The organism is Candidatus Omnitrophota bacterium (assembly GCA_018830005.1).
In the GTDB taxonomy this organism is placed as follows: domain Bacteria; phylum Omnitrophota; class Gorgyraeia; order JAHJTE01; family JAHJTE01; genus JAHJTE01.
The window spans coordinates 633,780-691,450 of sequence record JAHJTE010000001.1 but is presented as its reverse complement, the minus strand read 5'-3'; the positions used below and the strand labels follow the sequence as shown (position 1 = coordinate 691,450).

Below are 57,671 nucleotides of genomic sequence, written 5' to 3'. Positions count from 1 at the left end.
GGCGAAAGACCCGAATTATTTAAGAGGCGGCTAACCTTATTAAGACTCTTCTGGCAGGAAAGAAGCCTTATTGATTCTCCTCGCTTAAAACCAAAAGTAGTAGCCACCTGCCTTATTTGCTTAAGGTTCAATCTAGACAAAAAGACAATAAAATATATGAGCCAGACATCAAGCTGTCTGCGCTCTTTAAAATTAGCCTCAAACCAGACAATGATACGCCGTACTTGCAAGAATTTTTTAGAATCGGATTTTTTAAACTGTAGCTTTTTATGAATGAAATCTAAACCATAAACCTTACTTAAATCTTTAATCGCATTTTCAGGTTTTGCCTCTTTAAATATAAGTATGAGTTCATCGCGAATACGATGTCTCTGCATCTTCTCTAAGGCCTTACTCTTCTTTGCCTGCCTAATATAGCCTAGGGTCTTGTTTTCAACAGAAAAGTTAAACCTGGCCTTAAATCTCACCAGACGCAAAATTCTCGTAGGATCATCAAGGAAGCTCTTCTTATGCAGGATGCGCAGCCGTCTTTGTTTAAGATCGGTCAGGCCATTAATATAATCGAAAACAAGACCAAAATCATTTTTGTTTATACTCACTGCCATTGCGTTAATAGTAAAGTCGCGACGGGCTAAATCCTCAATTAAAGAACCTCTTGATACAACAGGTAGACTTCCAGGATAAGGATATCTTTCCTTTCTAAAAGTAGCTATATCAATCTTTATGCTGTTATTGGCAAGAACAGCAGTGCCAAAACGCTCATGAGAAATCATATTTAACTTTAATGTCTTACTAACTAGATTGGCAAATTTAATGCCGTCACGCTCTAAGATAATATCAACGTCAAAATTATCTAAATTTAGGAACATATCTCTGACGAATCCGCCTACAAGGCAAGCCCGAATGCCTTTTTTGTCGGCAAGTGCACCTATTGCCTTAATATATTTAAGCAATCTAGCATCGAGTACGTAAATACGTTTTTTAATATTCATACTTTTCTCTTTTTATGGACGCGGATGAAACTTCTGATGAATTGCCTTTAGTCTATCTTTATCAATATGTGTATAAATCTGGGTTGTGGAGATATCGGCATGTCCCAGCATCTCCTGTACACTTCTTAAATCTGCACCGCGTTCCAAAAGATGTGTAGCAAAGGAATGCCTAAGTGTATGTGGCTTTATCTTCTTTTTTATCTTTGCCTCTCTGGCGCAACGGCTAATTATCTTCCAAATACTCTGACGACTCAATCTATTGCCAGAACGATTTAAAAAAAGGTATTCATTATCCTTATTTTTACTTAATCTTGTTCTTGCTGAATTTAAATATCTTTTTACGGCAATGATAGCCTTCTCGCCTAAGGGAACGACTCTCTCCTTAGAGCCTTTACCAATGCAACGCAAGAAGCCAACATCAAGATTCAAGCCATCCTGACGTAAATTACTTGCCTCGGAAACACGAATGCCAGTACCATACATTAATTCCAGTATAGCCTTATTACGAATCCCGGCAGAATCCCTTAAATTTGGCACGGAAAGTAAACGCTCCACTTCTTTAAGATTCAAGACCTCTGGAAGCCGACTCCATAATTTGGGAGAATCTATAAGATTAGAAGGATCTTTATTAATAATCTTTTCCCGCATAAGAAATCTATAGAATACCTTAATTGCCACTAATGCCCTACTTACAGAGTTTGCTGTTAGGCCTTTATCTCTAGAGGCGAGCATAAATTGACGAATATTATCCCGCTTAACATCGTTAATAGACTTTATGCCTCTTTTTTTTAGATAATTTAAAAAATTAAGGAGGTCACTGCGATAGGCAGCTATAGTATTAATTGCCAGGCCGCGTTCAGCCGCTAAATAATCCAGAAAGATATTAATTAACTCTTCCATATAAAATTAAACCTGCAAACTTAAAAAAGGATTATTATTTTTCTCGTCTGCGATAGTCGTTTGCTCTCCGTGCCCGGGATAGACTTTCGTGTCAGGAGGTAAAACCAACAATTTATTCTTAATAGCCTTGATCAAATCCTCTGTAGAACCATAAGGCAAATCAGTGCGGCCAATGCTTCCGGCAAAAAGGGCATCGCCAGTAAAAAGAATATCCTCAAATTGAATCGTAATCGAGCCAGGCGTATGTCCAGGGGTATGAATAATCCGCAAGTTAAAATCGCAGATATTAATAATCTGGCCATCATGCACAGTCCGGATATCCTTGTCTTTTGAGAGTGAGAAGGAAGAGCCTAAAAAAGAAGACATATTCTTCTCTTGATCATTTAAGAATTCTAGTTCATCTTGATGGATAAAAATTGGTACATCAAAAAAATTAACCGCTCCGATATGATCAATGTGTCCGTGTGTCAAGAATATCGCCTCTAGCCTTAGACCCTTCACCTTTCGCTTGATTAGCTCTGCCTCATCACCTACATCAATAAGAACTGCCTTCTTGTTTTCTCTGTTTGCAAACAGATAACAATTGGACCCTAGGGGACCGACGATGATTCTTTCTATGGCTATTCTTTTATCCAATCCTTCACCTTACTATAATGCAGCTTCTTATTTATGGCTAATCTAATACTGGAAAGCTGCTGGATCAGCGTCCTCTCATTAAACGCCTGATTTGTATCTATCTGCCTTTGAATTTTTTCTAACTTATCCATATATTCTGTCAATTCCTTCTTCTTTTCACCTTCTCTAAGTAAGTCCTGCATGAGATAGAGATTATCCATTGTCTGGCCAAAGGAATATTTTTTACGCTTTTTGCTTTTTCCTGGTATAGCCTGAATCAACTCATCATGCCAGCCGCGCCAATAAGCAAAATAGTTTCTATACCTAGTCTCATTGTCATAAAAAAGTCCGGCATCTTCCTCAGGCCGCAGGACTGGTTCGATTATTTCTTTTTTATTCTTGCGAGTGATCTTTCTCCTAAAGGCATCACAACCAAAGCTATTACTAATTAACAGTATGACTATCATCCATAAAAATAATTTCCTGACTTTTTCAATCATCTCTTCTGCCTCCCGAGCAAGGCCAAAAACTCTTTTTCATTAATAATCTTTATCGAAAGCTCCTCTGCCTCTTTAAACTTCGAACCAGGGCTTTGGCCTGCCACAACATAATCTGTATTGCTAGATACACTAGAAGATACCTCTGCGCCATAACTTCTTGCTAGTTCTTGCGCTCCTCTGCGGTCAAGGCCAGAGAAAGTACCAGTAAAGACAATGCGTTTACCGCTAATCTTAGACTCTCTTTTTGATGCCTCCTCTTGCATATTTAATCCAGCCTGCTTTAACTCGGCAATAAGCCGCTTTGTTTCATCCTTGCGGAAAAACTCAAATATCGAGCCTGTCATTACTGGTCCTACTTCTGGAATCCCCTCTAGGGTCTCCCTGTTGGCAGCCACAATATTATCTAGGGCCTTGAATTTTTCAGCCAGAGTAATAGCGCACTTTTCTCCTACTCCTCTGATTCCTAAAGCAAAGATCAGACGCGAAAGGGGTTGATTCTTACTTTTGGAAATAGCATTCAGAAGGTTATCAATCTTTCTATCTTTGAAAAGTTCCAATTTAGATAAATCGTCTGCCTTTAGTTTGTATATATCAGCAAAACTTCTAACGATCTTTTTATCTATCAACTGTTTTACTACAGACTCACCCATACCTTCGATATCCATGGTACTACGCGAGGCAAAATGCTCTAGGCCTCTTTCCAGCTGGGCCGGACAAGAAGGATTAGTGCAGACATAAGCAACATCCTCCTCCTTTTCTTTAACTATAGCTCCTTTACAAGCAGGGCAGGTCTTAGGTACTTTAAATACTTTTTCGCCTCCTCTACGCAGAGACTTGATTACCTTGATAACCTTAGGGATTACGTCTCCAGCACGCTCTATCAACACCTGATCGCCGATCTTTACATCTAAACGTTTAATTTCATCAAAATTATGCAGGGTAGAATTACGGATAATAACTCCGCCGCATTCTACAGGCCTAAGTACAGCTACAGGAGTTATGACTCCGGTCCTTCCCACATTGACATTTATATCTAATACCTTGGTAGTGGCTTGATGTGCGGGAAATTTATAGGCCACTGCCCAACGAGGACTTTTAAGTGTTGTACCTAAGTCTTTCTGTTGTTTAAATGAATTAATCTTAATGACCAATCCATCTGCCTCATAAGGCAATTTATCCCTTTTTTTCTGCCAGAGTCGATAAAATGCTAAAACATCCTCTAGCTTAGAGAATTTTTTACTTTCTGGATTTATGCGCATACCGCATTCTTTTATTGTCTGTAAAAATTCCCACTGCCCCTTGGCGACTTCTTTAGTAGAGGCGCCTAAGGAATGGGCAAAGAAACTCAATCTTCGCCCTGCTACAATCCCTGAATCCAGTAATTTCAAAGAACCGCTGGTCGCATTCCTGGGATTGGCAAAAAGACTAAGTCCTTGTTCTTGTCTTTCCTTATTTAACTTTTTAAAATCCGCTATTTCCATATATACTTCGCCCCGAATCTCAAAAGACTTAAAATTCTCTGCCCCATTAAGCAGCAGGGGAATTGCGCGAATTGTCTTGATATTTAAGGTTACGTCTTCACCGCTCTGGCCATCGCCCCTGGTAGCTGCCATTTTTAACTTTCCATTTTCATATAAGAGATTGGCGCTTACGCCGTCAATTTTTAATTCAGCGACATATTCAAATCTACTGCCTCCAAGACCCTTCCTGATGCGCTCATCCCACTGTCTCAATTCCTCTTGCGAATATGTATTATCTAAAGAGAGCATTTTCTGTTTGTGTCTTACTGTAGTGAATTTCTCTAATACCACACCTGAGACTCGCTGCGTAGGAGAATCATCACTTTTATATTCAGGGTAGGCAACTTCTAAGTCTTTGAGTTGTTTCATTAACAAATCATATTCCTTGTCAGCGACTTCGACTTCACCTAAACCATAGTAGAGATAATCATGGTGGCGAATCTCCTTTTTTAATTTTTCGATTTTCTCTTTGATCTTTTTCTTATCCATTTTTAACCTAAGCTTATTGTCCAAAGGTAAGTCGTCTAGCCAAAAATTCAGGCATACCTGCTTTGAGCATCTCACCTTGCGCTCCTTTTATATCATAACCGCTGCGTTTTAATGAAATCTCACCTTTTTCTGCATCAAAAACGCAATAACAGGCCCTTGAATCATTATCGCGAGGCTGACCAACGCTACCTACATTAACTATATATTTATTATTGGCCTCTATTCTTAGCTCTGAGGTAAACAATTCAGAGATTGATGAGTAATTTCTAAACTCGAAAATTTGCGGGATATGGGTGTGACCGACAAAACAAACAGGCGTCTCCATCAACCTGCATGTCCACACTGCCTCAAATTCTCCCCTAAGATAATGAAAGCTTGCCGCATCCTGCAAGGTGCCGTGTACCAACGTCAAATCTTCATTCTCATAAGTTAGTTTTAAGCTATCCAGAAACTTTTTATCTTCTTCAGATAGTTTTAGGCTATTCTTGACAATAGCTGTCTTCGCAAGGGGATTAAAAAAATCTAGATTAAATTTTCCTATTGCTGCCCAATCGTGATTCCCGGCAACACAAACCGACGCTATCTCCTTAACCCTTTTTATACACTCACAAGGATTTGCAGCATAGCCAATAACATCACCTACACACAGATACTTATCAATATTTTCAGATTCAAGGGCAGTCAATACTGCCTCTAGGGCCTCTATATTAGAATGTATATCTGCAAAAATCCCGTAGCGCATATCAGCCCCTCTAAGACTTAAGATACTTTCAAGGATTTATATACAAATAGCCAAAACAAAAACCTATCTGCTCCTGCGCGATAAGTCCTTCTCATCATAAATTTCACCAAAAAGCTCCTCTAGGCAATCTTCCATTGTAATAATTCCAATATTAGCCTCCTTCATGCTCTTAACAATAAAAAGGTGCTGATGATAGGAGCGAAATTTTTCAAGCAGGGTATCTGCCTTTTCATTCTCGTAAATAAAAACAGGCATAGCAATGAACTCATCAACCAATACCCCATAATTATCTTTTGCAATCTCACGCAGGAGTATTCTTTGCTGGACAATACCAACTATATCAGAGATATCCTTTTTATATACAGCAATCCGACTATAAGGAGAATTTATGATTTTATCTTTTAATTCTGAAAGTGTCATCCCATATGGCAAAGAGTAGATTTGCTCAATCGGCTTCATCATTTGCAAGGCAGTTAAATCATTTAATTTAAAAACTCTATTGATAAGGGCTTCTTCGTCAACCTCTACTGTACCCATATCCTTACCAAGCCTTAACATCATCTTTATCTCTTGTTCTGTTATCCTAAATTGTCCTTTTTTCTTTTTCAAGGGTCTTATCATAAAGATCAAAGCAGATACCAGAGGTCGAAATATATGCATAACGATCTTCAGAATCTTAGCACTTGAGAGCGAAATCCTCGTCTTATATGTCTCGCCAATAGTCTTGGGGATAATTTCAGCCACTATAATAATGGCAAAGGTAAAGACAGCTGAGGTGATCCCCAGCCATTGATTGCCAAATAGACCAGCAACTTTCTGACCAACAAAAATAGCACCAATAATATTAATGCTGTTATTTAAAATAACAACTGTTGCAATCGCTGTATGGATGTGCTCTTTAACAAAAAGGAGATCATCTGCGCCTTTTCTCTTTTCCTCGCGAAAAATTCTAGCACGTGCAAATGGCAAACTCAAAATAGCAGCCTCGGTCATCGAACATAAGCCTGATAAGATAAGAATGCTCAAGATAAGAATAATTAATACAATCATACTAGCCCTCGTTTATTTTTTGAATTGATGAATTTTGGAGCTTTGTCGCACAATAATTTATAAAATTCAGCTATCTCGCCGTCCTCAAGCGGGAATTCCCTACAGTTAGAAGGCCTTACAGGATATATCGCACAAAGTCTATCGCTAGATAAAAATACACATCTGCCTTGACGTATCCTTGTTTCGTACTCAAAGCCTGGCGCTGACTCATGAATCTTGGGTGTTTTTCTAAACCAAGGTTTCTTTAGATTGGGATTGAAAGCTTGAATTCTTGCCATCTCCTGTTTGCTTAGCTCAACCCCATCAGTACAGCATGCGCCGCTACGGCAACCATTACATTCTGCGGTAATTTTATTCAGGTCTATCTTCATATTTTAATTAAAACCTTATTTGAAAATCAACTAGGCCTTCACAATTATCTTTCCAATCAATCTCAATATCTTCAATATAATTATGGAAATTATCCTTCATCTGCTGCAAGAAATCATTTAAGGTGTTTTCCTCGGCCTCAGCCACCACCTCTACCTGGCCATCAAAGAGATTCTTTGCCCAGCCAGCTATCTTTAAATTACGAGCTAGGCGTTCAGCAGTGAAGCGAAAACCTACCCCCTGCACCCTTCCTGAAAAATATATATGAATTCTCCTTTTAGCCATAATAACGTGCTTTGAGAAATCGGGGAGGACGGACTTGAACCGTCGACCTCTTGCTCCCGAAGCAAGCGCGCTAGCCAAACTGCGCTACTCCCCGGAATATTACTGTTTAACGCTTTAGTATAGCAGAAAATAAAGCTAAAGGCAATAAAGGCAATGTGTTAAAGATGCATTATCTGTGATTATTTGCGTTTCAGAAGGATATCAAATTCGAGATTGACTTTGCTGGAAGGGCCTTTGAATTTAAGAGTGGTATTCACGAGGGTGTGAGGTATGACATTTACACTAAAAGAACCACCGCGTATCTGTGAAATTGTTAGGCTTATACCATCAACAGCAATTGAGCCTTTCTCTACCGCGTAACTTGAAAACTCGCTAGGAAAACTAATCTCATAACAGAGGTTGTTGTCTTTATAGGTCTTTTTACGGATAATACCCATACAATCAATGTGACCATTCACAAAATGACCGCTGAGTCTGTCGCCGACTTTTAAGGCGCGCTCTAGATTAACATTCTCAAGCGTTCTTAAACCTCCAATATTGCTCCTCTGTACAGTTTCATTGAGAACATCAAAGCTAATTAAATTATTCTCTACAGCAACCAAGGTCAGGCATACGCCATTTACAGAGATGCTATCACCGATTTTAATATCTTGGGTGATCTTTTCTGCTTCGATTCCAAGACGAAAAAGTCTGCCTCTTCTTTCTAGTGCCTTAACCTTTCCTAATTCTTCTATAATACCTGTGAACATAACTAAAATCCTAAATTTATGCTATGGACTTAATATAGGCCTCAAACAAATAATCACTGCCAATCTGTTTCAGTTTAATATTATCGAGCTTAATAGCATTCTTTATCTTCCTAATCCCTTTACCCATCACTGAACTTATTGCAGATTCACCGCCAATAATCTTTGGTGCGATAAAAAAAAGAACCTTATCTACAAGATGCTGTTCCAGGAGCGAACCAATCATTCTGCCGCCGCCTTCAACTAAAACACTGGTTATCTCTAAGCTGGCTAACTTGCTCAATAGATATCTTAGATTTAAATTCTTAAGCCTGCTTGGTACCTTTATAATCTTAACGCCCAATTTTTCCAATGCCTTTTTTTTATAGGTAGAACTATTTAGTCCTGTGGCAATAATAACAGATTTGCTATTTTTGCGTATGATTTGTGATTTTAAAGGTATCCTTAAATGCGGATCAACAACAATTTTAAAAAATCGCTTCTTCTCTGGCGCTGCCAATTCTGGATCATCATTAATTACAGTATTTATTCCTAGCATTATTGCGTCGTAGTCAGCACGCAGACTCTTAGCATAACTTCTGGCTGAATAAGAGGTTATCCACTCAGAATCACCTGTCTTAGTCGCAATCTTACCATCAAGACTCTGACCAACCTTTATCGTAACAAAGGGAATTTTTTTAGAAATATATTTTATAAAATGCTCGTTTATCTTTTTTAACTCATTTTGCAAATAACCTTCCTTAACTGATATTCCTTCATGGCGCAGAATCTTAATCCCTCTTCCATTGTTCTTTGGATTCGGATCACACATTCCAATAATAACCTTTTTTATTCCGGAATTTATAATTGCATCTGTACAAGGTGGAGTTCTTCCAAAAAAACAGCAAGGCTCTAGGCTAACATAGAGGGTGCTTCCTTGAGCTCTCCTGCCAGCTTGTCTAAGCGCCTCAACTTCAGCATGAACCAAGCCAGCCTTTTTATGATATCCGCTACCTATTATACGATTATTTTTTACTACCACAGCACCCACAAGAGGGTTTGGGGAAGTCTTGCCTTTGGCCTTTATGGCAAGCTCTAATGCCTTTCTCGTAAAATATTCATGCTGCGATTTTCTCATTCTTTTAGAGGGCTTCTTTTATTTTTTTTAGTCTATTTACTATCTCGTAGGGAATGCGAACTAAGCCTACCTTAATATTCTTTTTAACCTCACCATGACAGTCAGAACCACCCGTTGTCACAAGACCAAGATGTTCGCTAAGAGCCTTATAATGCTCAACCTGGCCTCGAGAATGCTCAGGATAATAAACCTCTATACCTTTAAGGCCAAAGGGTACTAATCCTTCAATAAAATCATCGCCGCCAACAGTGAAAGGATGGGCCAGAACTGGAATGCCACCGTAGTTAGCAATCATCTCTATCGCTTCTTTCACGCTCATCCTGAATCTTGAAACATATGCAGGGCAACCTTCGCCTATAAATCTTATAAAGGCCTCGCGGATGTTTGAGACTATATTTCTTTTTAAAAGGACTCTGGCTAAATGCAGCCTTCCGACTGTGCCATATTTAGCTAGGCCGAATACTTCCTCGACAGGTATATCAACCTTCATCTGCTTCAATCTATCTACCATAATACGAATCCTCTCAATGCGTTGTTTGCCAATTTCCTCTAGCTTAGACAATAATTCTTTATTTTCATAATCAATGTAATATCCCAAGAGGTGGACTTCTTTATCCTGCCAATCACAGGATACTTCAATCCCTGGTATTAATTCTAAATCCTCAGGCCTCTGGGAAAAGGCAGGTACTAAGGCACTGACTGTATCATGATCATTAATTGAAATGCAGCTGATGCCGGATTCTAAGGCTCTATGCATTAACTCTTGGGGAGAGAATGTGCCATCTGAATAATAGGTATGTAGGTGTAAATCTGCAAACTTAGCTTCGGGCATTATTACCTCATTAGAAATAGTCCGCCACATATCTTTGGCTCCTTGACTCCTTAACGGACATAAACAGAATCCAGTGTTCAAACTCTTAGAATAAAATACAAGCCCTGCTATTTAATCTTTAGCGGAGTTTTTATTAACCTTTTCTGATTTAGAGATCTTATCTAATATGCCGTTGACAAATTTTCCTGAATCAATATCACCGAATTTTTTAGCTAAATCAACGGCCTCATTTATTGACACATTCACCGGTATATCAGATAAATAAATAATCTCGTATGTTGCCATTCGCAAGATATTGCGATCGATAACAGCCATGCGTTTGATGAGCCAATTCATTGCATAACGACTTACAACCTCATCAATTTTCTTCATATTAGAAGTTGTACCTTGAATTAGACACTGGCAGAATTCGCTTACACTTGCCTCTATAGGCCGTATCTGATTTTGCAGGAAAACCTTAAGGGCGCTATCAGGATCCTCACCAGTTATATCAATCTGGAAAAGAACCTGCAGGGCTAATTCCCTTGCCTTTGTACGTTTACGCATAGCTAAAAAATAATTTATAACCGCAAAAACACAAAAATCTTTTGAACCTTTGCGATTATTTTGTGATTTCCTTATATCTTCTCTGTTACGTTTACCATCTCTATTGCACTAACTGCAGCATCACGGCCCCTGTTGCCTTCTTTAGTACCAGCTCGCTCTATCGACTGCTCAATTGTATCAGCAGTAATAACTCCAAAGATTACTGGAATTCCAGAGTCAACTGAAAGCTGGGATATGCCGCGGGAAAGCTGACTCGCAATATACTCAAAATGACTAGTTGAGCCGCGTATTAAAGTCCCTAAGCAGATAACCGCATCAAACTTTTTTGACTTTAGTAACTTGCTAACTACAGTAGGTATCTCAAACGAACCCGGTACCCAAACTAAAGAGATGTCATTATCTAGGACTTCATGACGAGTTAATGTGTCAATTGCTCCCTCTATTAACTTTGCAGTTATAAACTCATTAAAGCGCGAAGCTACAATAGCAAACTTCTTACCCTTTGCCAACAATGATCCTGATATTACTTTTACCATTCTTCTTCCCTCCTTTTTTTAAACGTTCAACATATGACCTAATTTCTTTTTCTTCGTACGCAGGTATCCTAGATTTAGCTTTGAGGCTGGAATCTCAATTGACACTCTCTCTTTCACTTCTAGCCCGTAACCCTCAAGGCCTATAATCTTTTTGGGATTATTAGTAAGCAGTCTTATTTTTCTTACACCCAAATCAAAAAGGATCTGTGCACCAATACCGTAATCACGCAGGTCAGGCGCGAATCCTAAGGCCTTATTAGCCTCTACGGTATCCATGCCCTTATCCTGAAGTGCATAGGCGTGCAATTTGTTAAGCAGGCCTATACCACGACCCTCCTGATGCATATATAAAAGTATGCCTTCCCGATGGCGCGAAATCATTTCTAATGCCTTTCTAAGTTGCGCCCCGCAATCGCAACGTAAAGATGAAAAGACATCTCCCGTCAAACACTGAGAATGCACTCTTACTAGGATAGTCTTTTTGCTATCAATACGCCCTTTGATCAAAGCAAGATGATGCGATTTATCAATACTGGATTCGTATATCCATAATTTAAATCTACCGAATTCTGTTGGTAGCTTGACCTTGGTTATTCTCTTAATCAACGACTCTTTTTTTCTTCTGTATTCTATTAGACTTGCGATCGTACAGATTTTTAATTTAAATTTCTTGGAAAATTTAATTAAATCTTTGGTCCTGGCCATGGAACCGTCTGCATTCATTATCTCACAGATTACTCCCGTCGGCCGCATCTTAGCAAGTTTCAATAAATCAATACAGGCCTCAGTATGACCTGCCCTGACTAATACCCCTCCCTCCTGAGCTACCAAGGGAAAGATATGACCAGGCCGCACTAAATCCTGAAGTCCTGTTTGCTTATCAGCCAAAATCTTGATTGTCTTTGCACGATCATAAGCAGAGATGCCTGTAGTAATACCGCTGCGCGCATCCACAGAGATCATCCAGGCCGTATTAAATCTATCTCTGAACAAAGGCCTAGCGTATGCCTTATCCAGCATAGGATGAAGACCTAAATAATCCGATCTTTCCTTAGACATTGGAACACAAATTAGACCTCGTCCAAATCTAGCCATAAAATTGATATCTGCTGACTTAACCTTCTGTGCAGCTATAAGCAGATCGCCTTCGTTTTCGCGGCCTTCATCATCAACTACTATGGCCATCTTGCCGGCCTTAAGGTCTCTGATTATCTCTGATATGGAATTAAACATAAATAAAAAAACCCGAAGAGGAATCTTCGGGTATACACTTAATCTTCTCTCATCTGGACTTTTACCATCGGCTCTGGAATCTTACCAGATCCATCCCCACTGTTTCGTTTTATCGAAACAAAACGGTGGAGATTCGCGGGCTTAACCGCCGGTAAGGAATCACACCTCTCCCCGAAGATTAGAAACTTATTATAGCAAATTTTATCCTATTGTCAATAGTATTAAAAGTCTCTATAATGGATTGTATGAAAGCCCAGCTACAGCTATATAATCTGCTTATCAAGAAAAAACTCACTATCGCAACTTGCGAATCATGCACGGGAGGGCTACTCGCTAGCCTTCTAACCGATATCTCAGGAAGTTCTAAATTTTTTGTAATGGGAATTGTTGCCTACAGCAATAAGGCCAAAATAGAGATATTGAAAATCAAACGCTCTCTCATAAATTCTAAAGGTGCAGTAAGCAAAGACGTTGCTATGGCAATGGCTGAAAACATCAGAAATCTGGCAAAAACTAACTTAGGCGTAGGCATTACCGGTGTTGCCGGCCCTACAGGCGCAAAGACCCATAAGCCTGTAGGCTTGGTTTATATTGCGGTTTCATCCCCGAAAGGAATAATTTGTCGTAAGTTTAATTTCAAGGGTAATCGTCAAAAGATACGACGGGAGGCAAAGACTGCCGCATTAAATCTGATAAAAGAATGCATACGATAAGGGCTTTTATTGCAGTAGAATTAGAGGCGGAGATCAAGGATGAGATCTTGCGCATTCAGGATATTTTAAAGACAAGTGAGGCTGATGTAAAATGGGTGAAACCTGAAAATCTGCATATAACCTTAAAATTCCTAGGGAACGTCCAGCAGGAAAAAATAGAGAAAATTAAAGATGCACTCATCGGCTGTCTGTCTTACTTTAAGCCATTTTCTCTTAAGCTCAATAGCCTAGGGATATTTCCTAAGATTGCTAATCCTCGAGTAATCTGGATTAATGCAGTATCAGCCGATAACGCCCTAGAAAAACTAGCCGCCTCAACTGAGGCAGCCTTGGTGAGTTTAAAATTTCCCAAAGAGAAACGAACGTTTAAATCTCACATTACATTAGGAAGGGTAAGGAGTAATCGCAACCGGGAAAAATTATCTGGTGTGTTTGAGAAAACCGATATTTGCCAGAAAGAAATGATGACTGAGGCGGTGAGCCTTTTTAAAAGTGCGCTTTCATCAGCTGGCCCGCATTATGAAGTCCTCTCCACTATCAAACTAGGATAACACTCCTGAAAAACTCAAAACAAAGATTATTATATGCAGAGAGATGTTGGTATAAACGCCTGCAATTAAATCATCACCCATTATCCCGTATGAGCCGGAAAGTTTTTCAATAGAATGCGTGGGAGGAGGCTTAATCGTATCATATAAGCGAAAGAGAAAAAAACCTATTAATATATATAATGGTTTAGGAGGGATAAAAAGAAGTGAAAGTGAAATACCTGCTACTTCATCAATAACAATAGCTCCGGCATCCTTTTTTTTAAAAATCCTTTCAGCCGGAGCACATACCGCAAAACCAACAACAGTGATTATCAAGAAAAAGCATAAATGAATAATGCTATTTCCCTTTAAAAATAAGAAATAAACTATAATCCCGGCCAATGAACCCCAGGTACCCTCAATCAGAGGAAGAAGGCCTGCCCCGAAAAAAGTTGCAAGTAGCTTAATCAATTTTTCATTCATTCTTTTAAATACTCTCTAATCAAGTGTTGTCCCTTAGGATTAAATGCCTATTGCCCAAAAGAAAGCTTATGCCACTAGTTGCTGTAAAAATTACTGTTAGCATCATAAGTAATGTAATAAACGCTATTGCCCTAGACTGAATCAAATCATTCCAGAGAGCGTACTTTAAACCTATCTCCTTAACAATTAAAAACAATAAGATTACAAATATCGTGAACATCTGAGACATGGTTTTATGTTTTCCTGCCCGCTCTGCCTTCAAGGCCCTACCTTTACTTAAGGCAAATATTCTCAAGCCCGTAATCAAAAACTCTCTTAAGATCACAATAACCACCATCCAGGCAGGAATCAACTTCATCTCTACAAAAGATAAAAATGATGCTAAAACTAAAATCTTATCAGCAATCGGATCCATAATAATTCCGAAGTTTGAAATCACATTGTGTCTTCTGGCCAAAAATCCATCTAGATAATCTGAAAGACATGCAAGGCAAAAAATCGATAAGGCCAAGGACTTAAAGATTAAACCCGGCAGAAAAAGAAAAAACATAAATACAAACGTAAGTCCTATACGAGTTAATGTAAGTTTATTGGCAATATTCAAACTACCTCTCCTATCAAATCATACTCTAGACTGTCTGTAATTCTGACCGACACAATATCACCGATTTTTAAATCCTTAGCCTTAACATAAACAACACCGTCCACTTCAGGTGCGTCCTGACTGGTTCTGCCTAAATAAGTATCTGGGTCATCCTTGCATTTTTCATCAATTATTACATCGCAAGTCGTATTGAGAGATTCTCTACATAAACTACTAGCAACAGATTGCTGTAAACCCATAAGTTCATCAAAACGCCTGCGTTTTACCTTTTCAGGAATCTGTTCTTTGAAATGATAGGCAGGCGTGTCTTCTTCTCGGGAATAAAGAAACACCCCCAAACGTTCAAAACGCATCTCTTCTATAAATTTCAGAAGTTCCTTGAATTGTTTATCAGTCTCACCCGGAAAACCAATAATAAAAGATGTCCTAATGGCGACATCGGGAATCTCTTTTCTAATATTTTCAATCAAATTAATGATTTGGCGCTTGGAAATTTGCCTGTTCATTCTTTTAAGGATAACATCATTAATGTGCTGTAGTGGCAAATCTATATACTTACAAATAGCCTTCTCTCCCGCTACAACTCTAATAAGTTCATCTGTTATGTGAGATGGATGTAAATAGAGAAGTCGAATCCATTTTATATACTTTAGTTTTTTGCAAATATTCGCTAATAAGCGATCAAGCGCATATTCTTTATAAAGATCAAGTCCGTATTGACTTATATCTTGGCCTATGATATCTATCTCTTTTTTTCCATTTATATCAATGGATTGGATTTCTTCTAGAATTGATTCTATAGAACGGCTGGCAAATTTCCCCTTTAGCTTGGGGATAATACAAAAACTACATTTATTTAAACAGCCTTCGGTAATCTTAACATAACTATAGTGCTTGGGTGTAAGTCTTAAGATTGGTGTATTTTTTTCTGACAGCTTCTGGGGACCGATGAAGGCATCTATTTCTGGCAAGGAGTGGATCAGTTGAGATTTATAACGACTCGGAAGGCAACCGGAAACTATAATCTTACGTAATCTGCCTTGTTTTTTAAGCTCGACTAAATCTAGGATCTTGTCAATTGATTCTTCTACTGCTTCTTTTAAAAATGCGCAAGTATTAATAATTGCTATTTCAGCTTGATTTATATCAACTATTTGAAAATTTTTTAAATAAAGGCGGCTTGTGATACCTTCCGAATCTACAATATTTCGCGGGCAACCTAAACTTAAGATTCCAACCTTTGTCTTTGTACTCATCTAGCAATTTTTATGCCTTCCTTTGTTATTGTTGCATAACGCGATTTGGAGCTACGCCTGCCAAATTGCTCTAAGAGCTCTCCATTCAACTCCAGGTCTACGCCAGCCGGATTACCCAGCTTTAGCTCAATCTTCTCTTTTGCCTGCCAGCTCTCAACTTCGCCTTTCTTAAGAGTAGTCTGGAAGATTAACTTACCATCAACCCTAACTCGCATCCAGCAATCTTTTTTAGCACGCACAGATAGCCTTAAAGAATCTTTAAACTTAACTATGCTCTGCTTAGTAAGCTTGCTATCTTTAACTATTTTCTCCTTTAGCCCTACAGACTTAATCGGAGCTTTTTTAATTCTTGCAAAAAATAAATAATTTAATAAAACTACGCTAATTAAAATAAATAAAATAGTAATAAAAAATTTTTTCTTTCCTCTAAACAGTTTTGAAATGTCCCTTAAAATCCCTTCATCAATGAGCGTCCTTAAAGATTTACTCTCTAAAGGTTCAAGCTTGCTCTCGTCCTTTTTAAGTTTTTCTCGCAAGAGGTGTTTCTCAGGCTCTAATTGCATATATTCACAATATTTACTGATGACCTCTTCAGCATCCAAGCCTAAAAATCTAGCATAAATCTTTATGAAGCTTTTCATGTAAACAGGATTTAAGGCCTCGAAATTATCTTCTTCAATCGCTGAAATAATATTGTGATTGACCTTGGTCTTTTTGCAAACCTGACCAATAGAGAGGCCTTTCCCCCTACGGGCATCCTTAAATATCTTGCCTAGAGCATCAATCATACTTTTCCTCTTTTGTATCAGATTTTTCTAACCAGGATTCTCTATCCACAAGTATCTCTCTGGGTTTGCTGCCTTGGAAAGACCCTATAATGCCCTCTTCTTCCATAGAATCAATTAAACGTGCTGCCCGCGTATAACCTAAACGCATTCGTCTCTGAAGTATTGAGACAGAGGCCTGGTTGCTTTCTATAACCATCCTTACAGCCTCATCAAACAGTTCATCTTTCTGGGCAAAGCGAGCCCTTGACTTATCTGTTCCTTTTAGAACCTCACTATCATAACGCGGCTCTCCTTGTCTCCTTATAAACTCTGTGACGCGCTCAATCTCACTATCTTTTATGAGACAGCCTTGAGCCCGAATCAATTTTGAATCGCCAGGTTGAAGAAAAAGCAAATCGCCTCTACCTAAAAGTTTATCCGCACCGTTTCTGTCAAGCACTGTCCTGGAATCAACCTTCGAAGCTACTTTAAAAGAAATGCGGGCAGGAAAATTAGCCTTGATAACCCCAGTAACAACATCCACTGATGGTCTTTGAGTAGCTAAAATCAAGTGTATTCCAACAGCGCGTGAGAGCTGCGCTAGACGGGTTATTGCATTTTCAATATGGTTTGCAGCAACAGACATAAGATCAGCAAGTTCATCAATAATTACTATAATAAATGGCAGCTTTTCAGAGTCTTCACGCTTATTAAAATATTCAATATTTCTCACCCCTACCTCTGCCAGAAGCTTATAGCGCCTCTCCATTTCTCCTACCAACCAGTTAAGCGCACCAGAAACCTTATTAGCAGCAGTAACAACAGGACAAAGCAGATGAGGTATGTTATTAAAATGGGCTAATTCTACCATCTTTGGATCTACTAAAATAAATTTAACTTCATCTGGGCTGAGCCGATAAAGAAAAGACATAATCAACGAGTTTACACATACGGTCTTACCACTACCTGTGGTTCCGGCAATTAAAAGATGCGGCATCTCACCTAAATCAGCAATAACTGGGCTACCCGCAATGTCCTTGCCAATCGCCATAGTTAATCTTTTATCAGCAGTATGAAAATCCTTATCTGAAACAACATCCTTGAAATAAACTAAATTAGTAGACGAATTAGGCACCTCTATTCCCACCCTTGCCTTACCAGGAATTGGTGCAACTATTCTTACGCTTTGAGCCTTCATTGTCAAGGCAATATCATCATTGAGATTGACTATCTTTTGCAATTTTATACCAGGGGCAGGCTCTAATTCATATCTAGTAATAACAGGGCCGCGTTCAATATCTGTAACACGTGCACTAATGCCAAAATCTGATAATGTATCTTCTAAAATACGTGCATTGGCAGCTAAATCATCTTTTAGCGTCCGCTCGCTAAGGGCGGGTGGATCATCCAAAAGATCAAGGGTTGGTAATTTATATTCACCCGCTGCAAAACCCTCAACCTCTGCAGGAGCAAATACTTTATTTATTTCATCTTTAGAGACCTTAGAGCGTAAAGAGGCTACGACTGTAGGTCTTGGCTTTTGTTTAATATTAATCTTTGTTTGGATTTTTTCTAATTTAGAGATTTTTTGGGAAGTGAGGACTTCGTCTGGACTGAGGGTGGTTTTCCTTAATTTAGCAACTGAAACTATTCTTTTTGAAGGGGAAACCTTTAATGCATTGATCAATCTTCGAATAAATAATCTAAGATCAAAATTTGAAAAGAATGTTTTCAGCCTCTGGCCTAGTTTTAGTAAAAACGGCAAGATTACCATCTCTTCAGCCACAATAAAAGAGATGCTAATTAAGGTTAAAAGTATTATAGTTGCTCCTGACCTACCAAAATATCTTAACAGGAAATCGGAAAAAACCAGGCCGATAAGCCCGCCGCGCAAGAATCGACTACTTGCCAATTCAGGACCAAAAATGCAAAGAAAGCTGGAGACAGAAAAGAGAAAAACAAAAAAACTCAGGATATTAATAAATCTTAGTGCGCTTGCGCTTTTCTTCTGGAATAACTCCTTTGCCCAGAGAAGAAAGAAAAGCACAAATAGATACGAGCCCCAACCAGAGAAAAACATTAAGGTTCCAGCAATCCTGGCACCAAAAATCCGGGCAAGATTATGGGCGGGTACATTAGGAGTGGAGGTGTAAAAGGCTAAATCCTCAGGCGTAAAAGAAACCAAAGAAATAAAAATTAGAAGGCTCGCGCTAAGTAAGAGAAGCGCTTTTATTTCATTTAGGCGGTCCCTATTTATCATCCTTTGCCTTTTTTAAACTCAGGTTTATCCTACCTAATTCATCAATGGCAATTACCTTGACCTTAACTTCATCATTAACCTTTAATACATCGCTGACGTTCTTAACATAGCTATCAGAGATCTCTGAAACATGGACTAGGCCTTCTTTTCCAGGAGCAATTTCACAAAAGGCACCAAAATTTGTTATCTTCACAACTTTCCCAGCGTAAACCTTACCCACTTCTACGTCCTCTACTATCATGCGAATCGTATCCAAGGCAGCTTGCAGATTCTCCTTTTTATCAGAGCCAATCAATACCCTGCCATCGTCATCAATATCAATAGTTACACCTGTAGAGTTGATTATCTTTTTTATTACCTTACCACCTGGACCAATCAAATCGCCGATCTTTTCAGTGTTAATCTGTAAAATCTTAATGCGTGGGGCATAATCCGATATTTCTTTTCGCGGTGCATCTAACGTCTGAGAGATCTTATCAAGTATCAAAGTCCTAGCCTTACGAGATTGCTCCATAGCATCCTTTATCAACGCTAAGTCTACACCGTCAATTTTAAGATCAAGCTGTAATGCTGTAATGCCATTTTTTGTCCCAGCAATCTTAAAATCCATATCCCCGAAATGATCCTCTCCGCCTGAAATATCAGTAAGGATTGCTTGCGTCTTTCCTTCTTTGACTAACCCTAAGGCAACCCCTGCAACCGGAGATTTTATTGGAACACCAGCATCCATAAGTGAAAGGGTAGCAGCACAAACCGTAGCCATACTTGAAGAACCATTTGATTCAAGTATCTCTGATACAACTCTTACGGTATAAGGAAAATCGTCTTTTTCCGGCATGACTACTGCCAATGCCTTTCTTGCCAAGGCACCATGCCCTATCTCCCTGCGACCAGGACCCCTCATTGGCTTTACCTCACCTACACTGAATGGAGGAAAACTATAATGCAGCAGGAAAGACTCATAGGTCTTGCCTTCTAAGGCCTCGATCATCTGCTCATCTGAACGCGTGCCCAATGTTGTGACTGCAAGGCTTTGAGTCTGGCCTCGAGTAAAAATACTAGAGCCATGCGTGCGCGGAAGGTTAGAGACGCGGCAAGTTATCGGACGCACTTCATCAAACTCTCTACCATCAACCCTTTTATGTTCTTTTAATATAAAATTACGTAAGCCTTGTTCCTGCATCTCTGCCACTGCATCTTTAACGCCTGAGACCTCTGGCTTTTCAGTATCAGTAGAGAGCTTTTCAACAAGTTCCTCGACTATTTCTTTCGTGCATTTTTCATATTCATCCTTATTGGCAATCAGTGCGCTTTTTTTGATTCTCTCTTTAAACGCATCATCAATCCCGGATAACAAATCTTTATATGCCTTGCTTAAGGCTAACTCTAAAGCCGGCTTCTTTACCTTTTTTATAAGCTCTTCCTGTAAATCAATAACCTTTGGAATGTGGCTAAGGGCAAATTCAATAGCGGCAAACACAGTCTCATCTGTCTCCTCTTTTGCATCTGCCTCAAGCATTATGATACCCTCTCTGGAAGCAGCAACAACAAGATTCAAAGAGCTTTTTTCTAATTCTTCATAAGTAGGATTAAGAACAAAATCTGACTCTATGAATCCAACGCGACAAGCGCCTACTGGTCCGGCAAAAGGTATCCCAGAAATAGATACTGCGCATGATGCACCAATTACACTCAAGATATCAGGATCATTAGAACCGTCGCTTGATAAGACAACAGCTACTATCTGAATTTCATTGCGAATATTTTTATCAAATAATGGCCGCAACGGCCTATCTATAAGTCGCGAAATCAATATTTCATTTTCAGAAGGTCTTCCTTCCCGTTTAAAAAAGCCTCCTGGAATCCTACCTGCGGCATAAGTCTTTTCTTGGTATTCTACGAATAGAGGAAGAAAATCTATTCCCTCCCTAGGCTGTTTTGAACAACAGACACTTACCAAGACAACAGTACCACCATAACGCACCAAGACAGAACCATTTGCCTGTTTGGCAAGTTCACCTGTTTCTAGAATCAAATCCTCTTTAGCGAATTTTACTTTAACATCTTCAGTCTGCATATTAACGATTCCTCTCTAATTATTGGTTATTTACGCAATTTCAATTTATCTATTATTTCTTCATATCTGCGTGGTGCATCCTTCTTAAGATAGTCCAATAGGCGACGACGTCTGCTTACTAGTTTCAGAAGTCCTCTTCGCGAATTATGGTCTTTTTTATGACGCTTCAAATGCTCACTCAAAAAGCTAATCCTTTCTGTAAGAATGGCAATCTGAACCTGCGAAGAACCCGTATCAGCAGAATGCAGTTTAAATTTTTCGATTAGTTTTTTCTTATTATCCTTAAGCAGCGACAACTTTACACCTCCCTTTCATATTTAGTAATATAGGATATTTAACATGCCTATTCCCTTTACTATACTATATTTTTCTATATTAGTAAAGGGAGTATACACCGCCTAAAACTCTAAGTCAAGAAAAAGAAATCACACTCAGACCTTAGCAAAATTGCAGATCTCTCTGTAAGCGCAATAATTACATGCCATATAACTAGGATTGGCATCGAATTTTCCGCTTCTTATACCAGCTGATGCAATAGCAATCTCCTCATGCGCCTTTTTAAACGCCTTCTCGTCCTTACTATCTCTGCCAACCAAGGAAGATTCCAAAAAATGTAACTCTGTTTGCTTTGGAAAGAATCCAAATAGCTCATTAAAGGCCATGGCATAAATCGCAAGCTGTAAGCTCAGTTTAGCCTTTCGGTCAGCATCTTTTTGTTTGTTTATATGAGAAGATTTGTAGTCAATTATTACTGCCTCTTGCTTAGAGATAAAATCTACTCTATCCCAGCGACCAACGATCCTATTATTATCCAGTGTAAAAGAAAAATCCTTCTCTACAAATGTAGGCGGCCTTTCAGCTGACTCCTCCTGTTTATAAAATCTCTTTAAGGCCTCATGCGCTAAGGCCTTGCGATTCTGGCGGTGCTCCTTGCTTAAGAAACCCTCATCAGAAAAAGAGGCATCAAAGGTGTCGATAAGTTCTTTTAAGGGAATCGTATTATTTTTGATCTTGAACTGTAGATATTTTGCTACTGCATCATGTAATGCCTTGCCATATACTACAGTGTGATGCGTTAAAATCGGCACATGCAAAATATGCACATACTTATATTTTAGAGGACAGGTCAAATAATCATCAATCTGATAAAAGCTTAAACGCAATATTTCTGAATCGCTCTTTTTAGGTGTCTGTTTTGTCTTTTTTCCTTGTGTCTCCTCCTTAAACCTATGGATAGATTCCAAGGCGCTGGATTTAATTTTAGCCTGAATTTGTTTTTTCTCTTTGCCTAAGGCCTCAAAGATAAAACCGCTGGGTTTGCGCAGCCTCATTCCGCCGTAATCTAAGGCGTTGGTAAATATGAGCTCGTCTTTAGCCCGTGTCATTCCAACATAGAATAACCTGCGTTCCTCCTGAATATGAAAATCACCTTCAGGTAAGACCTCTTTGATCAATTCCTCTGCCAACTCTAAAGGATTACGGCGTTTAGGCCAGGGGAAGCGCCCGTTGACTAGACCCACCATAAATACAACTTTAAACTCTAAACCCTTTGCCTTATGAACTGTCGAGATGTTAACTGCCGGTATATCAAGATCTGCCTCAACTGTAGCTGGATCATCGCCGCTGCGTATGAGCATATCCAAATATTCAATAAACGCAACTACCCTATCCTCATGGGCAACGCCTTCAAATTCCTTCACAATCTCAAAAAACCTAGCTAGATTTTCTACCTTTTCCTCATTGGCTACAGATGGATGCTTGACTAAATCTTTTAGGAATTTAGTCTGGGTCAGGAAAAGATACAGGAGTCTGCCTGTGCTGACTTCTAAGCTACAAGCAAGAAATTTCTCCAGCTCCTCAGTAAATTTTTGGATTAATTCAGCTGCCCCGGCCACCTTCTCTCTCAACTCTTCTATTTCATTAAAATGCCTTAGACACCAGAAGAGATCATAATTACGTCTGCGCGCAAAGCTATTAAGATAACCCAGCTCTATTGTAGGTATTTTATAGATCGCGCTTGCTGCCAAATAATACAAGCTTAAAGAATCAGAGATATTTGCCATAAATCTTAAAAATGAAATACAGAGTTTTACTTCTGACCGGGAATACAATCCTTGATTGCCGCTAAATCGCCAAGGTATACCTACCATATTCAAACTTGAAATAAATTCATCGGCATCATTGTTAGAACGTACAAGGATTGCGATATCATCATATGAATACTTAGCGTCTCTTACTTTTTCTTTAATAATCTTCGCAACCTGATCAGCCTCGTTAGAATGGCGGTCAAAATGCAGATATGTAACCTCCTTCTCTTTCTCTCTGCCGATGAGGCGCTTGTCAATCTTAGATTTTACTTCAAATCTGTCAGGATTATTAAATTGAATAAGCCTATAAGCAGAATCAAGAATTGCCTGCTGAGAGCGGTAATTGCGGATTAATGTTATGCGTTTGGCATCAGGATAGGTTTGGTCAAAACTCAAGATATTGCTGTAGGCAGCTCCCCGAAATCTATATATGGATTGATCATCATCAGCAACAACAGTTATATTCTTGTGTTTTTCTGCCAATAATTTAACTAACTGAAACTGGGCATAATTTGTATCCTGAAATTCATCAATAAGAATATACTTAAATTTATTCTGATAGAATTCCAAGATCTTCTTGTATTTTCGAAGCATTGCTAATGCCAAATAGAACTGATTTGCAAAATCAACCTTTCCTTCTTTATGCAAGATATTAAGGTAAGTCGCAAAACAGCCTGAGAGTTCTTTATGGAGACGATGAAATTCATGCGCTGGGTCATCCTCATTATCCTTAAGCCCTTTAGTCAACTTTTGGAGGAATTGTTTATATTCCTCGACTGATACATCTTCGTCTCGCAAACGAGAAAATACCCTCAATATATCGTTGATAAATTTAGTAGGATCACTTGCCGGCCGCAAATAATCTAGGGGAAAATCAAAAAGATGCTGCCGCACCAAAACCGCTGCCTCAGGCCGCGTCAAAACCTTAAAGTCAGGATTGAGGCCAATCTCTACAGCATTTTCACGCAAGATCTTATCTCCAAAGGCATGAAAGGTCGATATCCAAATATCCGTATAACCATAAGGGACAAGGATATCTACTCTTTCAGTCATCTCTGCTGCTGCCCGATCAGTAAAGGTTAAGGCAAGTATTTCATCTTGGCTAGCAAGGCCATTCTTTATCAAGTAAGCAATCTTACGCGTTATAACACTGGTCTTACCTGTTCCTGCACCGGCAATTATCAAAAGCGGACCCTCAATATAGACAACAGATTGCCTTTGTTCTTCGTTTAAGTCTTTTAGGATATCTCCAGACATAGTTAATTAATAACTTAAGTTTGCCCTACCTTCATGTATTTTACCTTGACAAAAAGTGATTTTCAAGTATACTGACTGTCTAAAAAGAATCTTTAAAAAGAGAGAATTACTATGAAAAAAGTATGTTCAGTCTGCGGTAAAGGCACCATGAGAGGCAATAAGATTGTAAGACGCGGTATGGCCAAGAAAAAAGGCGGCGCTGGACAAAAGATAACAGGAATAACAAAACGCGTATTCTTACCTAATCTGCAGCTTATAAATATTATCAGTAATAATAGACGTAAAAAAGCCTGTGTCTGCGTTAAATGTATAAAGGCGGGCAAAATTACAAAGGCCTAAATCCTCTCTTTTATGGCCTTTATCTCTAATTGCACAACAGGTTCTCCCCAGGTATCTATCGATACAGAATAAGCCAAGTCAATACGAGAATTCTCATTCAATAGATTGGCATACTCAGCCATCCCAAAACCAATAGCCTTAGCCGTAAAGCTTCCATCGCTTACCCAGAAACGCAAAGACCTCTTACCTATAGCAAGAGGAGCGCTTTTAAGAAAAAGATTCCTGGAACAAAATACAGGACGCGGATTCCCTATTCCAAAAGGCGCAAATTCCTCTATTCTGTCTATAAGCTGCCTATCCTGCCAGAGGGACAGATCAACCTCTGCATCTATATTTAATATTGGGACTAAATCTTCTGGTTTTAATTTTGCCTTCGCAACAGCATTAATTGATTTCCTAAATTCCTCCAAATCTTTTTCAAGAAGCTTTAATCCAGCTGCCCCGCGATGACCTCCATAGCTTTCTAATAAAGAGTCGCACTCGCTAAGGGCCTCGAATAAATGGAAATTGTTTATTGACCTACCAGAACCGCGATAGACCCCAGTCTCCAAACCTAATACAAAGGCTGGCCTGTAATATCTATTGGCAAGTTTTGAGGCAATAATTCCAACCACACCAGGATGCCAATCATCACCTCCAACTACAATTACCGAATGCTCTTTAAAATTTACTTCCCGCTCTACCTTGGTCAATGCCTCTTTCAGAATTTTATCTTCAATTCGCTGTCTCTTCCTGTTTGCTTCATTGAGGCCTTTGGCAAGAAGCATTGCTTCAGCTTCGTCAGAACAAGTCAGGAGTTTTAAAGACTTTTGCGCTGAATCAATCCTTCCTGAGGCATTAAGTCGCGGCCCCAATGTAAATCCTATTAGTCCTGCGGTTATCTTCCTGTCTTTAATACCTGCAACTTCTTTTAATGCACGAATACCGACTCTTTTTGTTTGTGAGATTCGCTTTAAGCCTTCCTTTACAAAAATACGATTTTCTCCAATAAGAGGAACTACATCACAAATTGTTCCTAAGGCAACGAAGTCTAAATCCTCCTCTAGATTAGAATCAAAAAGCGCCTGAACCAGCTTAAAAACCAGTCCAACAGCAGCCAGACTCGAAAGATTAGCCTCATTTTTATTAACCTTCGGATTTATTATGGCAACTGCCTTTGGTAATTTTTTCGATTTAGGCTGATGGTGATCAATGATTATTGAATCAATTTTGTAACTATTGAGTTTCTCGATTTCTTCAAAGCTGCCTATACCACAATCAACGCTTATGAAAAGCCTTGCCTTTAATGCCTTGGCCTCATTAACAGCCTTCATATTGAGACCATAACCTTCTTCCATACGGTGCGGTAAATAAACAACAGTCTCAATACCTAACTTTTTAAGACTAGATTCTAAAAGTGCACAGGCAGAAATCCCATCAACGTCATAATCTCCGAATATAAATACCTTTTCTGCTTTTTCCTTAGCAATCTTGATCCTCTCTAGCGCCTTATCTACACCCTTGATCTTGTGCGGGTCAGATAGTTGAGAAATCTGGCTTGCGAGAAAAATTTCAGCCTCATCTTTATCCTTAATATTACGATTTATAAGAAGGGTTGCAATTAAAGGATGCAAATTTATCTCATTTGAAAAATAAGATAATAATTGTTTATCAACTTCTCGAATGCACCACTTCATCTGCTACATCCTTTCAGGGCTTTTAATCGCAAGGCAGGCTAGGCCATTTGAAATAACAATACCTGCTGCTTTAGCTAACGCCATGCGCGCATTTGCTAAGGGGAGATTGTCTTCAAGCAATATCTTATGCCGGTCATAAAACTTGTGGAATTCACCAGCCAATTCTATAAGATATTGGCATACAGGATAAGGATCAAGAATCTTATAAGCCGTGAATAAAGAAAATGGGAATCTAAAAATCAGGCGAAGAAGTATAGCCTCCTCTTCTTCCTTCAATAAATTCAAATCAACCTTTGAAAACGGTAATTCTTTTATTTTTTTATCCTTTGCTTGCTTAAAAACACCAAAAATCCTTGCGTAAGCATATTGGATATAATATACAGGATTTTCTTTACTTTGACTCTTTGCTAATTCCAAATCAAAATCAAGATGACTGTCTGTGCGCCGAGTCAGGAAGAAGAACTTTGCAACATCCGCACCGACCTCATCCATGACTTCACGCAATGTAATATATTGAGCCTTTCGCGTGGACATTGCCAGAGGCTTACCGCCTCTAAAGATACGTGCTAACTGAACTATGATAATTGACAGACGCTCTCTATCGATTCCCAATGCCTCTACAGCTGCCTTTAGGCGGGAAATATAACCATGGTGATCAGGCCCCCAGATATTTATTACGCGTGAAAATTTGCGCTTGAATTTATCCTGATGATAGGCAATGTCCGGGGTAATGTAGGTTGCGCTAGCATCGCTTTTAATTAATACTCTATCCTTATCGTCGCCAAAACGAGTTGAAGCAAACCAAACAGCAGCATCCTTTTCATAGGAGTAACCTTTATCTTTAAGTAGTTTTAACACCTTGTCGATATTACCTGATTTTCTTAAAGACTTTTGAGAATACCAGACGTCAAACTTTACTCCGAAATCATCCAAATCTTTTTTGATAGTATCAAAAATAAACTTTAAGCCAAAATCAGCGCATTCATCAATATTATACTTAGCTTGCTTTTTCCTTTTTAAGATTTCTCTTGCGATGTCCCTGATATACTCTCCTTCATAACCGCCTTCAGGAAACCTATAAGCCTCATTTCTTAATTCCTGGATTCGAGCCAAGATAGACGCACCCAGGAGATTGATCTGATTGCCTTCATCGTTTAGATAATATTCCTTGGTTGTTTTGAAGTTAAATGCCTCTAATATCCTGCTTAATGATTCGCCTACTGCAGCCTGCCTTCCATGCGCAACGCTTAAAGGTCCTGTGGGATTTGCGCTGACAAATTCAATCTGCACCTTAGCGCCCTTACCTATATCCTGATGATTCAATAAGCCCTTGCGATTTTTAAGGATACCTTCCAGGAATTTATGATAAGTGCCTTGTTTCAAGAAAAAATTTATATAGCCGGGTTTTTCTATTCGGACGCTACTTAAGATTGATTTTTCATCAATCTTTTCCGAAATAACTTCGCGAATAGAATTAGCAATATCAAGAGGAGGCCTCTTAAGTTTACGAGCAAGCTTCATCGCCAGATTGCTGGAAAAATCACCGTGCGCCTTGGCCTTAGGAAGCTCTAGCTCTATATCCTCAAGATTAAAATCTGATAGTTTACCAAGGGCTTGTTCAAGTGATGTTTTTAATAGGCGGGCAACCTCTTTCTTAGTCTTCATTCTAACTATTTAAAAATTAATACGTTCAGCATCAGCCCAGAGACGTTCCAGGCTGTAAAATTCGCGTAGCTCTCTATAAAATATATGCACTACTACATCAAAAAAGTCTAAAACCACCCAAGAAGACTCACGGTCGTCCTGTCGCTTATAGACTTTAATTTTTTTCTTAAACAATTCCTCCTGGAGTGCATCTGCAAGTGCCTTTACCTGCCGATGAGAATCTCCGCTTAAGATTACAAAAAAATCGCAGAAGTCAGCGACATTCTTCATTCCCAAGACAACTGAGTCTTCGCACTTTTCCTCCTGCGCCAGGTGTACAATTAATTTTGCTTTCTCTAGAGCTTCTATTTTAATAACCTCTCTTTCAACGACTTTACCTGTTCATCTTTAAAAGGCCCTATGCCGGATAAATTAATCTTCTCCAAATTGAAAATCTCTCCTGCTACCCTCTTAATATCTTGAGTATTTATTTTACTCACCATATCTTTTATTTGATCTAATGTATCTACTTTATTTAAAGAAATAGTAGCCTCACCCATAAAAAGCATATGATCAGCAACATCCTCCAAGGCAATAGTGAGTTGACCAAGTAAAAAATCCTTAGCCCTTTTTAATTCTGCTACGTTTAAGCTCTTCTTGATTTTTTCAAGTTCTTCTATTATTACATCAACCGCCTCTGCTACCTTTGAATTATCTACACCAGCATGTACGATAAACGCACCTGAATCAGAAAATCGCTTTGCTGTTGTGCCTATAGAATAGGCAAGGCCTCTTTTTTCACGTACCTCCTGAAACAAACGGCTGCTCATGTTAGCGCCCATAATAACATGTAATAGATCTATTGCATGACGATCAGGATGGCTACGGCTGTAAGAACGAAAACCTATAGCTAAATGCGACTGTTCTATTTGCTTGCTAACGAATTTTACCTGAGGTGATGTCTTTTGCTTCCCTGAGGCTAGTGGCTTAATATGATCGGCTTTATCTTTAGCGATAAATATTGTCTCTATCTTCTTGATCAGCTCCTCAATCTTAAAGGCGCCACATACAGAAATAACAATATTAGAAGGTTTGTAAAACTTCCTCTGAAAATCATCAAGTGCACACCTGTCAATTGATGCCACACTTTCAAGTGTGCCTGCTAAATTTTGCCCTAAGGGATGGCTGGGAAAGATAAGAGAATCTAATATCTCCAAAACATGATACTGCGGCAGGTCTTTATACATCTTGATCTCTTCTATGATAACAGTGCGTTCCTTGTTGATCTCAAGATCCTCCAAACGTGGATATAAGACCATATCCGAGAGAATTTCCAAGGCCTGATAAAGATTCTCCTTTAATACCTTAACTAAATAACAGGTGTATTCTTCAGAGGTAAAACCATTTAAGGAGCCGCCCTTACCCTCGATCGTCTCCTTAATACTACGGCAGGTATACTTCTTGGAACCTTTAAATAAAATATGTTCCAGATAGTGCGATATACCTTTATTGAGATCTTGCTCGAACCTGCCACCAACACCAATCCAGATACCTAAAGAAACTGCCTCTCTATCACTTAGATTCTTGACAATAATACGCAGACCGTTAGGCAATCTAACCTTCTTATACATCTAGCCTCCCTAAGAACCCCTCCACTTTATCCAAGATCTGTTTATCTCTAGAATATCGAGAAATTACATCTACTATTGCACTTCCTACAATAACGCCATCAGCGATTTCCTTAATCATTCTAACCTGCTCTCTGGTTCTAATGCCAAAACCAACGCAGATCGGTTTCTTAGTCAACTTTTTTATCTTTTTAATCTGCTTATTTAGCTCATATCCAATCTCTGTCTTTTTTCCAGTAACGCCTGTCCTTGATATATAATAGATAAAACCAGTGGAATTTGAAACAGCACTTCTAATTCGCTTTGTGCTGCTTGTAGGGGCAACAAAAAATATTGTAGCTAAATTAAACCTTCGGCAACACTTTATTAGATTTCTTGCTTCCTCTGGCGGCAAATCAGGCACGATTAATCCATCTATGCCCGAGGCACTAGCAAGCCTTGTGAATCTTTCTTCGCCCACATTTAATATCAGATTATAATAGATCATCAAGATCAATGGTATTTGCGTTCTTTTCCTGAGTTTCTTGGAAAGTGCAAATACATTTTCAATGTTTATACCTTTTTTCAATGTGCGTGTGTCAGCTGCCTGAATAGTAGGCCCGTCTGCCAAGGGATCGCTAAATGGAACTCCTAATTCTATTAAATCAACTCCACATTTTTCCAATGACAAAACTATTTTTTCAGTCATGCCAATAGATGGATCGCCGGCCATAATATAGGCGATCAATGCCTTATGTTTATGTTTCTTCAATGCCTTAAATTTTGATTGAATTCTATTTTTCATATCTTCATTAATTCTGAGACCGTGGTAACGTCTTTATCGCCGCGTCCGGATAGACAAAGAATAACGAGTGAATTCTTCTTAACTCTCCTAGCTAATCTCTTCAAATAATAGATGGCGTGTGCTGGCTCAAGCGCCGGGATAATACCTTCAAGCTGCGAAAGCAACTGGAATCCCTCCAAGGCTGCCCTATCATCCACTGCAACATATCTTGCCCTGTTTATGCGTTGATAATAGGCATGTTCTGGTCCAACCCCAGGATAATCCAGGCCTGCGGCAACTGAATGTGCAATTTTTATCTGGCCGTATTTGTCTTGTAAGACCTTACTTTTAGAGCCATGTAAAACCCCTACCCTTCCACTCAATAAACTGGCAGCATGTTTTCCACTACCTAGACTCCTACCAGCAGCTTCTACTCCGATAAACTTAACTCCTCTATCCTTAAAAAACGGATGAAACAATCCTATTGAATTGCTACCGCCGCCAACACAAGCCACTAAATAATCAGGCAGTCTTTTTTCTAATCTTAATATCTCCTGTCTTGCCTCTTTTCCGATTACACTCTGGAAATCCCGCACTAACAGCGGAAAAGGATGCGGTCCAACAACTGAACCAATAATATAATGTGTGGTATTAACGTTTGCGACCCAATCTCGAATTGCTTCTGAAGTAGCGTCTTTTAATGTTTTTGAACCACTTGATACTGGCCTAACGCGCGCTCCTAGTATCTTCATGCGAAAGACGTTCAATCTTTGACGTATGATATCCTCTTCACCCATATAAACATCACAATCAAAACCAAACATCGCTGCCACGGTTGCCGTAGCCACACCATGCTGACCTGCACCAGTCTCGGCAATAATCCTTGTCTTTTTCATGCGGCGTGCCAGGAGGATCTGACCTAAGGTATTGTTAATCTTGTGCGCTCCTGTATGGACTAAATCCTCTCTCTTAAGATATACCTTCATTTTGCCCAGATAACGGCTGAGATTCTCAGCTAAATAAAGCGGAGACGGCCTTCCCGCGAAATTCTTTAGATAATAGTTAAGCTGGTTTTGAAACTTTTTATCTTTTTTAGCTGATAAATACTCACTTTCCAATTCATCCAAGGCATACATCAATGTCTCGGGAGCGAATTGACCGCCGAATTGCCCAAAATAACCTTTTTTTAGCAATTTCTTTTTCGATTTTGAAGATTTCATATCTTGTCCTTGATTTAAGTCAATTAATAAATTTTACTGGCGTTTGCAAAAATCCTCTAGAGTTCTTTTAATACCCTGCTCTAGCTTTACACGCGGCTTCCAACCTAGCTTTCGCTTTGCCAGGCTGATATCCGGACAGCGCAGTTTAGGATCATCTTTAGGTAAGGCCTTAAAAACGATTCTGCTCTTTGAGTTGCTTAATTTAATAATTATATGCGCCAATTGCAATATCGTTATCTCATGCTGATTGCCGATATTAACTGGTAAACTATAATTTGAAAATAACAATTTTATTAAACCATCAATCAAATCATCAACGTAGCAGAAGGAACGTGTCTGCGTACCTTTTCCGTAGACGGTTATGGGTTTATTGACTAAGGCCTGCGTAATAAAATTTGGCATTGCCCGACCATCATCCTGTCGCATCCTAGGCCCAAAGGTATTAAAGATTCGTACAATACGCACATCCATCTTATGCTGTCTTTTATAGGCCAAGGTTATACTTTCTGCAAATCGCTTGCTTTCATCATAGACGCCGCGCGGACCTACGCTATTTACATTTCCCCAATAGGTTTCCTTCTGAGGATGCTCTAGGGGATCACCATAAATTTCAGAGGTTGATGCCAATAAAAACCTTGCCTTTTTAAGCCTTGCTAATCCTAATGCATTGTGCGTTCCTAAAGAGCCAACCTTAAGGGTCTGAATGGGAAATTTCAGATAATCATCCGGACTTGCGGGAGAGGCAAGATGCAAAACATAATCAACATTTTCTCTGACTTTTATATATTTTGATACGTCATGCTTGAGGAATCTAAATAATTTAGATCGCCTCAGATGCCTAATATTATCTAGCTTACCTGTTATAAGATTATCAATACAGATAACCTTAATGCCTTTTTCAATTAATCGCGTACATAAATGCGAACCCAAGAATCCAGCCCCACCTGTAACTACTGCTACTTTTTTTCTTGAAACCATTTAATTGCCCTCTTTAATCCATCATTAAACTCGACTCCTACCTTAAAGCGCAATAACCTCTGAGCCTGACTTATGTCTGCGCAGGTGCGGGCAACATCACCCGCACGGAGTTCAGTAAATATAGGATTTACCTTTGAATTTAAAATCGTCTTAATTTGCGAAAAGAGTGTATTTACGCTTTGGGTCTTTCCGCAGGCTATATTAAAAACGCAGCCTGAAACACCTTTTCTTTTCATCGCCAGGATATTAGCCTCAACAACATTATCAATGTATGTGAAATCTCGAGACTGTTTTCCTGTGCCATGGATTGGCGGTCTCTCAGCCTTTAGGAGACAGGCAATAAATTTAGGCACAACTACTGCATATTGTGATTCCAATGACTGCCTCGGTCCAAATACATTAAAATAGCGCAAACTTACTGTCTGTAAAGAATAGATCTTAGAAAAAACGCGACAATAATATTCACCCGCTAATTTTGTGGCCGCATAAGGAGAAATCAATAAAGGCAGATCAGTCTCTTTCTGTTTGGGCTTGGAGGATTCTCCGTAGACAGAACTTGAGGAGGCAAAGACAAAACGCTTAACGCCTGCCTCAGCTGAGCGCTTAAGAAGATTAAGTGTTGCTGTCACATTAACCTCATTATAACGAAGTGGATATTTAACTGACTTTGGCACAGAACGTAAGGCTGCCTGATGCAACACATAATCCGTTCGCTTCAAGAGTCTTTTAATAAGTTTATCGTTTCTGATATCTCCTTTTATGAGCTTGATCTTATTAATCGAGGACTTGAGATTTTCAATTCGGCCGGAAGAAAAATCGTCAATAACAACAACCTCATAATTCTCAAAGACAAGCCTATCAACAATATGTGAACCAATAAATCCTGCACCACCTGTAACTAAGACCTTTTTCATAATGTTATTATCCTCTCTCCTTTTTTGCCATTAAATACATTTCGTGTATCAAAAATTAGTTGGGCGTTTTTTCTAATCAGTCCATAATCAATGGATCTATGTGGCGTAACTATAACTACGCAATCCTTATTTTTAATGGAAGACTTATTAAGACTCATAGAACGTAGTGATGTATTATCGATTCTTATACTTTTGACCATAGGATCATGGAAAGAAACCTTGGCCTTTTTCTCCCTAAGCTGTCTGATTATCTCAATTGCCGGCGACTCACGTATATCAGAAACACCTGGTTTATAAGAAACACCTATAATTAAAATCTTTGAGTCTTTAAGTGATTTTGAATATACGTTTAGCCCTTGAGTAATCCTATCCACAACATAAGCTGGCATTGAAGAGTTTATTTCATCTGCCAACTGTATGAAGCGAGACTCAAAACCATGCAACCTTGCTTTCCAAGATAAGTATAAAGGATCTATTGGAAGACAGTGTCCACCCAGGCCCGGTCCAGGCTTGAAAGTCATAAAACCAAACGGCTTAGTGCCAGCTGCCCGGATAACCTCCCAGACATCAACATTAAGGCGACTTGCCATTAGACATATTTCATTAATTAAGGCAATATTCACTGCCCGAAATGTATTCTCAAGTAATTTTACCATCTCCGCAACCTTTGCACTTGAAACCGGAACAACAACACCAATAACCTGTGAATACAACTGCTTGATCATTTTTGTACAGACGGTAGTGACGCCACCAATAACCTTGGGTATATTTGTGGTGGAAAATAACTTATTCGCCGGATCTACCCTCTCAGGAGAAAAACCAAGATAGAAATCCCTGCCGACTTTAAATCCTTTCTTTTCTAAAATAGGTAGAACTATTTCTTCAGTAGTACCAGGGAAGGTTGTGCTTTCTAAAACAATTATCTGCTTACGATGCAGGAAATTAGCTATTTTTTCTGTGGCATCGATAATGAAAGAAATGTCCGGTTCTCTAGTTTTGCTTAAAGGTGTCGGCACGCAAATAATTACTCCATCCTGATTTTTTAACTGTGTAAAATCTGTCGTGGCCTTAAATCTACCCCTATTAACAATTTCAATTATGTCTCTTGAAGACACATCCTGAATATAAGATTTTTTTGAACAAAGTTGAGTAATTTTCTTATTGTCCACATCAATGCCTAGGACTGAGTAACCGCGTTTAGCAAATTCTACTGCCAGAGGCAAACCCACATAACCTAGACCAATAACAGCAAGCTTGAATCGCTTACTAGTTATCTTCTTTATTAAATCTGATTTCATTGTTTTACCTCGCATAGATGCTCTAATTCTTAAGGCGGACTCACCCTGACTTCTTCAACGCCCAACCCCAATATAACGAAAACCGGATCTTTCTAATAGACCTTTATCGAAAATATTCCTTCCATCAATAATCAGAGGATGTTTCATGAGTTTTTTCAATCGCTTGATATCCAAACTTTTGAATTCTGGCCAGTCAGTGATGATAACCAGACAATCTGCCTTGGAGGCTGCATCATATGGATTACGACAGAAGCTTACTCCTTTAACTTCTTTTTTGAACTTAAACATTGCCTTTGGATCATAGGCCTTTATCTTTGCACCTTCGGCCTGAAGTTTGCGAATAATATAGAGCGCCGGCGTAAACCTTATATCGTCTGTACCGGGCTTAAAAGAAAGACCTAAGATGCAGATAGTTTTGCTCTTAATATTCCACAATGCAGATTCTACCTTTTTGATGAAAAATTCTCTCTGTTCTTTATTAATGGCCCTGACCTCTTTTAAAAGCCGGAAATCATAGCCGCAACTTGTCGCTATGCTTATGAACGCATCTAAATCCTTAGGGAAACAAAATCCCCCATAACCCACACCTGCCTCTAGGAAATTGGCACCGATTCTTTTATCGAGCCCCATGCCTTCGGCAACCTTTCCTATATCCGCCCCGGTAAGTTCACAGATTCGAGATATTGCATTAATAAAAGATATCTTTGCCGCCAAAAAAGAATTACAAGCATGTTTAATCAATTCTGCTGACTTTATATCTGTAACTAAAATTGGTGCGTGTAGTGGCCTGTACAAACCTTTCAGGATTTTGAGTGCACGCTTTGATTCAACGCCGATAACAATCCTATCCGGATGCAGAAAATCAGATAAGGCCTGGCCTTCTCTCAAGAATTCAGGGTTTGAAGCAACGTCAAATTTTACGTTCTTACGATGATTTAATCTAATAGTGTGCTCCACCCACATTCCGGTTTTTACAGGCACGGTCGACTTCTCTACGATAAGTCTATAGGAACGCATTGCCCTTGCGATTTGGATAGCAACGTTTTCAATCGCTGTCAAATCAGCTTCGCCATTTTCTTTAGGCGGCGTGCTCACAGCAATAAAGATGCACTCGGATTTTTTTACTGCATCTGGAATACTTGTAGTAAACTTAAGTCTGCCTTCTTTTTTATTACGCTGAATCATTTCCTTTAATCCTGGCTCAAAGATAGGTATAATGCCTTTTTTTAATTTTGCTATTTTAGCTCTATCCTTATCCACACAGATAACCTGATTACCCAAATGGGCGAAACAGGCACCTGTTACCAACCCAACATAACCACTACCGATGACTGCTATATTCATAATTACCCCTTAATAACTTTGTGAGCCTGCCTTGGGCTCATGATAACTAGTATCAAACTCAAAACCAAGCTCTGGAAATGCCTTAATCTTAAACCCGAACCAAATAGATTCACCTTTTTCTCTATCCACACTATAGATAACATCCATCAGCCAACAGTGCAAATCCCGGCTTATCGTATACTGCTGTTCACTAAGCCCGCCACCCGTAAAATCAAGACGTTCATAAACTCTAAACTTCCACTTTGGATTAACGCGATAAGCAACATCAAAAGTAAATTGGTTGTCTTCATCCCTTTGATAACGATGGCCAACGCCTAAAGAGAATTTATCGCCTTTGTCAATATAAAAGTCAGTGCCATTAGTTATTACCTGACCTCTTTTCCTGTCGTAATCTGTGTCAATGTCAAAACGCAGACCTTCTAGGGGCCTAAGTTCCAGATAAGAGCTTAGCGTATCGGAAAAATACCCCCCCAAGCCTTTATCTTCGAAGAAATAAGAAGAGCTTAAAATATGGCTTATTAAATCAATGCTTGTGCTGCCTCGTTTAGTCTGTAATTTATTCTCTAGGGCAATAGCAGCTGAATTTTGCTTACTAATGGAATCAATGCTATCAAAGTTGTGTAAGTGAGAATTACTAACTGTAGGCTGATGGATATAAGAATATTCTACAATGGGGTTAATAATATGGCGCAGCCCATTAATCTCAGCGCCCAAAAATTCTCCCTTTACATCAAAGACCTTGAAAAAACGAGTTGAAATATCAACACCGCTATAGAAGATACCCCGTAATACATCTTTGTTCTCATTTGAATCTTCCGAATAATATGTACTGCGGCTTCCTGCATAAGGAGAGACATACAAAAAGCCTAACTTAGTCGGATAGGTAAAGTTATTAAAGGTGTCGAGTCTATTTACGATATCATCAAAAGCAGCGCCTCCCGGCTCCTCTTTTCTAAGGTTAGAAAATTTATTATCGCTTTTAAAATATAACCTGCTTTCTCCTAATTTGAAATTAACCGTCTCTAAACTTACCTCGGGCAATTTTTCTATAGTAGTCGCGAAATCGTTAATGTGTTTTTCCATCAAAAAATTTAATGAGTAGAGGTCTTGCGCTTCGGTAAACTGCATATACGTAGCAGGATCTGAAACTATCTCATGTTCGCGTTCAAAATAGTCCTTCAAGAATTCTGCGTCTTTAAGCTTATTGTACTGCCACAAAACAGTTCTTCTGGGATCTATCTGCCATTTATGTCTGTATTCAACGCGGAAGCGTTCTTTTTCTTCTGTGTCCCTTGGTTCATTGTAGAGATGCCTTGTCTGTATATTCCTCTCGTGCATATAATAGGTACGCAATAGCCCCTCTCCGAATCCTTCTGATTCATAGTGAAGATCTACTCCGCTTGCAGAGTCCTTTCTTTCTCTATAATCAAGATGTAGCCTTCCGCTGGCATATTTAGTAAGATAAAATCGCCAAGCAGTCAACAAATAAAGACCCCATTCTTTATCCTTACCAGGTATAACCGTTACCCGCGGCCTTCTATCATTCAATACTTGAACATACCTAGGCAATGTAATAATCGGCCAATTGCCAATAAACAAAGAGGCATCCTCAGCTATTATCCTGTCCTCTGGAAAAATCAGTAATCGCTTTGAAACGACTCGCCAATGAGGATGATCTAAATCGCAAGTCGTTATATAGCTGCGGCGCATAATCAATTGCCTGTCACTTATTTTTTTCGAAAATGGGCCCTTAGAATAAAAAGGCGGAGATTCTATGTTTGCATTTATAATTGTCCCGGTATTTTTCTCAAAATTATAAACTATTTTGTCTCCTTCTAAGATTCCTTTTTCATATTCTAATCTTACATTTCCTTGGGCAATCACATCGTTCTTCTCTAAATAAACAACAACCTTATCGGCAACTAAATTTGTGCCTTTATAATTAATAACAACATTGCCCTCTGCTATAATCTTTTTCTCATCATTAAAAAACTCTACGTGCTCCCCATCAACTACTATGGGAATTTTCGCTTCCTGGGAAAAACTGTAGGAAGGAAGAATTATGAATAAAAAAAATAAAATAAAAAATGTATATCTTTGCATAAAAATGCTGCTAACTTCCAGCTAATTCTGTTTCTACAAGAACGCTCGCTCCAATAGAGCCAGCGTTTACTCCTAAGCTCGCCCTTACAATCTTTACTACTTCGCTATGAGGCCGCATCGCCCTTTCTTTAACCGTCTGGCGCACTTTGCTAAAAAGAATATCTCCTGCATTAGCCAAGCCACCGCCGATAACAATAAGCTCAGGGTTGAAAACATTTATTAAACCGCTCAGAGCTATACCCAACTTTTGCGCCATATCCTTCCAGATAAGAAGCGCTTTCCTGTTTCCGCCTCTTGCTAGCTTAGATAATTGCTCAAGGCTTATTGACTTTCCAAATATCCGCCTTGCCTGGGCTAAGATTATCTTATTTCCGATAAAACGCTCAAGGCAACCTCTGCCGCCACAATTACAGACAGGCCCTTTTAGACTAATGGGAATATGGCCAATCTCTCCGGCAACAGATGCACTTCCACGAAAAACTGAACTGTTTGTAATTAGGGCCCCACCCACACCTGTACCCAAGGTAAGACATATACAATTTCGCGCATTTTTAGCTGCGCCAAATTTAAGTTCTGCTAAGGCCATTAGATTGACATCATTATCTACGAAAACAGGGAATTTTAATCTGGCCTCTAACATCTTCTTCAAAGCCACATTCTTCCAGCCGGGAATATTAGGAAAATAATAAACCAAGCCTCTTTGTTTATCTACAGGACCAGGAACGCCTATGCCTATGCCTAAAATATCAGAATACTTAAGGCGAGAGTTGGCGATAATATCCTTGATTGCCTCAACTAGCTTATTGAATAGCAGTCTCTTGGTGGGGAAATTTTTGGTTGAAAATTTGCAAAGGCGGATAATCTGTTTCGATCGTCTTCGCAAAAGCGCCAATTTTACATTAGTGCCACCCAGATCAATAGTTATGATATATTTTGTAGAAGCCATTTAGAAATTAATTGTAACTTAAAAACTGCTTAATTGCAACCATTTTAGAGTCAGTTCACTTAAAAATGCCATAAACACAGACGCGATTCCGGCCTGTCTGCTTTGCACGATACAACGACCAATCTGAACGATCAATAAGTTCCTCAGCCACTCTACCATCTTCAGGAAACGTAGCCACACCCAGACTTACGGTAACTCTAATTGCCTCATCATAGGCCTTAATTGTTATAGCTTCTATAGCAGAGCGAATTCGTTCAGCGCTAAATTTAGCGCCTTCCTTATCTGTCTCTGGCAGGATTATTGCAAATTCCTCACCGCCAAATCTTCCCACAAAATCAACCTGGCGGATATTCTTCTTAATCTCATCAGCAATGTTAACCAAGACTATATCACCTACGAGATGACCGAATTTGTCATTACATTTCTTAAAATTGTCTACGTCTAACATCAAGAACGAAAGCTTAAGTGAGAATTTCAAACAACGTCTATACTCTTCCATAAATCTTTCCATTAGATATCTTCTACTCAATGTCTGCGTCAGGCCGTCCGTTATAGCAAGCTCTTGTAACCTACGGTATAATCCTATCCTTTTAAGAACGAGGGCGAACTGACCAGCGACAATGTGCAAATGTTCAATTGATAAATCTTTTATGTTCAAATTCTTTATAGCCAAATATGAGGTAATCTTGCCTTCGACTAAAAGAGGCAAATGATAATATATTGATTCATCTGGCTTTTCTTCCTTCTTAGCTTTTACTAAAAAACAATCATCAAAATCTATGAATTGTTTAAGTTTAATCTTTAAAAGCGTAAGGGCCTCATCCTCTTCTAGAGTCTGAGATACATCTCTGGTAGTTTCATAAAGGAGGGTTATACCTGTAACCTGGGCATTTAACTTTTCTAAATCTTGGCTTAAGGTCTTAAGCTGCCGCTTGTAATCGGCATGCTTTTCTTTATAGAATTTATGCCTTGATAGATTCTTCAGATTCCTTTCTCGCATAGACTGCAGGCCAATATATAGTAGAATTGCCGATAGACTATAACTAAGAATTATATAGATTACTTCTCTAGAAAACATACCTTATCGCGTCCTGTCTTTTTGGCCTCATATAATAATGCATCGACCTTTCTCATCAAATCCTGTAATTCATAACCGTCCTTTGGACAGCTTACAACACCCAAGGATACTGAAATCCCTATCTTCTGCCTTCTTAAGGTTATCCTTTTGGACTTAATTTTACGTCTTAAATCTTCCGCTACCCGAATTGCCTCCTTCTTTTCAGCGCCGACCAAGAGCATAACAAACTCTTCCCCTCCGAATCTACAGACAATGTTGCCTACGCTGCCTGCAATATCGACTAGCATCTTACTTACTATCTTTAAAATAATGTCGCCGGCAATATGTCCAAATTTGTCATTAAAATCCTTAAATCTATCAATGTCAAGCATCAGCAATGAAAGCGGGATCTTTTTACTACTTGCTCGATGTAATTCTTCCTCCAGGCGTTCCATAAAATATCCCTTTAGATACAAAGAGGTAAGTCCATCGCGGATGGCAAAATCTAGAGTGCGCTTATACAAAAAAGCATTGTCAATAGCAGCAGCAGCTAAATCGGATAGTGTTGACAAAAGCCTTAAATCTTCCTGGTTAAACTCAGTAATATTGCGAGAGTCAACCCTTAGAACACCGATCAGTTTATTATATGTAATTAAAGGAGCGGCAACTAGGGAATGAACATTGCGTAACTCTTCTTTATCTATTTTTTCGACATCAAAGCGAAAATCCTTATTCACGTCTTCGACTATAAGCGGCTGCATCTTCTTTAAGACCCAGTGATCAAATATGTCTCCTTTTTTAGATTTAATTGCGAGGTGCTCTTTAGATTTACTTAAAAAACAATTTAACTCATATGTCTCTGGATTTACTAAATAAAGAATACAGGATGAAAACTCTGGAATAATCCGCATTGTTTCTTCAAGGACAATATTTGCAGTCTCATCTAAAGACACTACTGTAGTTAATCTATTGGTGTAGTCCTTTAACTGAGAATACCGCTTCAATCTTGTTGTAAAAGAGGTTACCAACTTCTTTCGATTGCTTATGCTATCTTGTAGTGTATTAATCTCTTCAACAATGCTATCGCAGCTTAGATGGCAAGTACGTTCTTTTCTGTCAGTGCTTATTTTGGAAATTAAAATGCTAATAACCAAAAAAAGATAAGGATAGGTAAATATTAGACGGAGACGAAACCCTCCTGTCTCCAGAGAATAAACTAGTGGTAGGAAGAGAAAGATAAGCAGGAAAAACAGGGATAATCCTAGACTACTAAATAATGATCGCTTCAGTATTCTTATCAAAGAAATGTACCTTGCTCATATCAAAAACCAAATCCATGTCTTCATTTAGAGGAGGCCTATCGTGTGCACCAACTTTGGCAATAAAGTAATTACGAGGTGTTCTTAGATAAAGGTGTACCTCTGAGCCCATTGGCTCAACTACCTCACAGGTGGCCTTAACGATATTTTCCGGTGGCGCCTCTGAGACAAAGAGCTTATCGTATATATCTTCGCTTCTAATACCAAAGATGACTTCTTTACCCACATAGGACTTTAGTTTTTCATTCATCTCTTCAACGAGCTTAACCTTAATCTGGCCCTCATCAAAATAAAGGCGGCCGTCGTTCTTTCTAATCGAACCATTTAAAAAATTCATTGGCGGTGTGCCCATAAATCCAGCCACGAATTTATTTACCGGCCTATCATATATAGAAATAGGATCACCAAATTGCTGAATTTCACCACCTTGCAATATAGCAATTTTCTGACCCAAAGTCATTGCTTCAATCTGATCATGAGTTACATAAATCATAGTCGTCTGCAATCTTATATGCAGTTTATGAATCTCGGTGCGCATTTGAACCCGCAGTTTTGCATCCAGATTGCTTAAAGGTTCATCAAACAAAAATACATCTGGTTTACGTACAATTGCTCTACCTAAGGCGACTCTTTGCCTTTCGCCACCAGAAAGTTCACGCGGATACCTCCCTAAGTACTTAGCGATATTGAGAATCTGGGCTGCTTCATTCACTCTTTCTTTTATTTCTTCACGTGGATAACGACGCAGGCGTAAACCAAACGACATATTTTCAAAAACGTTCATATGCGGATAGAGGGCATAATTCTGAAAAACCATAGCAATATTTCTATCTTTTGCCGGAACGTTATTAACGCACCTGTCAGAAATAAGAATATCGCCGCTTGTGACCTCCTCAAGACCGGCAATCATCCTTAACGTCGTTGATTTGCCACATCCGGAAGGCCCAACTAATACAATGAATTCTTTATCTTTAATATCTAGACTGATGCCTTTTACTGCCTTGACATTACCCGGATAAACCTTAATAATCCCTTTTAAACTTACCTGTGCCATAATACCCCTTCCTCTGTTAACCTAAATACTCAATTATTTCAGATACAACATTTTTCAAATTTTTTCGCTCTACAATCATATCGATAAGTCCATGCTTCAACAAAAATTCACTACGTTGAAAATCAACAGGTAATTTCTGGCCTATAGTCTGTTCAATAACCCTAGGACCGGTAAAACCAATTAAGGCCTTTGGTTCAGCAATAATAACATCTCCTAAAGCAGCAAAAGAAGCCATAACCCCAGCCATGGTCGGATTTGTTAAAATGGATATAAAAAGTAAGTGCTTCTCTTGATGACGAGAAAGCGCTGCAGAGGTCTTTGCCATCTGCATTAGTGAAAACATGCCCTCATACATCCTTGCCCCGCCTCCGGAACCAGAAACTATAATTAACGGCAATTTCTCCTTTGTTGCTTTTTCAGTAATGCGCGTAATCTTCTCCCCCACAACAGAACCCATAGAACCCATTATAAAACGTGAGTCAGTTACGGCAATTGCACATTTTTTATTTTGCGTCTTTCCCATACCTGTTATTACTGCCTCTTTTAAACCTGTTGCTTTTTGATCTGCCTTTAATTTATCCTTGTAAGTCTTAGGCCCTTTAAACTGTAGTGGATCGACAGAAGAAATGTTACTATAAAGCTCTTTGAATGTCCCTCTATCAATAAGTTGGTGAATTCGCTCCTGGCTATTAAGAGTAAAATGATAATTGCATTTATTGCAAACCTTTAAATTCTCCTGCAGCTGCTTATTGTAAAGGACGCTAGAGCAGTCCTCACATTTTGCCCAGATGCCATCAGGCATCTTCTTCCTCTTAACATGAACTATTGTATATTTAGATTTGCCGAAAATTGCCATAGCTTGCTTCGTTCATACCAGAGAAGTTGCGAAGATAAACATCATCCATCCTCTCTGGAGTTAGAATTTATGAATCAACAGACCGCTCAAAAGCTTGGGGTAAAAATACGTGGACTTGGGCGGCATCCTCTCGTTATTTAAGGCAATCGTCTTAATTTGCTCTAACTTAGTCGGCCATAAGAAAAAACAGGCCGCAAATGTTCCCTTGTTGACTGCGGCAATAGCCTCTTCTTCGTCCTTGATAAAAACCAAATCAGCAGAGTTAAAAGAAAAAAGCCTTTTAAAAATCAACTTATTCAATAATACCACATCCAAGCGATTATAATCCTTGGAGTCTCCTTCCAGAAGTCTATCAATAATATATTCGCTTTTCAAACGCAATAAATAAAAATAGCCTTTTACATAGAGTCCGAAGGCATGTTCATAACGCGCTGCCTTTGCCAGAAGGAATCTAAGCTGGAATTGATCCTTAATCTTTTCAATTTTAAAAAATTCATCCAATCTTTCCAGAAAATTACTCGGTATCTTCTTTAAAAGCCTGTGGATGGATAAAACTGTAAGTCCGCGAGAATTTATATCTGAAAAATAGGTCATAATATAATTGAATGCTGCGGTCTTAAACTTTCGCCGATTGCCCTTAGGTCGCAACATCGCATTCCTGAAATCACAGGCAACCTCATAACGATGATGACCATCAGCAATAACAATGCTTTTACCCTGTATATAATCTTGTAGACGCTTAATTAATTTTGGTTCTCTCAATGGCCAAATTTTATGAACGTCACCTTCTTTATCGCGAAGTGCAAGCATTGGCTTTTGTCTCATAAGGTAATTTTCAAATATCATGTTAATGCGTCGTTCATCATCGGAAAATAAGGTAAATATGGGACTTAGATTTGCCCGAACTGACCTCAACAAGGCATAACGGTCGTCCTTTGGTTCCTTACGGGTTGACTCATGCGGGTAAACAGTACTCTGTTTTTGATCCCTAAGCCGCATCAATGAAATAAAACCCAATCTGCTTTTTCGCTCACCCTTAAAAGTGAATTCCTGTAAATAGAAATATATGGCATCTTTGGTATCGCTAATTAAGATATCTTCTTTTAACCATCTTGCAAATGTCTGCTTTGCATTGGCGTATCTATTAAGTACTCTTTTATTTTTTTTGCGCACATTTTTAGCCAGAAGTAGCTTCACGAAATTAAAATTATTCATTTTGTAAAGCTCAGTTAGTTCTTTTTCCGAGATAACATCATAGGGCGGACAAGCTACATCGGAAAGATTCTTAATCTTCTTCTGGTTATAGATGAATCCTTTAAATGCTTTTATATCGGTCATAAGATATCCTGCGGTAGTAAAAATAAGCGCCTAGGCTAGCTCCGATTAAATCGAATATAGCGTCAGGGAGACTAGCGCTTCTTGCGACAACGAAGATCTGATGAATCTCATCGCTTATTGCGTACAAAAAAGAAAAGATAACTGAAAAAGCAAACGCATCTTCAATCTTGAATTTAGGTTTAAAGTTAGAAAATGCACGCATAAACAAAAAGCCAAGGATTGAATATTCTAGTGTGTGCAATATTTTATCAAGAAAAGGAAATTCTATTAAAGAACCAGTATCGCTAAGTGATGACAGATAAAATATAAAAGCAGCATATGCTAAAACCGGAAGCCAGAGCGCTACTTGAGATCTTAAAGAAGAATAGCCTCTTGCATCGGAAAACGTCTCATCCTTTAGTGTAGAGATGGCAAATTTAGTATTTTGTTTTTTCAAAAATATTCTAAGTCCCTGGCCAATATTATTTTTTATAATTTGGGCAATTATTCCGACCATGGCTGCATCTATTACAGTCTTCTTTAGCACCAGTAGGGGCATTATTCTTTTCCTGAGGCGGACTCTTCTTTTTATAATCAGTGGCGTAAAACCCGCTTCCTTTAAAGATAATACCAGCCCCAGCTGAAATCAGGCGCCTGGCACTTAATTTTTTGCACTTAGGACATTTCTTTACCGGTGCATCAGACATTGCCTGAAACAACTCAAATTCATGTTTGCAATTTTTACATCTATATTCGTATGTCGGCATTACTCGAATACCCTCTTAATCTTTTCAGTAAAAGAAGAATCTTCACTCGTTATCTTAGCGTACTCCTCTAGCAATTTGCGTTGTTGTCTGTTTAAATTAGTGGGGATAGTAACGTTAACAACAACTAGTTCGTCTCCTTGACATAGTCCGCGTAAATCCTTAATACCTTTACCGCGAAGCCTAAATACCTTTCCGGTCTGAGTTCCGGGAGGAATCTTCATTGTTACTTTACCATTTAGAGTCGGGACTACTACTGAAGAACCCAAGATCAATTTAATAAAGCTAATATCAAGTTTGAAAATAATGTGGTTTTCTTGACGCTTAAATATCGAATGAGACTTTACATAAACAGTTATATACAAATCACCTCTGCCGCCGGTTGCAGCATCTCCCTCGCCACTTAGTCGTAACCTATTGCCTGTATCCACCCCTGCCGGAATCTTTACCTCGATTCTCTTAGTTTTACTGATATAGCCTCCTCCGCTACAGATTGAACAGGGATTGGTTATAATAGTGCCTGCTCCTTGACAGTGGCCGCATGTAGTTGCTATGCTAAAAAAGCCGCTTGAGCGTGCAATTTGACCTGCACCCTTACAGTTTGGACACGTCTTTCTCTTCGTGCCTGGTTTTATTCCCTGGCCCTTACAATCCTTACACAGCTCAAGACGCGGCACACTTATTACCTTCTGAGTGTCAGAAGCTGCCTCCTCCAGGCTGATCTCCAATTCATAATGTAAATCACTTCCGCGCCTACGCCCGCTACCTCTTGTTCTCCTGCGGCCTGAGCTGCCAAAGATATCAAATCCACCAAATAATTCCTCAAAGATAGAACTGCCGCCGCCAGAGCCAAAATCTCCAAAGTCTTTGAAGATAGAACCAAAATCTGCACCGCGGAATATATCTTCAGTACTATATCTCTGGTCTATTCCTGCATGTCCATACTGGTCATAGAGAGAGCGTTTACTGGAATCAGAAAGAACAGCATAGGCCTCTGAAATCTCCTTGAACTTTTCCTCTGCCTGCTTTTTCTCTGAATCAACTACTCTGTCTGGATGATACTTCATAGCCAGATTCCGATATGATTTTTTAATCTCATCGGTTGTGGCATTACGACTAACGCCCAAAATTGCATAATAATCGCCTTGTGTGGTCATCATCCCTCGCTCCGCTCGGGAGTTTAATTATAACTCAGGACTTTTTCTCGCCTTCTTCTTTATATTCAGCTTCTATAATATCTTCTTCTTTTGCCTTCTTAGGCCCTTCTTCGGCTTTCTGCTCACTAGCCTTGGTATCTCCTGCTGGATGCGCACTCGGGCCAGTGGCCTGCTGTCTCTTTGCTGCCTCTTTATATACTGCCTCGGCTAATTTATGCGATGCCTTGGTCAATTCCTCCGTCTTGGTCTTGATCACGCCTATATCTGAACCCTTAAGCGCTTCACGTAGACTATCAAGTTTTGTCTGGATTCCTTTTTTATCCGCATCATTAATCTTATCGCCGAACTCCTTTAATGATTTCTCAGTGGAGTATAAAAGAGTATCTGCCTGATTACGCGTCTCTACCTCTTCTTTCTTTTTTACATCTTGGTCAGAAAACTTCTCTGCTTCCTTAACCATCTTTTCGATCTCTTCTTTAGAGAGCTTTTTAGGAGCAGTGATCTTGATGGACTGTTCCTTTCCTGTGCCTAAATCTTTTGCGTTAACGTGCACAATACCATTGGCATCAATATCAAAAGCAACCTCTACCTGTGGCACGCCACGCGGAGCAGGAGGAATCCCTACTAAATCAAATCTTCCCAGCTCGACATTGTCGCTAGCCATTTGGCGTTCGCCCTGCAAGACCCTAATCGTAACTGCTGTCTGATTATCTGCTGCTGTAGAAAAAATTTGAGCCTTCTTAGTGGGAATGGTTGTATTACGCTCAATAAGCTTGGTAGATACTCCACCTAAGGTCTCAATACCTAAAGACAATGGCGTAACATCTAAAAGCAGGACATCTTTCATATCCCCTTTAATTATTGCTGACTGAACTGCAGCACCTAAGGCAACGCATTCCATAGGATCAATACCGCGCTCAATCTTTTTGCCCACAAAATCTTCGAGGAATTTCTGAACACAGGGCATTCGCGTTGGTCCGCCCACCATAATGATTCTATCAATATCACTGCCAGAAAATTTCGCATCACTAAATGCGATTTCCAAGGGGCCTTTACATTTTTCTACGATTGGCATAACCAATTCTTCTAATTTAGCCCTGGTTATTGACATCGTCAAATGTTTAGGACCAGTAGCATCTGCGGTAATAAACGGCAGATTTATGTCAGTAGCTACGGTACTGGAAAGTTCAACCTTTGCCTTCTCAGCTGCCTCCCGCAATCTCTGCATCGCCATCTTGTCGTTGCGTAAATCAATACCGTTTTCGCGCTTGAATTGCTCTGCTATATAATCGAGAAGCACATTATCCATATCTGTGCCGCCCAAGTGTGTATCACCGTGGGTGGATTTGACCTCGAATACGCCTTGTGCCATCTCCATTATCGTGACGTCTAAGGTCCCGCCGCCAAAATCAAACACCATAATCTTCTGCTCTTTGTCTGCCTTTTGCAACCCATAGGCAAGACAGGCAGCAGTAGGTTCATTTATAATTCTTAAAACCTTTAACCCTGCAATTTCACCCGCATCCTTTGTTGCTGTTCTCTGGTTATCGTCAAAATAGGCAGGACAGGTTATAACTGCTTCCTTAACCTCTTCACCAAGAAAGGCCTCTGCGTCAGCCTTTATCTTCTGCAGGATAAATGCTGAAACCTGCTGAGGTGTAAACTCCTTATCATAGGCCTTAAATTTAAAATCCTCACCCATCCTTCTTTTGGCAGCCATAATTGTACCTTCAGGATTTATTGCTGCCTGCCGACGAGCTGGCTCGCCTACAAGACGCTGGCCGTCTTTTGTAAAGGCAACAACAGAAGGAAATGCCTTACCACTGGCCACACCTGCGCCTTCAGCAGACGGAATTATAACAGGCCTTGAGCCTTCCATAACAGCTGCGGCTGAATTTGAAGTACCTAAATCAATTCCGATTACCTTTGCCATCTTTACTACCTCCTTCTTAAATTTTCGCTGTAGGCCTTAAGCCTCCAGGTGTTAGAATCAGATTTCTTAATCTTCTAACAAATTCTATTTATTTTCTTCAGGCCCTATGTCTTTGACCCCTGATTTCTTTGCCACCTTAACCTTAGCTGTACGAATAACCCTATCATCTAAGATATATCCTTTTTGAAGTTCCTCAATTATTTTGCTATCTTCATCTTTATCTGATTCAACGCTCATAAGCGCCTCATGAAAAAGTGGATCAAACTTTTTGTCTTTTGCATCAATCGGCTTAACGCCCTGTTTCTTTAATAGTTCATAGAGATGGGCTAAAATCATCTCTACGCCTTTTAGGAATGTTTCAAAATCCTGTTTGTGTGTCTCAGCCAATGAAATGAGTCTTTCTAAATCATCCAGGACAGTCAAAAGCTCTAATATAATCGTCTCATTGGCATATTTTAAAAATTGACTCTTCTCTTTATCAAGGCGCTTTCTAAAGTTTTCAAACTCAGCTTGTTGACGCAGAAATTTATCCCAATATTCGCTCTTTTTAGAAGAATCCTCTTTTAATTTCGCGTATTCTTCTTCGCTGATAGTAACCTCTGCCTTTTGCTTTTCTTCGTCTTTATGTTTCATGCTATTTTAGGATTTGCTCAAGACCTGCGTTAATCTCTTGGAAAGACAATCTAGAATAGAAATAACCTTTGAATAGTTCATTCGCTTAGGTCCTAAAACCCCTAGCCTCCCGCAAATACTCCCCTTTTTTGAATAAGCGCTGACCACAAGAGAACACTCTTGGATTTCATCGCAATGGGACTCTGTGCCAACATAGATATTGATGTAATCCTGCGGGGAACTATTAATAAGTTCTAATAAGCGGGCCCTCTCCTCAAGAATTGTCAAAAATGAACGTACTCTCTGGACATCATTAAATTCCGGCTGCTCCAAGAGAAAATGCAAGCCACGAAAATAGAACCTATCCTGCTTGCTAAAAGAAGAAACAATACCCGCATAATGAGTCAGCTCTGCCAAGATATCAGATGTCTTCTCTAGAATAGCTTCCAAATGCTCCAAATCTTCCAGATATAACGTAGAGCAGATTTCTCCCTTCTGACTTTCATCTAAATTCTGCTTTTCCATCAGAAATTCCAGATAATAGCGGTATCCTTTATCCGTCGGAATCCTACCAGCAGAAGTATGAGGATGGGTCAAGAAACCATCAGACTCTAACTCTGCCAAAACATTCCTGATAGTAGCTGAACTTAAGTTAAGACTACATCTCTCTCTTAAGGACTCAGAACTTACTGGGGTTGCGCTTGATATATATTCGTTTATTGTCTCAAGCAATATTTCTCTTTTTCTTGCCTTACTATCAACTGTACGCATGTTTCTCCGCTAATTAAGCCCAAAAAGCCAAAAGCATATATTACCACATTTTTTTCAATTGTCAATGTTTCATAAGTGCTTTAAATCCTATCAGTTTTATCCCAAGATAACATAAATTTAGCACTCTTATTAAAAGAGCGCTAAGAAATAAACAAAAAAAATACTCTTGCCTCAAATGCATTTTAAGAATAGCTCATATCCTTAGTTGATACATAAATTATTGATGACCAGGATAAGTAGGGTCCTTTACTAAACTGCCAGTACTAACATTATATTCCCAGTAATTGCCAGTCTTTGGCGGTCCTAAACTACCATGTGGACACCAGATTTGATAAACACACGCTGCCCCTGAACATGTACCCGGACTCTTGCATATACCCCATTTACCTGCCCCGCCATAAGAATTCCAAGCATGTGGCGGAGAATTCTGCATCATCACTTCATTTGCACTTCGGGCAAAACCACAACCTTGATCCATCCACCAATTCCAAGCAGCTCCGCTAACATCTGCATCATCCATAAAAGGAGGACAAGTTGGCCAACTTCCAGTATCAGCCCGATACAACAAAATTGCTGAACGTAAAGCAGCTATTGTTGCATTCTCCTGAATATCCAGTGACCTACTAGCTACATCAACAAATCTGGCAACAGCAGCAGAAACAACTATAGCTAATAATGCCAAAACAATGATTAACTCCAAAAGCGTAAAGGCATTTTTATTATTTTTGATAAGAACAGGCTGTATTATTATCGCTCTCATCTTACTAGTTTTAAAAAAATACTTGTCATTAATTTTACATATGCCCCTGACAGCTTCCGTATGGACCGCCCGGATTCTTTATAATCCTGCCGGCACAAGGACCGCCAAAATAAAGCAACCAAATATTGCAAGCAGTAACACTAGTATCGGTCGCATGCGGACAGAAAATCCACCAACCAGAATGAGGATCTGCAGGACAACTTCCCACTGCCCAATTCACGTTACACATCCCCCAGCGATGAAGGCCATCTCCGTAAGAATTCTCTTTCCAATCCGGAGGGTTTTCTAACAACATCTCCTCCATAGTACCCTGACAATAGATAGTGCCACCAAATCCCCAATGCGATATTGCAGTTCCACTACAGAAAGGAGCAGTTTGCGGCAGGGCTCCATACTTACCATAATAGGCAAGTACTGCTGCGCGCACCGAAGCCATCGATGCATTCTCCTGAATATCCAGTGACTTATTAGCAAGATCAACAAATCGGGAAACTGCTGCTGAGGCAAAGATGGCTAATAATGCCAAGGCAATGATTAATTCTAAAAGCGTAAAAGCTTGCTCATTGTTTTTATTAAATGTTTTATGTTTTATTCCCAATCTCATGTTAATATAACGCAAACTTTACTTCCCTCATGAGTAGCGAATATTATTGGTGTCCGCCGCATGTTGGATTCTTTATAATCTGCCCTGCAAGACCGTCTTTCATTATCCCTTGTGCTGGAAAAGGATCATTCTCCGGATCTCTAAAATAATAATACCAAACGTTGCCATTTGAGTAATCTGCAGAGATCCCATTATCACTTATATGCGAACAATAGATTGAGTATCCACAAAAAGTCGTACAGCCTGGAACATCATTCAAACAAGTACCCCAATTGTCTCCAATGCCGTAACTATTAAAATTGTGCTCAGGGGCAAATGGCATAACTATTTCATCCTGGCTTTGCGTACAGACGTTGCCTACAGGAGGATTATTAAACCACCAGTGTCCAAAATCACTCTCTGACATAAGAGGAGGACATTGAGACCAACGAAGGTGTTGGGAATGATATCTCCTTATTCCTGTTTGCATTGCAGCAATTATTGCCTCCTCCTGCACCTTCCTTGCCTTCTCACGCATGTCTATGTAGGCTAAGGTACCGGCAAAGACCAGAATAAAAAGTACAACAAAGATAATAAGCGCCTCCACAAAAGTAAATCCTGAAAGATTCAAACACTTAATCTTAACTCTAAAAGAATTATTTCTTTTCATATCCCTTTAATGCCTCCGCTAAATTTAAGGGTAAGTTCGCATTAATTTCAATCTCTCTCTGGGTATAACGAATATCTTCGACATTGCCCTCCCGATAAATCAAATCCACAACATGCATTTTATCTAAAGGCAGGCTTAATTTCATATTTTTCAAATTGCAACTAAACTCTGCTGTAATTAAGTCCTTTAATTCTTCCAGACCCTCGCCAGAAGCAGCAGATATCGCAACAGGGTTTTTGAAATCCCTTTTTAACCTGCCAAGCCAGGTTCTATCTTCTAATCTATCTATTTTATTTAAAGCTGTAATCAAAGGCTTATCCTGGACCTGCAGCTCATCTAGAACCCTATTGACTGCCTGTGCCCTTTCTGCATATTGGCCAAAACTAATATCCAAAACATGAATAAGCAGCTGCGCCTGCTTCACCTCTTCCAGTGTTGCCTTAAACGCCTCAATCAGGCCATGCGGCAGTCTATCTAGGAAACCAACAGTATCAGAAAATATAAACTTTTGATGATTCTTGAATTTAGCAGAACGACTTAAAGGATCAAGTGTAGTAAACAGACTGTCCCTGACTACCTGGTCAGCTTTAGTGAGAGTATTAATAAGTGTTGATTTCCCAGAATTGGTATAGCCTACAAGCGCAATCACAGGAATTGTTTCTTTCAGCCTTTTCTTTCTTAGATTCTGCCGATGCGTGCGCAGACCTTGTAAGTCCTTCTTTAATTTACCAATGCGCTGACGGATCCTTCTTCTGTCAACCTCAAGTTTTTTCTCACCTGGGCCCCTTGTCCCAATGCCGCCACCCAAACGAGAAAGCATTGTGCCCTTACCTGTAAGCCGGGGCAGAAGATACTCTAACTGCGCCAGCTCAATCTGAAGACTACCTTCCTGACTCCTGGCATGTTGGGCAAAGATATCAAGGATAAGCTGCGTACGATCAATTGTCTTTACCCCTAATCTCTCCTCTAAATTCCTCTGCTGAGAGCTGGAAAGATCGTTATTAAAAATTACTGTATCTATTTGATTCTCTGTAATTAACTCTGCCAGCTCCTCAACCTTACCCTTGCCTAAAAAATACGCTGGATCAGGCTTATCGCGCTGACAAATAACCTCGGCTGCGGAAGTAGCTAAAGCTGTCTTGGCTAACTGACGCAGCTCCTGCTTTGCCAGTTCAACGTTGTAGTGGCTGTGCTTTTTAAAATCAACGGTGATTAATAAGGAACGCTCCATATTGTCAATGACAAATTAAATATAGCTTAAGATTTTCTGAACAATGTCCTTATCTGCGTCGCCTTCTTTTATCATTATCCACTTTATGCGCTTATCGCGCTTGAACCAGCTCATCTGGCGCTTGGCAAAATGGCGACTATTACGTTTTATAAGTCTTTTTGCCTCATCTCTATTATACTCTTTAGCAAGAAAACGAGCAATCTCCTTTATCCCAATTATGCCTAAGGCGGTTTTGCTCAATCTATGCTTAAGTGCCCTCTCTGCTTCTGAAACTGCGCCTTGTCTAAACATAGCCTCAACCCTATTATCAATACGCTGATATAGCTGACTACGCTCACGTTTTAGGCCTACTAACAACACATCATAATCATTAAAAATACCAATTTTCTTTTTTTTGACCTCTGACATCTTTTTACCGCTTTTAATACATACCTCAAGCGCTCTAATGATTCGCCTTAGGTTATTAGGATGAATGCTATCAGCGGTTTCAGGATCAAGTTGCCTTAACTTTTCATAGACATGGTTATTGCCGAATCTTTCAGCTTGTTTCTCTAATCGTCTTCTTAAGGCCCTATCTTCACCCGGACCGGAAAAGATACCATCCAAAAGCCCCTGTATATACAGACCACTACCACCAACCACCAAAGGAATCTTTTTAGCTCTGCTTATTTTATTTATTGCGCTTTTTGCATCTTTTATAAACTTAGCTACATTATATTCTTTGCTTAACCCTAGAATCGATATCAAATGATGTGGAATATTTTTTAACATTATAGGTGGTGGATAGGAAGTCAGAATAGGTACTTGCCTATAGACCTGCATTGAATCAGCCGAGATTATTTCTGACTTGATTCTTTTTGCAAGCTCAAAGGCGATTCTGCTCTTGCCGACTGCGGTAGGACCGAGAATGAAGACAATCTTATTTTTTATCTCTTTTAACAATTTTAGGGGTATATCTTTGTAATAAACCCTTGCTTGATTAAGTCCTTCTCCAATGCCTGCGCTGCTTCAAGCGTTGCGAGCCTTCCAACCCTAACGCGGAAGAAAGAATCAGCGTTTTTTAAGACAAAACTATCAAAGCCCTTACTATTAAGCAGGCGAGAAAGATTCGTGGCATTTCTTCTGTTCTTAAAAGAACCAACCTGGACGCTGAAAAAATCTACTGCTAGATTTCCATCTAATATTGTTTTCATCGCAGGACTGACAGGAAATGATTCTCTAATTCGGGTTAAAATGGAATTTGCCTCTTTCCAGTTTCCTAATTTTAAATTCAAAAGATACTGACGCAGAAGTAATGGGCTTTCAAACTCACTTCTAACAAATCTAGCTGAGAGCTCTCCAGTGCTATTTAAAGCCCTTATATAATCACCTTTAAGAAACTTAATATCAATAAGTTTAATTAAAGCCAGGCCTACTAAGTGTGAATTCCTATATTCATTTACAATAATATCAAAGCAGTCGCCTGCCTTTAGGTATATTTCTGCTTTTAAATAGCTTAAACCTAAAAGATAATAAAGCCTTGCCGATGAAGGCCTATCTACCTCTTTAGCAAGAATCCCCTCCAGTTTTTCGATACTCTGTCTATATTCGCCTTTTAAAAAACTCACTTGCGCCTCTTCGAAATCCTGAGCAAATAAACAAGTAGTAAGAATCAGAAAATAACTAATAAATAGACAAAAAAATGTTTTCATATTTTCTTCTTTTTCGAGATTTGCTTTTGCAGATCAAGCAGAATTTTATGCCGGCGCTTTTTCTCTTGCATTCCTACGTCGTCTTCTAATTTAGCAGCCTCAGTATGCGGCCGGGTAGAATATTTAAAAATGTAGGCATTATCAAACTTTATTTTTTCCAAGACTTCCAGAGTATCTTGAAAATCTCCTTCAGTCTCGGTAGGAAAACCGACAATGATATCTGTACTTAGGCCTCCTCCTACTATCTTGCGATAATCTTCTATTTTTTTCAAGTATTCTTTTAAGGTATAACCTCTATTCATAAGCTTAAGAATTCTGTCTGAGGCTGACTGAAGCGGAAGATGCAGGTATTTTTTTAAGTTACTACATTTAGCAATAATCTCGAACATATCTTTCGAGGCATCTTTAGGATGACTTGTAACAAAACTAAAACACCTCAAACCCTCTATTCCACTAACCATATTCATAAGCTGTGAGAAATCTACTCCATTCCAACGATAAGAGTTAACATTCTGACCTAAAAGTGTTATTTCCTTAACACCTTTAGTTACAAGCGCCTGGATTTCTCTTAAGATATCTTTGTGGTTGCGACTGCGCTCTCGCCCACGCACAAAAGGCACTACACAATAGGAGCAAAAATTATTACAGCCTTCGGCAATCACTACAAAAGAATCGTCTTTCTTTGCTTGAAAATTTGTATTATAAGCAAACTCATCACGTTGTTTTTGGCCGATAGCCATACCTTTAGTATTGCCTGCCTTTGCCTGTTCAATTAGAGAAGGTATTGAAGCTATATTATTCGGACCACAGACAAAATCAATATTGGGTGCTTTCTTGAATGCATCAAATTTGTGGTATTCAGCCATACAACCCACGAGTCCAATTATTCGTGTTTCGTGTTTAAATTTGCCTATTTCTGACCAGACTTTATCCTCAGCATGTTGCCGTACTGAGCAGGTGTTAAAGAGAACAACATCAGCATCATCAGATGAGTCAACAACTTTATAACCCTTCATGAGTAGGCTTCCGGAGATTATCTCAGAATCCCGAACATTCATTTGACATCCGAAGGTACGCAAAAGTATACGTAACTTCTTCTTGCCTTTTCCGCCTTTTTCGCCTCTATTGGCGCTGTTTCCTGCGTTTTCAGCCATTTCATCCCCTCTTCATAACAACTCTTCCAGGGCTCATTCAGGTCGTGCCTGACAATCTCCTGGTTCTGGATATAGATAGCCCTGAATATTATCCTCATAAACGTTTTGATGAGGTAATCCATCTGCTCGCCCTTAGGATTGCTCCTCAACCTTAAAAGAAAATCCTGCGTGGCTTTTACCAGATTGACCGCATTCCTCTTCTCAAGGATCCTTAACTGGATCGCCTTAACATCTTGCCTAAGTTTCTTCTCCTCATTCCTTAACAGCTCGGCCCGGTCTTTATAGATATCGATGTTAATCTTATCCTCTGAAAATACCTCATAGAGGGCCTTTTGTTTCTCAAGGTTCTTGCTAATGCCCTTTTCTTTTGTCTCCAACTCTTCAATATAATGTTGCTCCGGCTCAGTAGCGCTTAACTTGATAATATCGCTAAGCTCTTCGATTACATGAAGGTTCTTGCTTATAGTATCGATGATATCCCAGACCTGCTTATTGATTGCGTCAGCCGTAACGGATTTATTCTTACATTTGATATATGACACGCCAACAGACGAACAGCAATACCACGGCCGCCTCATTTTTGTGTGGTGATTAACCGTTAATGTGAGCCCGCGATAATTCATCCCGCACTCGTTGCATTTCAATATCCCTGATAAATGATAAACATTATTTCTGAACCTGACTACGGTATTAGTGCGGTTTCTTTTGAGCAGTTTTTGAGCCCGGTCAAATTCTTCCTGGGAGATAATCGGCTCGTGGCAATTCGGGACTTCAATTATTTTTGACGGGTCATTGTTGACGTATTTGTAGCCCTTGCCCTCGCCGTTTTTTGTTTTTTCTTTCTTATCATAACGCCGCTTATTCCACACAAGGGTGCCTAGATAAGCTTTGCTTTTCAGGATGGATGAGATAAATTTAGTGTAAAATTTACCTCCCTGGCGTGAAGCAATGCCCAGATTATAGTAATGGCCTGCTATCTGAGAAGTACTTTTGCCGCCTAAATACATAGAGAAAATCTCTTTAACTATTTTTGCTTCTTCTGGATGGACTTCAAACTTCTTAATTTCTTTATTGTATCTATATCCGTATGGGGCATATCTGGCGCCTTGCCAGTGGCCTTTCTTTACGCCTACGATCATTCCGGGAAATACCCTTTCAACAAGCCGGTTCCTTTCAAATTCGGCGCAACTACCAAGCATTTGGATTGCCATTTTACCGGCACTTGATGTAGTGTCAAAAGGCTCGGTTGCAGATTTATAGCCAATACCAAGCGACTCAAACTCTTCTAATAAAGCTAAAAGATCCTTTAATTTTCTGCTGAGCCTGTCCTGCTTATAGACCATCACTAAATCAAACTGTTTATTCTTAGCGTCGAAGAGAAGC

Annotated in this window: 57 protein-coding genes, 1 tRNA gene and 1 riboswitch (2 of these 59 cut by a window edge); of the genes, 3 read left to right on the top strand and 55 right to left on the bottom strand. The window is 39.3% G+C overall.

What is annotated here, in order from left to right; all coding sequences use genetic code 11:
* The 16 genes from KJ593_03710 to KJ593_03635 form a co-directional block, all read right to left on the bottom strand.
* A protein-coding gene (locus tag KJ593_03710) for a hypothetical protein (GenBank protein ID MBU2540989.1) crosses the window boundary here: on the bottom strand, positions 1 to 992 show its 5' portion. Its footprint begins 283 nt before the window's first position; the window shows 992 of its 1,275 coding nt (coding positions 1–992); its start codon is at positions 990 to 992; its stop codon lies off the left edge, out of view.
* 12 nt (positions 993 to 1,004) lie between these two features.
* The gene (gene xerD, locus KJ593_03705; protein MBU2540988.1) at positions 1,005 to 1,892 is read right to left on the bottom strand and encodes a site-specific tyrosine recombinase XerD; all 888 of its coding nucleotides are present in this window, start codon (positions 1,890 to 1,892) and stop codon (positions 1,005 to 1,007) included.
* Between the two features lie 6 nt (positions 1,893 to 1,898).
* Positions 1,899 to 2,510, bottom strand: a complete 612-nt coding sequence (locus tag KJ593_03700) for an MBL fold metallo-hydrolase (GenBank protein ID MBU2540987.1) — start codon at positions 2,508 to 2,510, stop codon at positions 1,899 to 1,901.
* 2 nt (positions 2,511 to 2,512) lie between these two features.
* Positions 2,513 to 3,007 (bottom strand): hypothetical protein, encoded by a 495-nt coding sequence (locus tag KJ593_03695; protein MBU2540986.1) that lies wholly within the window; start codon positions 3,005 to 3,007, stop codon positions 2,513 to 2,515.
* Positions 3,004 to 5,016 carry an NAD-dependent DNA ligase LigA gene (gene ligA, locus KJ593_03690; GenBank protein ID MBU2540985.1) on the bottom strand — a complete coding sequence of 671 codons (2,013 nt, stop codon included), beginning with the start codon at positions 5,014 to 5,016 and terminating at the stop codon, positions 3,004 to 3,006. The genes KJ593_03695 and ligA overlap by 4 nt, the downstream gene beginning before the upstream one ends.
* A gap of 13 nt (positions 5,017 to 5,029) precedes the next feature.
* Complete coding sequence (locus KJ593_03685) at positions 5,030 to 5,758, bottom strand: metallophosphatase family protein (GenBank protein MBU2540984.1); 729 nt, start codon at positions 5,756 to 5,758, stop codon at positions 5,030 to 5,032.
* Between the two features lie 63 nt (positions 5,759 to 5,821).
* Complete coding sequence (locus KJ593_03680; GenBank protein MBU2540983.1) at positions 5,822 to 6,808, bottom strand: DUF21 domain-containing protein; 987 nt, start codon at positions 6,806 to 6,808, stop codon at positions 5,822 to 5,824.
* Positions 6,805 to 7,179, bottom strand: coding sequence for a YkgJ family cysteine cluster protein (locus KJ593_03675; GenBank protein ID MBU2540982.1), 375 nt, complete (start codon positions 7,177 to 7,179; stop codon positions 6,805 to 6,807). Before KJ593_03675 ends, KJ593_03680 begins: the two co-directional genes overlap by 4 nt.
* A 7-nt stretch (positions 7,180 to 7,186) precedes the next feature.
* Positions 7,187 to 7,462 (bottom strand): acylphosphatase, encoded by a 276-nt coding sequence (locus KJ593_03670; protein ID MBU2540981.1) that lies wholly within the window; start codon positions 7,460 to 7,462, stop codon positions 7,187 to 7,189.
* A gap of 19 nt (positions 7,463 to 7,481) precedes the next feature.
* Positions 7,482 to 7,556 (bottom strand) — tRNA-Pro (locus tag KJ593_03665).
* A gap of 85 nt (positions 7,557 to 7,641) precedes the next feature.
* The gene (locus KJ593_03660) at positions 7,642 to 8,211 is read right to left on the bottom strand and encodes a riboflavin synthase (GenBank protein MBU2540980.1); all 570 of its coding nucleotides are present in this window, start codon (positions 8,209 to 8,211) and stop codon (positions 7,642 to 7,644) included.
* 16 nt (positions 8,212 to 8,227) lie between these two features.
* Entirely contained in the window at positions 8,228 to 9,325 is a 1,098-nt protein-coding gene (gene ribD, locus KJ593_03655; protein MBU2540979.1) for a bifunctional diaminohydroxyphosphoribosylaminopyrimidine deaminase/5-amino-6-(5-phosphoribosylamino)uracil reductase RibD, read from the bottom strand.
* Between the two features lie 4 nt (positions 9,326 to 9,329).
* Positions 9,330 to 10,187, bottom strand: coding sequence for a PHP domain-containing protein (locus KJ593_03650; protein MBU2540978.1), 858 nt, complete (start codon positions 10,185 to 10,187; stop codon positions 9,330 to 9,332).
* An 81-nt stretch (positions 10,188 to 10,268) separates the two neighbouring features.
* Complete coding sequence (gene nusB, locus KJ593_03645; protein ID MBU2540977.1) at positions 10,269 to 10,703, bottom strand: transcription antitermination factor NusB; 435 nt, start codon at positions 10,701 to 10,703, stop codon at positions 10,269 to 10,271.
* Positions 10,704 to 10,774: 71 nt separating this feature from the next.
* On the bottom strand, positions 10,775 to 11,239 hold the full coding sequence (gene ribE / locus KJ593_03640) for a 6,7-dimethyl-8-ribityllumazine synthase (protein ID MBU2540976.1): 465 nt from the start codon (positions 11,237 to 11,239) through the stop codon (positions 10,775 to 10,777).
* Between the two features lie 18 nt (positions 11,240 to 11,257).
* Positions 11,258 to 12,472: a bifunctional 3,4-dihydroxy-2-butanone-4-phosphate synthase/GTP cyclohydrolase II gene (locus tag KJ593_03635; GenBank protein MBU2540975.1), complete on the bottom strand. Its 1,215-nt coding sequence runs from the start codon at positions 12,470 to 12,472 to the stop codon at positions 11,258 to 11,260.
* 37 nt (positions 12,473 to 12,509) lie between these two features.
* Positions 12,510 to 12,655, bottom strand: a riboswitch (FMN riboswitch).
* Positions 12,656 to 12,708: 53 nt separating this feature from the next.
* On the opposite strand from KJ593_03635, the gene KJ593_03630 reads away from it, so the two are divergent.
* Both KJ593_03630 and thpR read left to right on the top strand, forming a co-directional pair.
* The gene (locus KJ593_03630) at positions 12,709 to 13,185 is read left to right on the top strand and encodes a CinA family protein (protein MBU2540974.1); all 477 of its coding nucleotides are present in this window, start codon (positions 12,709 to 12,711) and stop codon (positions 13,183 to 13,185) included.
* Positions 13,173 to 13,736: an RNA 2',3'-cyclic phosphodiesterase gene (gene thpR / locus KJ593_03625; GenBank protein MBU2540973.1), complete on the top strand. Its 564-nt coding sequence runs from the start codon at positions 13,173 to 13,175 to the stop codon at positions 13,734 to 13,736. Before KJ593_03630 ends, thpR begins: the two co-directional genes overlap by 13 nt.
* Here thpR and KJ593_03620 read toward each other — a convergent pair.
* From KJ593_03620 to KJ593_03585, 8 genes are all read right to left on the bottom strand, one after another.
* Complete coding sequence (locus KJ593_03620; protein ID MBU2540972.1) at positions 13,728 to 14,198, bottom strand: phosphatidylglycerophosphatase A; 471 nt, start codon at positions 14,196 to 14,198, stop codon at positions 13,728 to 13,730. The two genes, thpR and KJ593_03620, sit on opposite strands and share 9 nt — an antisense overlap.
* Positions 14,199 to 14,217: 19 nt before the next feature.
* Entirely contained in the window at positions 14,218 to 14,802 is a 585-nt protein-coding gene (pgsA, locus tag KJ593_03615) for a CDP-diacylglycerol--glycerol-3-phosphate 3-phosphatidyltransferase (protein MBU2540971.1), read from the bottom strand.
* Complete coding sequence (gene rimO / locus KJ593_03610) at positions 14,799 to 16,058, bottom strand: 30S ribosomal protein S12 methylthiotransferase RimO (GenBank protein MBU2540970.1); 1,260 nt, start codon at positions 16,056 to 16,058, stop codon at positions 14,799 to 14,801. Before rimO ends, pgsA begins: the two co-directional genes overlap by 4 nt.
* A complete protein-coding gene (locus KJ593_03605; GenBank protein ID MBU2540969.1) occupies positions 16,055 to 16,846 on the bottom strand; it encodes a DUF4115 domain-containing protein in 792 nt (263 codons plus the stop codon). Before KJ593_03605 ends, rimO begins: the two co-directional genes overlap by 4 nt.
* Complete coding sequence (locus KJ593_03600) at positions 16,839 to 19,085, bottom strand: DNA translocase FtsK (protein MBU2540968.1); 2,247 nt, start codon at positions 19,083 to 19,085, stop codon at positions 16,839 to 16,841. Before KJ593_03600 ends, KJ593_03605 begins: the two co-directional genes overlap by 8 nt.
* Positions 19,075 to 21,162, bottom strand: coding sequence for a polyribonucleotide nucleotidyltransferase (gene pnp, locus KJ593_03595; GenBank protein MBU2540967.1), 2,088 nt, complete (start codon positions 21,160 to 21,162; stop codon positions 19,075 to 19,077). The genes KJ593_03600 and pnp overlap by 11 nt, the downstream gene beginning before the upstream one ends.
* 26 nt (positions 21,163 to 21,188) lie before the next feature.
* On the bottom strand, positions 21,189 to 21,458 hold the full coding sequence (gene rpsO / locus KJ593_03590; GenBank protein MBU2540966.1) for a 30S ribosomal protein S15: 270 nt from the start codon (positions 21,456 to 21,458) through the stop codon (positions 21,189 to 21,191).
* 135 nt (positions 21,459 to 21,593) lie between these two features.
* Positions 21,594 to 24,506, bottom strand: coding sequence for an ATP-dependent helicase (locus KJ593_03585; protein MBU2540965.1), 2,913 nt, complete (start codon positions 24,504 to 24,506; stop codon positions 21,594 to 21,596).
* A 111-nt stretch (positions 24,507 to 24,617) separates the two neighbouring features.
* Between KJ593_03585 and KJ593_03580 the strand changes: the two genes are divergently transcribed.
* Positions 24,618 to 24,845, top strand: a complete 228-nt coding sequence (locus KJ593_03580) for a 50S ribosomal protein L28 (GenBank protein MBU2540964.1) — start codon at positions 24,618 to 24,620, stop codon at positions 24,843 to 24,845.
* Here the strand turns inward: KJ593_03580 and recJ are convergent.
* From recJ to KJ593_03425, 31 genes are all read right to left on the bottom strand, one after another.
* Positions 24,842 to 26,521 carry a single-stranded-DNA-specific exonuclease RecJ gene (gene recJ, locus KJ593_03575; GenBank protein ID MBU2540963.1) on the bottom strand — a complete coding sequence of 560 codons (1,680 nt, stop codon included), beginning with the start codon at positions 26,519 to 26,521 and terminating at the stop codon, positions 24,842 to 24,844. The genes KJ593_03580 and recJ overlap by 4 nt on opposite strands.
* 3 nt (positions 26,522 to 26,524) lie before the next feature.
* Positions 26,525 to 28,186, bottom strand: a complete 1,662-nt coding sequence (locus KJ593_03570; protein ID MBU2540962.1) for an arginine--tRNA ligase — start codon at positions 28,184 to 28,186, stop codon at positions 26,525 to 26,527.
* 9 nt (positions 28,187 to 28,195) lie between these two features.
* A complete protein-coding gene (gene rsfS / locus KJ593_03565) occupies positions 28,196 to 28,540 on the bottom strand; it encodes a ribosome silencing factor (GenBank protein MBU2540961.1) in 345 nt (114 codons plus the stop codon).
* The gene (locus tag KJ593_03560; GenBank protein ID MBU2540960.1) at positions 28,531 to 29,796 is read right to left on the bottom strand and encodes an insulinase family protein; all 1,266 of its coding nucleotides are present in this window, start codon (positions 29,794 to 29,796) and stop codon (positions 28,531 to 28,533) included. Before KJ593_03560 ends, rsfS begins: the two co-directional genes overlap by 10 nt.
* On the bottom strand, positions 29,789 to 30,577 hold the full coding sequence (trpA, locus tag KJ593_03555; GenBank protein ID MBU2540959.1) for a tryptophan synthase subunit alpha: 789 nt from the start codon (positions 30,575 to 30,577) through the stop codon (positions 29,789 to 29,791). Before trpA ends, KJ593_03560 begins: the two co-directional genes overlap by 8 nt.
* Positions 30,574 to 31,776, bottom strand: coding sequence for a tryptophan synthase subunit beta (gene trpB / locus KJ593_03550; GenBank protein ID MBU2540958.1), 1,203 nt, complete (start codon positions 31,774 to 31,776; stop codon positions 30,574 to 30,576). The genes trpA and trpB overlap by 4 nt, the downstream gene beginning before the upstream one ends.
* Before the next feature lie 33 nt (positions 31,777 to 31,809).
* Positions 31,810 to 32,754, bottom strand: a complete 945-nt coding sequence (locus KJ593_03545; GenBank protein MBU2540957.1) for an SDR family oxidoreductase — start codon at positions 32,752 to 32,754, stop codon at positions 31,810 to 31,812.
* Complete coding sequence (locus tag KJ593_03540; protein ID MBU2540956.1) at positions 32,733 to 33,668, bottom strand: SDR family NAD(P)-dependent oxidoreductase; 936 nt, start codon at positions 33,666 to 33,668, stop codon at positions 32,733 to 32,735. The genes KJ593_03545 and KJ593_03540 overlap by 22 nt, the downstream gene beginning before the upstream one ends.
* Positions 33,665 to 34,966, bottom strand: a complete 1,302-nt coding sequence (locus KJ593_03535; protein ID MBU2540955.1) for a nucleotide sugar dehydrogenase — start codon at positions 34,964 to 34,966, stop codon at positions 33,665 to 33,667. Before KJ593_03535 ends, KJ593_03540 begins: the two co-directional genes overlap by 4 nt.
* Before the next feature lie 54 nt (positions 34,967 to 35,020).
* A complete protein-coding gene (locus KJ593_03530) occupies positions 35,021 to 36,310 on the bottom strand; it encodes a UDP-glucose/GDP-mannose dehydrogenase family protein (protein MBU2540954.1) in 1,290 nt (429 codons plus the stop codon).
* Positions 36,311 to 36,319: 9 nt separating this feature from the next.
* The gene (locus KJ593_03525; GenBank protein ID MBU2540953.1) at positions 36,320 to 38,413 is read right to left on the bottom strand and encodes a hypothetical protein; all 2,094 of its coding nucleotides are present in this window, start codon (positions 38,411 to 38,413) and stop codon (positions 36,320 to 36,322) included.
* Positions 38,414 to 38,423: 10 nt separating this feature from the next.
* The gene (locus KJ593_03520; GenBank protein MBU2540952.1) at positions 38,424 to 39,359 is read right to left on the bottom strand and encodes an ROK family protein; all 936 of its coding nucleotides are present in this window, start codon (positions 39,357 to 39,359) and stop codon (positions 38,424 to 38,426) included.
* Between the two features lie 55 nt (positions 39,360 to 39,414).
* Positions 39,415 to 40,437: a GGDEF domain-containing protein gene (locus KJ593_03515; protein MBU2540951.1), complete on the bottom strand. Its 1,023-nt coding sequence runs from the start codon at positions 40,435 to 40,437 to the stop codon at positions 39,415 to 39,417.
* The gene (locus KJ593_03510) at positions 40,419 to 41,570 is read right to left on the bottom strand and encodes a sensor domain-containing diguanylate cyclase (GenBank protein ID MBU2540950.1); all 1,152 of its coding nucleotides are present in this window, start codon (positions 41,568 to 41,570) and stop codon (positions 40,419 to 40,421) included. The genes KJ593_03515 and KJ593_03510 overlap by 19 nt, the downstream gene beginning before the upstream one ends.
* Positions 41,571 to 41,685: 115 nt before the next feature.
* The gene (gene ugpC, locus KJ593_03505; GenBank protein ID MBU2540949.1) at positions 41,686 to 42,789 is read right to left on the bottom strand and encodes a sn-glycerol-3-phosphate ABC transporter ATP-binding protein UgpC; all 1,104 of its coding nucleotides are present in this window, start codon (positions 42,787 to 42,789) and stop codon (positions 41,686 to 41,688) included.
* A 16-nt stretch (positions 42,790 to 42,805) separates the two neighbouring features.
* Positions 42,806 to 43,645, bottom strand: a complete 840-nt coding sequence (gene accD, locus KJ593_03500; GenBank protein ID MBU2540948.1) for an acetyl-CoA carboxylase, carboxyltransferase subunit beta — start codon at positions 43,643 to 43,645, stop codon at positions 42,806 to 42,808.
* Between the two features lie 60 nt (positions 43,646 to 43,705).
* Positions 43,706 to 44,983: a DUF1015 domain-containing protein gene (locus tag KJ593_03495; GenBank protein MBU2540947.1), complete on the bottom strand. Its 1,278-nt coding sequence runs from the start codon at positions 44,981 to 44,983 to the stop codon at positions 43,706 to 43,708.
* Positions 44,961 to 45,509, bottom strand: coding sequence for a VanZ family protein (locus tag KJ593_03490; GenBank protein MBU2540946.1), 549 nt, complete (start codon positions 45,507 to 45,509; stop codon positions 44,961 to 44,963). The genes KJ593_03495 and KJ593_03490 overlap by 23 nt, the downstream gene beginning before the upstream one ends.
* Positions 45,445 to 45,729: a zinc ribbon domain-containing protein gene (locus KJ593_03485; protein ID MBU2540945.1), complete on the bottom strand. Its 285-nt coding sequence runs from the start codon at positions 45,727 to 45,729 to the stop codon at positions 45,445 to 45,447. The genes KJ593_03490 and KJ593_03485 overlap by 65 nt, the downstream gene beginning before the upstream one ends.
* On the bottom strand, positions 45,729 to 46,886 hold the full coding sequence (gene dnaJ, locus KJ593_03480) for a molecular chaperone DnaJ (protein ID MBU2540944.1): 1,158 nt from the start codon (positions 46,884 to 46,886) through the stop codon (positions 45,729 to 45,731). Before dnaJ ends, KJ593_03485 begins: the two co-directional genes overlap by 1 nt.
* 31 nt (positions 46,887 to 46,917) lie before the next feature.
* On the bottom strand, positions 46,918 to 48,816 hold the full coding sequence (gene dnaK / locus KJ593_03475) for a molecular chaperone DnaK (GenBank protein MBU2540943.1): 1,899 nt from the start codon (positions 48,814 to 48,816) through the stop codon (positions 46,918 to 46,920).
* 84 nt (positions 48,817 to 48,900) lie between these two features.
* A complete protein-coding gene (gene grpE / locus KJ593_03470; protein ID MBU2540942.1) occupies positions 48,901 to 49,449 on the bottom strand; it encodes a nucleotide exchange factor GrpE in 549 nt (182 codons plus the stop codon).
* 6 nt (positions 49,450 to 49,455) lie between these two features.
* Complete coding sequence (locus KJ593_03465; GenBank protein ID MBU2540941.1) at positions 49,456 to 50,199, bottom strand: hypothetical protein; 744 nt, start codon at positions 50,197 to 50,199, stop codon at positions 49,456 to 49,458.
* A gap of 217 nt (positions 50,200 to 50,416) precedes the next feature.
* Positions 50,417 to 50,959 (bottom strand): type II secretion system GspH family protein, encoded by a 543-nt coding sequence (locus KJ593_03460; GenBank protein ID MBU2540940.1) that lies wholly within the window; start codon positions 50,957 to 50,959, stop codon positions 50,417 to 50,419.
* A gap of 34 nt (positions 50,960 to 50,993) precedes the next feature.
* Positions 50,994 to 51,563 carry a prepilin-type N-terminal cleavage/methylation domain-containing protein gene (locus KJ593_03455; GenBank protein MBU2540939.1) on the bottom strand — a complete coding sequence of 190 codons (570 nt, stop codon included), beginning with the start codon at positions 51,561 to 51,563 and terminating at the stop codon, positions 50,994 to 50,996.
* Positions 51,564 to 51,606: 43 nt separating this feature from the next.
* On the bottom strand, positions 51,607 to 52,212 hold the full coding sequence (locus KJ593_03450; GenBank protein ID MBU2540938.1) for a hypothetical protein: 606 nt from the start codon (positions 52,210 to 52,212) through the stop codon (positions 51,607 to 51,609).
* Entirely contained in the window at positions 52,199 to 53,443 is a 1,245-nt protein-coding gene (hflX, locus tag KJ593_03445) for a GTPase HflX (protein ID MBU2540937.1), read from the bottom strand. Before hflX ends, KJ593_03450 begins: the two co-directional genes overlap by 14 nt.
* 15 nt (positions 53,444 to 53,458) lie before the next feature.
* Complete coding sequence (miaA, locus tag KJ593_03440; protein ID MBU2540936.1) at positions 53,459 to 54,385, bottom strand: tRNA (adenosine(37)-N6)-dimethylallyltransferase MiaA; 927 nt, start codon at positions 54,383 to 54,385, stop codon at positions 53,459 to 53,461.
* A 2-nt stretch (positions 54,386 to 54,387) separates the two neighbouring features.
* Positions 54,388 to 55,134 carry an SPOR domain-containing protein gene (locus tag KJ593_03435; GenBank protein MBU2540935.1) on the bottom strand — a complete coding sequence of 249 codons (747 nt, stop codon included), beginning with the start codon at positions 55,132 to 55,134 and terminating at the stop codon, positions 54,388 to 54,390.
* The gene (miaB, locus tag KJ593_03430; GenBank protein MBU2540934.1) at positions 55,131 to 56,288 is read right to left on the bottom strand and encodes a tRNA (N6-isopentenyl adenosine(37)-C2)-methylthiotransferase MiaB; all 1,158 of its coding nucleotides are present in this window, start codon (positions 56,286 to 56,288) and stop codon (positions 55,131 to 55,133) included. Before miaB ends, KJ593_03435 begins: the two co-directional genes overlap by 4 nt.
* Positions 56,189 to 57,671 carry the 3' portion of a recombinase family protein gene (locus KJ593_03425; protein MBU2540933.1) on the bottom strand. The gene runs 197 nt beyond the window's last position, so the window shows 1,483 of its 1,680 coding nt (coding positions 198–1,680); the start codon falls outside the window, past its right edge; the stop codon is at positions 56,189 to 56,191. The genes miaB and KJ593_03425 overlap by 100 nt, the downstream gene beginning before the upstream one ends.

Excerpts from the sequence above, each read along its gene's own strand:
- KJ593_03660 (MBU2540980.1), bottom strand. The coding sequence starts at position 8,211 with ATGTTCACAGGTATTATAGAAGAATTAGGAAAGGTTAAGGCACTAGAA.
- KJ593_03580 (MBU2540964.1), top strand. The coding sequence starts at position 24,618 with ATGAAAAAAGTATGTTCAGTCTGCGGTAAAGGCACCATGAGAGGCAAT.
- nusB (MBU2540977.1), bottom strand. The coding sequence starts at position 10,703 with ATGCGTAAACGTACAAAGGCAAGGGAATTAGCCCTGCAGGTTCTTTTC.
- dnaJ (MBU2540944.1), bottom strand. The coding sequence starts at position 46,886 with ATGATGACCACACAAGGCGATTATTATGCAATTTTGGGCGTTAGTCGT.
- trpB (MBU2540958.1), bottom strand. The coding sequence starts at position 31,776 with ATGAAATCTTCAAAATCGAAAAAGAAATTGCTAAAAAAAGGTTATTTT.
- rimO (MBU2540970.1), bottom strand. The coding sequence starts at position 16,058 with ATGAGTACAAAGACAAAGGTTGGAATCTTAAGTTTAGGTTGCCCGCGA.
- KJ593_03495 (MBU2540947.1), bottom strand. The coding sequence starts at position 44,983 with ATGACCGATATAAAAGCATTTAAAGGATTCATCTATAACCAGAAGAAG.
- KJ593_03560 (MBU2540960.1), bottom strand. The coding sequence starts at position 29,796 with ATGTATAAGAAGGTTAGATTGCCTAACGGTCTGCGTATTATTGTCAAG.
- KJ593_03600 (MBU2540968.1), bottom strand. The coding sequence starts at position 19,085 with ATGATAAATAGGGACCGCCTAAATGAAATAAAAGCGCTTCTCTTACTT.
- dnaK (MBU2540943.1), bottom strand. The coding sequence starts at position 48,816 with ATGGCAAAGGTAATCGGAATTGATTTAGGTACTTCAAATTCAGCCGCA.
- ribE (MBU2540976.1), bottom strand. The coding sequence starts at position 11,239 with ATGGTAAAAGTAATATCAGGATCATTGTTGGCAAAGGGTAAGAAGTTT.
- KJ593_03620 (MBU2540972.1), bottom strand. The coding sequence starts at position 14,198 with ATGAATGAAAAATTGATTAAGCTACTTGCAACTTTTTTCGGGGCAGGC.
- KJ593_03605 (MBU2540969.1), bottom strand. The coding sequence starts at position 16,846 with ATGATTGATGCTCTAGGCAAGATATTTAAGGATGCCCGTAGGGGGAAA.
- KJ593_03650 (MBU2540978.1), bottom strand. The coding sequence starts at position 10,187 with ATGTGGCGGACTATTTCTAATGAGGTAATAATGCCCGAAGCTAAGTTT.
- ligA (MBU2540985.1), bottom strand. The coding sequence starts at position 5,016 with ATGGATAAGAAAAAGATCAAAGAGAAAATCGAAAAATTAAAAAAGGAG.
- pnp (MBU2540967.1), bottom strand. The coding sequence starts at position 21,162 with ATGCAGACTGAAGATGTTAAAGTAAAATTCGCTAAAGAGGATTTGATT.
- KJ593_03630 (MBU2540974.1), top strand. The coding sequence starts at position 12,709 with ATGGATTGTATGAAAGCCCAGCTACAGCTATATAATCTGCTTATCAAG.
- ugpC (MBU2540949.1), bottom strand. The coding sequence starts at position 42,789 with ATGGCACAGGTAAGTTTAAAAGGGATTATTAAGGTTTATCCGGGTAAT.
- KJ593_03635 (MBU2540975.1), bottom strand. The coding sequence starts at position 12,472 with ATGTTTAATTCCATATCAGAGATAATCAGAGACCTTAAGGCCGGCAAG.
- accD (MBU2540948.1), bottom strand. The coding sequence starts at position 43,645 with ATGGCAATTTTCGGCAAATCTAAATATACAATAGTTCATGTTAAGAGG.
- hflX (MBU2540937.1), bottom strand. The coding sequence starts at position 53,443 with ATGGAGCGTTCCTTATTAATCACCGTTGATTTTAAAAAGCACAGCCAC.
- ribD (MBU2540979.1), bottom strand. The coding sequence starts at position 9,325 with ATGAGAAAATCGCAGCATGAATATTTTACGAGAAAGGCATTAGAGCTT.
- KJ593_03675 (MBU2540982.1), bottom strand. The coding sequence starts at position 7,179 with ATGAAGATAGACCTGAATAAAATTACCGCAGAATGTAATGGTTGCCGT.
- miaB (MBU2540934.1), bottom strand. The coding sequence starts at position 56,288 with ATGGCTGAAAACGCAGGAAACAGCGCCAATAGAGGCGAAAAAGGCGGA.
- KJ593_03465 (MBU2540941.1), bottom strand. The coding sequence starts at position 50,199 with ATGCGTACAGTTGATAGTAAGGCAAGAAAAAGAGAAATATTGCTTGAG.
- KJ593_03680 (MBU2540983.1), bottom strand. The coding sequence starts at position 6,808 with ATGATTGTATTAATTATTCTTATCTTGAGCATTCTTATCTTATCAGGC.
- grpE (MBU2540942.1), bottom strand. The coding sequence starts at position 49,449 with ATGAAACATAAAGACGAAGAAAAGCAAAAGGCAGAGGTTACTATCAGC.
- KJ593_03545 (MBU2540957.1), bottom strand. The coding sequence starts at position 32,754 with ATGGTTTCAAGAAAAAAAGTAGCAGTAGTTACAGGTGGGGCTGGATTC.
- KJ593_03455 (MBU2540939.1), bottom strand. The coding sequence starts at position 51,563 with ATGAGATTGGGAATAAAACATAAAACATTTAATAAAAACAATGAGCAA.
- KJ593_03685 (MBU2540984.1), bottom strand. The coding sequence starts at position 5,758 with ATGCGCTACGGGATTTTTGCAGATATACATTCTAATATAGAGGCCCTA.
- KJ593_03670 (MBU2540981.1), bottom strand. The coding sequence starts at position 7,462 with ATGGCTAAAAGGAGAATTCATATATATTTTTCAGGAAGGGTGCAGGGG.
- recJ (MBU2540963.1), bottom strand. The coding sequence starts at position 26,521 with ATGAAGTGGTGCATTCGAGAAGTTGATAAACAATTATTATCTTATTTT.
- KJ593_03525 (MBU2540953.1), bottom strand. The coding sequence starts at position 38,413 with ATGCAAAGATATACATTTTTTATTTTATTTTTTTTATTCATAATTCTT.
- KJ593_03535 (MBU2540955.1), bottom strand. The coding sequence starts at position 34,966 with ATGAAATCAGATTTAATAAAGAAGATAACTAGTAAGCGATTCAAGCTT.
- thpR (MBU2540973.1), top strand. The coding sequence starts at position 13,173 with ATGCATACGATAAGGGCTTTTATTGCAGTAGAATTAGAGGCGGAGATC.
- KJ593_03695 (MBU2540986.1), bottom strand. The coding sequence starts at position 3,007 with ATGATTGAAAAAGTCAGGAAATTATTTTTATGGATGATAGTCATACTG.
- KJ593_03460 (MBU2540940.1), bottom strand. The coding sequence starts at position 50,959 with ATGAGAGCGATAATAATACAGCCTGTTCTTATCAAAAATAATAAAAAT.
- KJ593_03585 (MBU2540965.1), bottom strand. The coding sequence starts at position 24,506 with ATGTCTGGAGATATCCTAAAAGACTTAAACGAAGAACAAAGGCAATCT.
- KJ593_03515 (MBU2540951.1), bottom strand. The coding sequence starts at position 40,437 with ATGTTTTCTAGAGAAGTAATCTATATAATTCTTAGTTATAGTCTATCG.
- xerD (MBU2540988.1), bottom strand. The coding sequence starts at position 1,892 with ATGGAAGAGTTAATTAATATCTTTCTGGATTATTTAGCGGCTGAACGC.
- KJ593_03530 (MBU2540954.1), bottom strand. The coding sequence starts at position 36,310 with ATGAATATAGCAGTCATCGGTAGTGGTTATGTTGGGTTGGTAACAGGT.
- KJ593_03520 (MBU2540952.1), bottom strand. The coding sequence starts at position 39,359 with ATGGCTTCTACAAAATATATCATAACTATTGATCTGGGTGGCACTAAT.
- KJ593_03570 (MBU2540962.1), bottom strand. The coding sequence starts at position 28,186 with ATGAAGACTAAGAAAGAGGTTGCCCGCCTATTAAAAACATCACTTGAA.
- trpA (MBU2540959.1), bottom strand. The coding sequence starts at position 30,577 with ATGAAAAATAGAATTCAATCAAAATTTAAGGCATTGAAGAAACATAAA.
- KJ593_03485 (MBU2540945.1), bottom strand. The coding sequence starts at position 45,729 with ATGCCGACATACGAATATAGATGTAAAAATTGCAAACATGAATTTGAG.
- KJ593_03435 (MBU2540935.1), bottom strand. The coding sequence starts at position 55,134 with ATGAAAACATTTTTTTGTCTATTTATTAGTTATTTTCTGATTCTTACT.
- KJ593_03540 (MBU2540956.1), bottom strand. The coding sequence starts at position 33,668 with ATGAAAAAGGTCTTAGTTACAGGTGGTGCAGGATTTATTGGTTCACAT.
- KJ593_03450 (MBU2540938.1), bottom strand. The coding sequence starts at position 52,212 with ATGAAAAGAAATAATTCTTTTAGAGTTAAGATTAAGTGTTTGAATCTT.